General features: G+C 42.4%; 38 protein-coding genes and 6 pseudogenes. 11 read left to right on the forward strand and 33 right to left on the reverse strand.

Annotated elements, in window-relative coordinates:
- Positions 1-228: 228 nt before the first annotated feature.
- Positions 229-1,596, forward strand: a complete 1,368-nt coding sequence (locus ACLFKQ_RS28225; protein WP_449002957.1) for an aspartate aminotransferase family protein — start codon at positions 229-231, stop codon at positions 1,594-1,596.
- Between the two features lie 63 nt (positions 1,597-1,659).
- On the opposite strand, the gene ACLFKQ_RS28230 is transcribed toward ACLFKQ_RS28225, so the two are convergent.
- Entirely contained in the window at positions 1,660-2,526 is an 867-nt protein-coding gene (locus ACLFKQ_RS28230) for a DMT family transporter (protein ID WP_449002958.1), read from the reverse strand.
- Between the two features lie 205 nt (positions 2,527-2,731).
- On the opposite strand from ACLFKQ_RS28230, the gene ACLFKQ_RS28235 reads away from it, so the two are divergent.
- Positions 2,732-3,745, forward strand: coding sequence for a proline racemase family protein (locus tag ACLFKQ_RS28235; protein ID WP_449002959.1), 1,014 nt, complete (start codon positions 2,732-2,734; stop codon positions 3,743-3,745).
- Between the two features lie 25 nt (positions 3,746-3,770).
- On the opposite strand, the gene ACLFKQ_RS28240 is transcribed toward ACLFKQ_RS28235, so the two are convergent.
- The 4 genes and pseudogenes from ACLFKQ_RS28240 to ACLFKQ_RS28255 form a co-directional block, all read right to left on the reverse strand.
- The gene (locus tag ACLFKQ_RS28240; RefSeq protein WP_449002960.1) at positions 3,771-4,280 is read right to left on the reverse strand and encodes a glutathione S-transferase N-terminal domain-containing protein; all 510 of its coding nucleotides are present in this window, start codon (positions 4,278-4,280) and stop codon (positions 3,771-3,773) included.
- A gap of 202 nt (positions 4,281-4,482) precedes the next feature.
- Positions 4,483-4,599, reverse strand: a pseudogene (locus tag ACLFKQ_RS28245) (tyrosine-type recombinase/integrase); the annotation flags it as partial.
- A gap of 21 nt (positions 4,600-4,620) precedes the next feature.
- Positions 4,621-5,763 carry an IS4 family transposase gene (locus ACLFKQ_RS28250; protein WP_448998311.1) on the reverse strand — a complete coding sequence of 381 codons (1,143 nt, stop codon included), beginning with the start codon at positions 5,761-5,763 and terminating at the stop codon, positions 4,621-4,623.
- A 103-nt stretch (positions 5,764-5,866) separates the two neighbouring features.
- Positions 5,867-6,358: a tyrosine-type recombinase/integrase gene (locus ACLFKQ_RS28255; protein ID WP_449002961.1), complete on the reverse strand. Its 492-nt coding sequence runs from the start codon at positions 6,356-6,358 to the stop codon at positions 5,867-5,869.
- 289 nt (positions 6,359-6,647) lie between these two features.
- Between ACLFKQ_RS28255 and ACLFKQ_RS28260 the strand changes: the two are divergent.
- Both ACLFKQ_RS28260 and ACLFKQ_RS28265 read left to right on the forward strand, forming a co-directional pair.
- Positions 6,648-7,823, forward strand: a pseudogene (locus tag ACLFKQ_RS28260) (Tn3 family transposase).
- Entirely contained in the window at positions 7,810-8,664 is an 855-nt protein-coding gene (locus ACLFKQ_RS28265; RefSeq protein ID WP_449002962.1) for a Tn3 family transposase, read from the forward strand. Before ACLFKQ_RS28260 ends, ACLFKQ_RS28265 begins: the two are co-directional and overlap by 14 nt.
- A gap of 292 nt (positions 8,665-8,956) precedes the next feature.
- Here the strand turns inward: ACLFKQ_RS28265 and ACLFKQ_RS28270 are convergent, their stop codons facing one another.
- Positions 8,957-9,943: a GntR family transcriptional regulator gene (locus tag ACLFKQ_RS28270; RefSeq protein ID WP_449002963.1), complete on the reverse strand. Its 987-nt coding sequence runs from the start codon at positions 9,941-9,943 to the stop codon at positions 8,957-8,959.
- 401 nt (positions 9,944-10,344) lie between these two features.
- Here ACLFKQ_RS28270 and ACLFKQ_RS28275 point away from each other — a divergent pair, with 401 nt between their 5' ends.
- Complete coding sequence (locus ACLFKQ_RS28275; RefSeq protein WP_449002964.1) at positions 10,345-10,782, forward strand: hypothetical protein; 438 nt, start codon at positions 10,345-10,347, stop codon at positions 10,780-10,782.
- Here the strand turns inward: ACLFKQ_RS28275 and ACLFKQ_RS28280 are convergent.
- From ACLFKQ_RS28280 to ACLFKQ_RS28350, 15 genes and pseudogenes are all read right to left on the reverse strand, one after another.
- On the reverse strand, positions 10,732-11,451 hold the full coding sequence (locus ACLFKQ_RS28280) for an iron-containing redox enzyme family protein (RefSeq protein ID WP_449002965.1): 720 nt from the start codon (positions 11,449-11,451) through the stop codon (positions 10,732-10,734). The two genes, ACLFKQ_RS28275 and ACLFKQ_RS28280, sit on opposite strands and share 51 nt — an antisense overlap.
- A gap of 348 nt (positions 11,452-11,799) precedes the next feature.
- On the reverse strand, positions 11,800-13,512 hold the full coding sequence (locus tag ACLFKQ_RS28285; RefSeq protein WP_449002966.1) for a 2-isopropylmalate synthase: 1,713 nt from the start codon (positions 13,510-13,512) through the stop codon (positions 11,800-11,802).
- Between the two features lie 40 nt (positions 13,513-13,552).
- On the reverse strand, positions 13,553-14,902 hold the full coding sequence (locus ACLFKQ_RS28290; RefSeq protein ID WP_449002967.1) for a radical SAM protein: 1,350 nt from the start codon (positions 14,900-14,902) through the stop codon (positions 13,553-13,555).
- 139 nt (positions 14,903-15,041) lie between these two features.
- Positions 15,042-15,563, reverse strand: a complete 522-nt coding sequence (locus ACLFKQ_RS28295; protein WP_449002968.1) for an aminoacyl-tRNA deacylase — start codon at positions 15,561-15,563, stop codon at positions 15,042-15,044.
- A gap of 739 nt (positions 15,564-16,302) precedes the next feature.
- Positions 16,303-17,182, reverse strand: a pseudogene (locus tag ACLFKQ_RS28300) (IS4 family transposase); the annotation flags it as partial.
- Positions 17,142-18,311 carry a DUF4158 domain-containing protein gene (locus tag ACLFKQ_RS28305; protein WP_449002969.1) on the reverse strand — a complete coding sequence of 390 codons (1,170 nt, stop codon included), beginning with the start codon at positions 18,309-18,311 and terminating at the stop codon, positions 17,142-17,144. The pseudogene ACLFKQ_RS28300 and the gene ACLFKQ_RS28305, both read right to left, overlap by 41 nt.
- Before the next feature lie 305 nt (positions 18,312-18,616).
- Positions 18,617-18,928 (reverse strand): annotated as a pseudogene (locus ACLFKQ_RS28310) (reverse transcriptase domain-containing protein); the annotation flags it as partial.
- Positions 18,929-18,972: 44 nt separating this feature from the next.
- A complete protein-coding gene (locus ACLFKQ_RS28315; protein ID WP_449002970.1) occupies positions 18,973-20,289 on the reverse strand; it encodes a group II intron reverse transcriptase in 1,317 nt (438 codons plus the stop codon).
- A 16-nt stretch (positions 20,290-20,305) separates the two neighbouring features.
- Complete coding sequence (locus ACLFKQ_RS28320) at positions 20,306-20,623, reverse strand: hypothetical protein (protein WP_449002971.1); 318 nt, start codon at positions 20,621-20,623, stop codon at positions 20,306-20,308.
- A gap of 585 nt (positions 20,624-21,208) precedes the next feature.
- Positions 21,209-21,955: a reverse transcriptase N-terminal domain-containing protein gene (locus ACLFKQ_RS28325; protein WP_449002972.1), complete on the reverse strand. Its 747-nt coding sequence runs from the start codon at positions 21,953-21,955 to the stop codon at positions 21,209-21,211.
- A gap of 932 nt (positions 21,956-22,887) precedes the next feature.
- Positions 22,888-24,114 (reverse strand): S41 family peptidase, encoded by a 1,227-nt coding sequence (locus ACLFKQ_RS28330; protein ID WP_449002973.1) that lies wholly within the window; start codon positions 24,112-24,114, stop codon positions 22,888-22,890.
- 194 nt (positions 24,115-24,308) lie between these two features.
- Entirely contained in the window at positions 24,309-27,632 is a 3,324-nt protein-coding gene (locus ACLFKQ_RS28335) for a type 2 lanthipeptide synthetase LanM family protein (RefSeq protein WP_449002974.1), read from the reverse strand.
- A gap of 312 nt (positions 27,633-27,944) precedes the next feature.
- Positions 27,945-28,643 (reverse strand): 2OG-Fe(II) oxygenase family protein, encoded by a 699-nt coding sequence (locus tag ACLFKQ_RS28340; RefSeq protein WP_449002975.1) that lies wholly within the window; start codon positions 28,641-28,643, stop codon positions 27,945-27,947.
- A gap of 694 nt (positions 28,644-29,337) precedes the next feature.
- Entirely contained in the window at positions 29,338-29,625 is a 288-nt protein-coding gene (locus tag ACLFKQ_RS28345; protein WP_449002976.1) for a hypothetical protein, read from the reverse strand.
- 306 nt (positions 29,626-29,931) lie between these two features.
- Positions 29,932-30,096, reverse strand: a pseudogene (locus tag ACLFKQ_RS28350) (transposase); the annotation flags it as partial.
- 610 nt (positions 30,097-30,706) lie between these two features.
- Here ACLFKQ_RS28350 and ACLFKQ_RS28355 point away from each other — a divergent pair.
- Positions 30,707-31,411: pseudogene (locus tag ACLFKQ_RS28355) on the forward strand (reverse transcriptase N-terminal domain-containing protein); the annotation flags it as partial.
- Positions 31,412-32,241: 830 nt separating this feature from the next.
- Here the strand turns inward: ACLFKQ_RS28355 and ACLFKQ_RS28360 are convergent.
- Entirely contained in the window at positions 32,242-32,742 is a 501-nt protein-coding gene (locus ACLFKQ_RS28360; RefSeq protein ID WP_449002977.1) for a hypothetical protein, read from the reverse strand.
- Between the two features lie 170 nt (positions 32,743-32,912).
- Here ACLFKQ_RS28360 and ACLFKQ_RS28365 point away from each other — a divergent pair, with 170 nt between their 5' ends.
- Complete coding sequence (locus ACLFKQ_RS28365) at positions 32,913-33,197, forward strand: hemolysin XhlA family protein (protein WP_449002978.1); 285 nt, start codon at positions 32,913-32,915, stop codon at positions 33,195-33,197.
- Between the two features lie 93 nt (positions 33,198-33,290).
- Positions 33,291-34,148, forward strand: a complete 858-nt coding sequence (locus tag ACLFKQ_RS28370) for a tyrosine-type recombinase/integrase (RefSeq protein WP_449002979.1) — start codon at positions 33,291-33,293, stop codon at positions 34,146-34,148.
- Positions 34,149-34,516: 368 nt separating this feature from the next.
- Here the strand turns inward: ACLFKQ_RS28370 and ACLFKQ_RS28375 are convergent, their stop codons facing one another.
- From ACLFKQ_RS28375 to ACLFKQ_RS28385, 3 genes are all read right to left on the reverse strand, one after another.
- Entirely contained in the window at positions 34,517-35,230 is a 714-nt protein-coding gene (locus ACLFKQ_RS28375; protein WP_449002980.1) for a TolC family protein, read from the reverse strand.
- 183 nt (positions 35,231-35,413) lie between these two features.
- Positions 35,414-35,887 (reverse strand): hypothetical protein, encoded by a 474-nt coding sequence (locus tag ACLFKQ_RS28380; RefSeq protein ID WP_449002981.1) that lies wholly within the window; start codon positions 35,885-35,887, stop codon positions 35,414-35,416.
- 38 nt (positions 35,888-35,925) lie between these two features.
- Positions 35,926-36,825: a hypothetical protein gene (locus ACLFKQ_RS28385; protein WP_449002982.1), complete on the reverse strand. Its 900-nt coding sequence runs from the start codon at positions 36,823-36,825 to the stop codon at positions 35,926-35,928.
- Between the two features lie 327 nt (positions 36,826-37,152).
- Between ACLFKQ_RS28385 and ACLFKQ_RS28390 the strand changes: the two genes are divergently transcribed.
- Positions 37,153-37,836 (forward strand): hypothetical protein, encoded by a 684-nt coding sequence (locus ACLFKQ_RS28390; RefSeq protein WP_449002983.1) that lies wholly within the window; start codon positions 37,153-37,155, stop codon positions 37,834-37,836.
- Between the two features lie 127 nt (positions 37,837-37,963).
- Here the strand turns inward: ACLFKQ_RS28390 and ACLFKQ_RS28395 are convergent, their stop codons facing one another.
- Positions 37,964-38,167, reverse strand: a complete 204-nt coding sequence (locus ACLFKQ_RS28395) for a hypothetical protein (RefSeq protein ID WP_449002984.1) — start codon at positions 38,165-38,167, stop codon at positions 37,964-37,966.
- 185 nt (positions 38,168-38,352) lie between these two features.
- Between ACLFKQ_RS28395 and ACLFKQ_RS28400 the strand changes: the two genes are divergently transcribed.
- Both ACLFKQ_RS28400 and ACLFKQ_RS28405 read left to right on the forward strand, forming a co-directional pair.
- Complete coding sequence (locus ACLFKQ_RS28400) at positions 38,353-39,207, forward strand: hypothetical protein (protein WP_449002985.1); 855 nt, start codon at positions 38,353-38,355, stop codon at positions 39,205-39,207.
- Positions 39,197-39,652 (forward strand): hypothetical protein, encoded by a 456-nt coding sequence (locus ACLFKQ_RS28405; protein ID WP_449002986.1) that lies wholly within the window; start codon positions 39,197-39,199, stop codon positions 39,650-39,652. Before ACLFKQ_RS28400 ends, ACLFKQ_RS28405 begins: the two co-directional genes overlap by 11 nt.
- 154 nt (positions 39,653-39,806) lie before the next feature.
- Here the strand turns inward: ACLFKQ_RS28405 and ACLFKQ_RS28410 are convergent, their stop codons facing one another.
- The 7 genes from ACLFKQ_RS28410 to ACLFKQ_RS28440 form a co-directional block, all read right to left on the reverse strand.
- Positions 39,807-40,310 (reverse strand): GNAT family N-acetyltransferase, encoded by a 504-nt coding sequence (locus ACLFKQ_RS28410; protein ID WP_449002987.1) that lies wholly within the window; start codon positions 40,308-40,310, stop codon positions 39,807-39,809.
- A 315-nt stretch (positions 40,311-40,625) separates the two neighbouring features.
- Positions 40,626-41,459, reverse strand: coding sequence for a metal-dependent hydrolase (locus ACLFKQ_RS28415; RefSeq protein WP_449002988.1), 834 nt, complete (start codon positions 41,457-41,459; stop codon positions 40,626-40,628).
- Entirely contained in the window at positions 41,456-41,701 is a 246-nt protein-coding gene (locus ACLFKQ_RS28420; RefSeq protein WP_449002115.1) for a hypothetical protein, read from the reverse strand. The genes ACLFKQ_RS28415 and ACLFKQ_RS28420 overlap by 4 nt, the downstream gene beginning before the upstream one ends.
- The gene (locus ACLFKQ_RS28425; RefSeq protein ID WP_449002989.1) at positions 41,698-42,555 is read right to left on the reverse strand and encodes an AAA family ATPase; all 858 of its coding nucleotides are present in this window, start codon (positions 42,553-42,555) and stop codon (positions 41,698-41,700) included. The genes ACLFKQ_RS28420 and ACLFKQ_RS28425 overlap by 4 nt, the downstream gene beginning before the upstream one ends.
- Complete coding sequence (locus ACLFKQ_RS28430) at positions 42,489-43,037, reverse strand: hypothetical protein (RefSeq protein WP_449002990.1); 549 nt, start codon at positions 43,035-43,037, stop codon at positions 42,489-42,491. Before ACLFKQ_RS28430 ends, ACLFKQ_RS28425 begins: the two co-directional genes overlap by 67 nt.
- A gap of 283 nt (positions 43,038-43,320) precedes the next feature.
- Positions 43,321-43,782: a hypothetical protein gene (locus ACLFKQ_RS28435; RefSeq protein ID WP_449002991.1), complete on the reverse strand. Its 462-nt coding sequence runs from the start codon at positions 43,780-43,782 to the stop codon at positions 43,321-43,323.
- Positions 43,779-44,366: a ParA family protein gene (locus tag ACLFKQ_RS28440; protein WP_449002992.1), complete on the reverse strand. Its 588-nt coding sequence runs from the start codon at positions 44,364-44,366 to the stop codon at positions 43,779-43,781. The genes ACLFKQ_RS28435 and ACLFKQ_RS28440 overlap by 4 nt, the downstream gene beginning before the upstream one ends.
- Positions 44,367-44,809 lie beyond the last annotated feature (443 nt).

Genomic DNA, 44,809 nt, shown 5'->3' on the forward strand with positions numbered 1-44,809 from the left:
CTCGGTGAAGAAGCTTCTGCTTAGTTTTCCAAGGATAACGAATTATAGTCATATAATTTAACCATTAAGCCCAGTTGCAGTTAATGTGACTGGGTTTTTTGTTTGTAGAGCGATCGCCTGAGTAAAAACTCTTATCGGTCATAGTGAGATTAACTATGGGAACGGTTAGCTCATGAGACTTTAGGTGATAATAGAAGTATGGGAGAGCTAGCTAAGGAGGGAGCGAGTATGAAAAGTTTAAAAATGCCTCCAGCTCAAAAAACCCGAAGTGTTAAAGTTTCACCTCCAGGTCGTAAATCGCAAGAATTGCTGGCGCGAATGAAAAAAGTCATTGGTAGAAGTAATTACTTCGGTCTATATGGCATTACTCTCGTTGGAGGTGAAGGTGCTTATATTATCGATCTAGACGGTAATGTTTATCTTGACTGTTTAGCTGCTGCTTCTTGTAATCTTCTTGGTTATAGCTATCATCAAGTTGCTGATGTCTATTACCAGGTAGCTAAGACGCTACAGAATTCCTGTTTTCCTTATTCACCCAATCGACAGGCGGTCGAACTTGCCGAACACCTAATTCGCATTACGCCCGGAGACTATCCCAAAAAAGTTCTACTCGGCTTAAGTGGCTCAGATTCCTGTGATGGAGCCATTCAAGCTATGCGTAAATACACCCAAAAATTCGCTTTGATTAAGTTTAAGAATGACTACCACGGCTCTACAGGTTTTTCCCAGGCTGCCTCTGGTTTTAGAACACTTAATGTGGGCATTTTTCCTACATCCCCCAATTTCATCACTATGAATTACCCAGTGACCCGACAACAACGGGATACAGTGCTGGAAAAAATAGAACTGACCCTGATGAAAGGGCGAGTGGGAGCAGTCATGGCTGAATCTATTCAAGGTGATGCTGGGATTTACGTACCTTATCCAGGTTTTTTCCCCCGTTTACGCGAACTTCTCGAGCGCTACAACGCGCTCTTAATCATTGATGAAGTGCAGAGTGGAATGGGCAGGACTGGAAAATGGTGGGCTATCGAACATGAAAATGTCGTGCCCGATCTTTTGGTGACTGCTAAAGGATTATCTGCTGGTTATGCACCGATCTCCGCTCTCGTCGGACGAGAAGAAGTGATTGATGCCCTAGCACCAGCCCAACATCTTTTTACCTATACTGGTCATCCACCATCGGCTGCTGTAGCCTCTGAAGTGATTCAACTAATTGAGAAACATAACATCATTGCTAATGCTGCCCAAGTGGGAGCCAGAATTCTCGAAGGACTCAAGCAGGTGCAAGATGCCTTTCCTCAAGTTATCACTGAAGTCAGAGGTCGGGGTCTGATGATTGGGGTAGAAATTAATCTATCTAACAATCGATTGGCAGGTAAGCTGTTTGCTACTAGATGCGTGGAAAAAGGAGTTTATCTAGGATACTTTGGTGTTAATCAAAATGTACTTAGGATTGAACCACCCTCGATCCTCAGTGATGAGGAAGCAGAGCTAATAACCAATACCATCTATGAAGTAGCTGAAGAAATGTCCACTAATCAAATCCCCAAAACCACTATTGATAAAGTTCATAAATATGCAATTGGTCTTTAAAGATTTACAACTTATATACTTAATATATGAAGAGCTGAAATCTTCATTCTCTCGTCAAAATAACTAATTTTTTCTAGTTAAATAAATTTGTTTGACTCCAGCCACAAAGATCGTCAAACAACCGACTGCTTGCCAGAAGGAAACAGTTTCAGAGTAAACAAATACACCTAGTAAAGTTGCGACCATAGGTTCTAGATAGGAAATCGTACTAAATTCATATACTTCTAAACTCTGAATGGCAATTATCATGAGTGTCAATGCTAGATACCCATGAAAAAAGCCAATACTTATTAACCAATACAACTCTGCTGGCTCTACCCAATCTGTTTTTGTCCAAATCATAAAGGGAAGTACAGTAATCATTCCCCAAAATAATTGATATAAGGAACGTATCGATGTAGATATTTTAGAATCGATTTTTCTGTTAAAGATTATAAACAAACTATAAGATAGAGCTGCTAAAATTCCCCAAAAATATCCTGGGTAATCTCGCCAATTTAATGAAACCTGAAACTCAAGAATGAATAAGAATCCGCCAAAGGCTATGGCAAACAATAACAAATTCTCCAGCTTGAGTTTCTCGTTTAACCAAATAGCTGCCAAAACCATTGCAATTATAGGAGCTAGGTAAAGTAAAAATACAGCATTAATTAATGTTGTAGACTTAATTGCTTCTGTATAGGTCAAAATAGCTAAAGCTAAAAAAACTCCACTTAAAACTAGGGGAGTAGATAATTTTGTCTGCCCAAGCTCATCTAGTTTTTTACTAATAGTTACCTGGGTAAGTAGCAACAATAAACCTATCCCCAATCTAGCCAAAGCAATAATTTTTGTATCGACAGAAATCTGTCGGACAAACAATCCTAATGTTGCCATAATAGTAGCTGCCAGGCTTCCTGCCATAAATCCTTTAACTTTTAGATTTTTCATCGACTAATTAATTATCGTCCCTCACGAAACATTTTTTCGAAAAACTCTTAGTTTTAATAATAATTTTTACCAAGTATTTTACAGCTTTCAATCAATAATAACTATCCAAAAACAAAAGCTAAAAAATGCAGCAAACTAGCAAATTTAGCCGACCAAAATGTTATTCTAAATATATAGGGTGTATAAATAAACAGGGGGTGAGACTATGACCAAGTTCACCCATATTATTTCAGCTATTGACGCTCACACAGCAGGAGAACCAACTCGAATTATTCTAAGTGGTTTGCCACCCATTTTAGGAAGTACAATGGCTGAAAAGAAACAGTATACGAGCGAGAATTTAGATTATCTTCGCACTCTTTTGATGCAAGAGCCTAGAGGACACAGAGATATGTTTGGAGCAATTATCACTCCACCAACTTCTGCTCTAGCTCAGTTGGGCGTTCTGTTTATGGATAATGCGGGTTATATCGATATGTACGGTAGTGGAATAATCGCCATCGCCACAGCTTTGATTAAAATAGGTACGATCTCACCCAAAGAACCTGAAACAGTTATTGTGTTTGATACGCCAGCGGGAGTTGTTGAAACTCATGCCAAGATCCGAGAAAGTGAGGTAGTTGAAGTCTCCATGGCTAATGTTTCTTCGTTTTTATACGCTAGAGATGTAGAATTGATGCTTCCCGAAGTTGGTCAAATTACCATTGATATCTCGTTCGGTGGTAATTTCTTTGCCATAATACCAGCACGGGCTTTGGGAATTGAGCTACACTGCAAAAATATTTCTCAACTGATTCAGTTAGGAAAAATGGTGAAGCAAGCTGTCAACGAACAGATTAAAGTAGAGCATCCCAAAGAAAATCACATTACTAAAATTGAACTTACAGAAATTTATGACCAACCAGATCCATCCCAGCCTTTTTCCAAAAGTGTAGTAGTGTTTGGAAATGGTCAGATGGATCGCTGTCCATGCGGTACTGGAACCTCGGCTTTAATGGCTACTCTCTACAGTAGAAATAAACTGCAATTAGGTGTCGAATTCACTAGTGAAAGCATCATCGGAACTCAATTAAGAGGAAAACTAATTCGGGAAACCCAGGTTGGTGATTTTGTAGCAGTTTTACCTGTCATTACTGGAAATGCCTATCTGACTGGAATTCAACAGTTTGTAGTAGAGCCAAACGATCCGCTCAAGTATGGTTTTGTTGTAGAGCAGTAAATTGAGGCAGTTCGAGGGGAGTGTATTAGGTCAAAATTTTAAATAACCTAGCTTGAACCTGACCTACGTTGCGTTCGGCTAGCTCGAAAATCACCTCTGGCTGGTTGAGTACATTGAAGTAAAATAGCTCGCGGGTGCGAGGACCTAAATGACAGTTGTAATGCTCATCTAGTCGGGCAACCTCATCATTGGGAAAAAGCGTATCTTGGGAACTTAAAAAACGCTCGGAGAGATACCTCACGATGCGCGAGGATTTAACTATAATCTCGCCGCGAGCGCTTCTGAGGATTGGAGTAGAAAAGCGCGTCGAGTGCGAATCCGACTCACCCCCCAAACCGACGACAAATGGCGTGACCGCAAAGTGAACAATTGGCATCAACGGTCGTTCCCGATAGGCAATCCCCAAGCGATCCATAGTCCAACGAACTTTTTCAACGTAGTGGGAAAAACGGATCGAAGTTAACTCAAAGGTCGCGGGAGCTAAAATCCCGCGCTGCTTTGAGCGTTGCTCAAATTCTGGCTGGCGAACATTCATAACAATATTAGTGGGTGCGGAGCGTAATCGTACTTTTGAAGGAACTCTTGGATTTCGGGATTGGTGTCGATGTTCATTAATTATTTGAGCGGTGAGAGCGATCGCACCTCTTCAAGATTTTCAAGCCGATAATTAATCTGGATAAACAACAAACCTACATCGCCTTTGTATAGCAACGGAGAAATTTTGGTCGGTAAGAGAATTAATCAGACCAAAATTGGTTAAAGCAATTAGCTGAAAGCGTTGTGTAGCGCACAGTATGTTGAATATTCTTGTGACCAAGATACTGCTGAATCATTCGTATATCATGTCCGTCATTCCTGAAGGGGTGACAAGGGAGCTAGAAAGATTGCTGGATAATAAACATAGCTCGTAGACCCCTCTGGTAAAAAGGCAGCTTATTGAGATTGAGCCACATCAATTTGTTTATCCATTCCTTCATCAAGGTAAATGAAACCAGCCAGCTACTACCATATAAACCAAGCCAAAAGTAGCTGTTGCGAGTCAAAGATTGTTTAATTTTTCGATGGCGACCGATGTATTTAGACTGACCTCGAAGGCTAAGAGTATGTCCTTTGAACACCGAGTGAGTGTAAGCAATGGCGATGAGCAAAACTAGACGAGTAAGGCGTTCAATCTGAGCTTGCGACCCCTCGAGATTGTAGCCACCTGACTTGCAATCTTTAAACATCGCCTCAATCCCTACGCGCTTTTTATAGGCTTTGACAGCTTCAGGTAAATTGGGTAAATTTGTCAGCAGATACCAGGGTTCCTTTGCCCCCATGCCTCGGTAAATACGTCGCCAATAGACCCCTAAATAAATCCCCGAAACTTGATGCAGTTGAGTGACTTTAGTTTCTTGATAAAACCGTTGGTCTCCTGGATTAACGTCTAGGTCTTTTAAGGGAGTAAAACCTAATTGAGTTACCATTATCTTCGTACTCTTTCTCTGTCGAAGCACAAAGTAGACCTGCTGCTGGGTCAGCCACTTAGCTAGTTCAACACTCTGGAATTCTCTGTCTCCTAAAATAACGATTTGGTGTTGTTTAAACAGCTTCAATACTGGACGTAATATGGCTTTTTGTTGAGCGAAGTTACTGGCTCCTTTCTTCTCTAGAAACTGCCAGTATATAGGCAAAGCTCTTTTCGCCATCACTACTCCAACCATGAACAGATTTTTATCTTGCCATTGAGTTCTATCTAAGACTAGATAAATTGTCTGGTCTGGCAAGAATTTCTTTTGAACTACTTCTTTGACTATGGGAAACCAGACTAACGAAACTGATAAAGCTGAGGACTTCAAAAACCTTTGGATTCGGCGACGACGGCTCTCATATTTAATTGGTAAAGGGAAGTATGCAGCTAGTCTTTCTATCTTTACTTGTTTGTAGGTCTGGATAAGGTATACCAGCACTTCCAAAGTAATTAGTTGGTCATCACTCAGATAACGTGAAAGATGATTGCGGTACAATTGGTTTAACATTTTTTAGGGTTCGGTCGGATTCTCAATAACTGACCGAATCTTTTTTACCATAGGTTGTCTCTGTTCCCTACACTGTCTGACTTCTCACAGGGTTGTCACCCCGTCAGCCGTCATTCACTAACTTATAGCCACAAGCGTGTCGAAGCATATGAGGATGCACGGTCAAAGAGATTGAAGAACATTCAGCTATACGAGTCAGCAGTTTACGAAAACCAGCAGCGGTCATAGGACTTCCCCGTTCTGTGACAAACATATAAGATGAAGGCGAAGATTCTCGTTCGAGTTTTCGTAATGCACGCAGTTCTGGACCTCTTAGAGGATGAACGCTCTCGATACCACGTTTCAATCGTCGAACATGAAATAAACCCGTATCAAAATCTATTTGTTCCCATCGTAAGGCACACAATTCTGATACTCTAAGACCATGACGATAAGTAAGTAAGATCATTGTGGCATCACGATGTCCATAGCGACCGCGTTTTTTAGCTACAGCAATCAACTCTTCAACTTCATGAGGAACTAGATATTCGCGAGGTCGTTTCTCTTTATAAGAAACAAAGGTTGGTGGAACTGTCCCACTTTTGATGTTTGGCATTGTTTAACCAAGAAACGCAATCGAGAGGGTTCGAGCAGATTTTCGTACTCAAACTGTCCCACTTACAGTTTATAGTGAGACAGGCGCGACCGTGTAAATAATGCCCGTCCAATTTCTCTCTGAAGCAGAACATAAATCTCTCAATCGGTTTCCATCTGAAGTAAGCTCAGAAGATTTAAACCGCTTTTTCTTACTCTCAGATATACTATTTCACATGGCTTGCGAACACCTCAAGCAGCAAAAAATCCTCCGTATTGGCACGACTATTCTAGCTAGGATGGTTGCGACAATGAGAGTTAAAGCCCAGGAAATTAATTATCACAGCCTTAAAAACTTGTTGACTACAGAACGGAGTACTTGGCTCGATAGTTTATTAGAAATAAAACCAGATGAGACTAGAACTCCTCTGTCCTGGTTACAGAGAACCCCAACAGGCAACAACCCTAAACAAATTTTAGAGACGCTGGATAAGATATCATTTCTACAGCAGTCGTCAGTTGATACTTGGGATTTGAGTCAACTCAATCCCAACCGTATTAATCACCTTGCCAAAATTGGGGCAAGAGCTACGAACCAATATCTTCAACGGGCATCGGAAGTTAGACGCTACCCTATCCTGATTTGTTTTCTTAAGCAGTCATTGTATAACTTCACTGACGATCTAATTGAAATGGTAGACCAACGTTTGTGGGAGTTATATAACCAAGCCAAACGTAACTTTGATAGTGATCGCTTAATGGCTAGTAAAACTATCGACGAGAAGCTGAAGACATTACAAGATATCGGTCAAATCCTTTTAAACCAAGACATCGAAGATAATTCGGTTCGAGTTAAAACATTTGAATATATTACTCCTGACGATTTAAAGGTATCACTAAAAGAAACCCAACAGCTAATTCGTCTTGTTTTGATGGGTCAGGTGGAAGAACTGCTAAATCAACCAGATAGCGATCTCAGGGAAGAACGAGGTTCGTTAGTTCTCAGTTCCTTTAAGGCAGACGAGAAAACCCTGGAGTTGAAGCGTTTAGCTGAAGAAATTACTGCTCGCTTGCCCAGAATTGAGATTACCGATCTTTTAGTAGAAGTAGATAGCTGGACGGATTTTAGCAATGCCTTTGAACATCTCAATCAGGGGCAAAATCAAGATTATAATTCTTGGCTCAGTCTTTACAGTTGTTTATTGGCCCAAGCTTGTAATCTGGATTTTCAACAGATGGCCACTTCCACTGGTTTATTGTACAGACGTTTGTGTTGGTTCAATAATTAGTATATTCGGGATGAGACTTTGCGTTCGGCTAACAACGTATTAATTGATTATCACTATGACCTGCCTTTGAGTCATTTATGGGGAGGTGGGATGTTATCTTCCTCTGATGGTCAAAGATTCCCCGCTAAAGGTTCTTTGCGTCAAGCTCGTTCCTTACCCCGTCCTGCTTGGTTATGGGAAAGGGGTGACTTTTTATAGTTGGACTAGCGACCAGTTTTCCCAGTATGGCAGTAAGCCAATACCCGCTACGGTTAGAGATGCTACCTATGTTCTGGATGAAATTCTGAATAATGAAACCGAACTATCAATCCTAGAACACACGACGGATACCGCAGGATACACGGAGGTTATTTTTGCCTTATTTGACTTATTAGGAATGCGTTTTTCTCCCCGTATTCGAGATTTAGCTGACCAGAAGCTTTATCGAACCAGTGATATTGACCTCGATCTCTATCCGCTACTCAAAGAGCATATTCAGGGAACTATTAATCAGCAGCTAATTTTGGATGATTGGGACGAGATGCTTCGCTTGGTGGGTTCTGTTAAAATGGGCTGGGTTACAGCCTCATTAATCATTCAAAAACTTCAAGCTTTTCCTCGAAAACATCCTTTAATGAGGGTTCTTCAAGAGTATGGCAGGCTCATCAAAACTATTCATATTCTTCGTTGGTATGCCGATGAAAGCAATCGGCGCAGACTTAAGCGACAATTAAACAAAGGAGAAGCTTTGCACAGTCTTCGTTCTCACCTTTTTTATGCCAACCAAGGAGAAATTAAAACTCAGCAAGATGACCGATTACTCAATCAGGTCGGATGTCTGAATTTAGTGACCAATGCCATTATTGTCTGGAATACAGTCTACATCAATAAAGTTGTCCAGCAACTTCAACAAGAAGGGCATCCTGTCGATGATGAAGATTTAAGGCATATTTGGCCAACCCGCCACGCACATATCAATGTTTACGGACAATATCATTTTGATAAAAAACGATTGAGGAAAAAACACCCCTTGAGAGCTTTACGAAATCCTGGTTCTTGACCTTACCGACCAAAATTGTTCCGTTGCTATACAAAGGCGTACTTCATCAACATTGCCATGACCAGGTTCATCAAGGTGTGTATGACAAGCACCAGATTGTTGAGAAGCTGGATGAATCTAAAGGTTCACGTCCAGTTTTGCAGACGAGTCGGAGGGGTGACTCTTCGGCTTAGTTTAACTCTCCCCCATGTTACGCAGCCAAACGAGATTTGGATAGTTTGAGCTAGGACTCAGCAATCAATTTTGAACGAAATTTCAATAGTTTCAGTTGTTAAGTGCGTAACATCAGTCCTTAATTAGAAACAGTTGTCCGCTCGGATTGAATTGCAGCTAAACGAGCTTTCAAGAGCGATATATTGTCTATATCGAGACGAAAATTAAACACCATAACTCGGTCGGCTAGATCGAACTGCTGACGGACATAGTTTTCGACCGATGAAGATACGACAACTAGCTCTACTTGCTCCAAAATTTGAGGATTTTGCTGAAGGTCTTCAAAATCTATGGCTTGAAGATTTAAATGAAGAATACCAGCTTTCTCTGACAAAACTTTCATCGTTTCACTTTCTGTCTTACTAGAGGCAACAAGCAGCACTCTATGGTGACGAGGTAAGGATGAAAGTTGCATTAATAGTTCTAGGTTAGGCTTAACATCAATGGCAAACACTTCTTGTTCGCTTATTGCTCTAGATGTAACCTTCCATAAAAACTCCGCTGTCGTGATGACCAAATCAGCATTCTTTAGCTCTTTTAGGCTTTCTTTACGATTAGCTTTTAAATCTGACCAAGGAAGAAACAATATAGGAACTCCGATTTCTTCTTTTATCGCCTCATATATTTTTTCTTTATACTGTTTGGTCGCCACAAATACTACTTTCACAGAAGTAGCAAGTGTACGAGATGATAATAGTGCTAGTGAATAGGCAGCTACTCCAAATTCCGCTGCACTTAATTTAAACTGAGCTGCCAGATCGTATGTTTCGGCTAACAGAGCGTAAATGTGTTGGTGACTTCTGCTTTTTTTTACAATTTCATTTTGAGCGACGAAAGTTCCTTTTCCTCTTTGAGCAATTAGATAACCAGATTCGATTAAGTCATTATAGACGGCGGCCACTGTGTTATGGTTGACCCCCAGATGTTTGGCAAATTCAACTACAGTTGGCAAACTGTCACCCGATTGTAATTCATTCAAAGCAATTAACAGCTTTACCTGTCCGATAATTTGAGCCTTAATATTTATGGAAGAATTGGAGTCTACAATAATAGGAAGGAGCTGCATTAGTTTTTGACAAGTTTGTGCTTCATTCGAGAAAAGGAACTATTTGTTGAGTGCTTTTCGATGATTGAACAAAATCTTCGGTTTTAATAATCAAACAAATAAAAATTATTTAATTCCGATCTTATATATCAGATTAAAGTATTTAAGTCAATTGTAATATACATTACAAAAAAAAGATTAAATTCAAAATTTTTATTTAAATACTAGATTTTTTTCTCTCAAGACTTTAAAATAGTCACTTTATAAAGATAGCATTATAAGACTTATAAAGCACAGTAAATTTCAAGTGCATTAAGATTTCGAAATGCTTAAATTTATTTTATAAGCAAATGGAAGCAAGTTTTGATTGAAAAACGTTACTATAGATTTGGGTTTAAAAAATTTTATTACTACATGGCTTTATGTCTTTTGAAAATTATGCCATCCAATATAGAGAGCTTTGTTCTGACTCTACTCAATTCTTACAATTTTTCGAACCTAAATTTAGTTACAGAAAGGCGGTAATTAATAACAATAGTCAAGATACTACTGGTATCCTCGTAGTAGATCTCAAGGGAAGGATGATCAGCTTAAACAAAAATTTTATCTCTATGTGGAATCTTTCTCAGGAAATAGTTAGCTTGCAAGATGATTGGCAAGCCATAAAATTAGTTTCCACACAGTTTGAAAATCCCGCTTCTTTTTTAAAAGAAATGAGAAAAATTTATGACCAGAGAGACTTAAAGATTTATGATTCAATTAAATTAAAGAATGGTCGAATATTCGAGCGCCTAACCAAACCTCAATTTTTAGGCGGTCAAATTATTGGCAGAATTTGGATATTTCGGCAAATCACCTAAAGTAGATTGTTGAATAACTTGGCTTTCATGAGAGGAAATATCACTCCAAGAATCGAGCATCCGACCGTATAAATTCGCCATTTCCCAAGCAATTCGAGCATAGACTTGACCCAATAGGGAGTCTGGGTCGCACTGAGGGATTAATTCTAGCCCCATTGCTAAGTGTTGTCGATCGATATCTTTGTGAACTTGCCAATAACGTCCCACTTTCAGTCCTAGTTCAGAGAGTTTCGGGTTCGCCGCCGAGAAAAAATCATAGGAAATACCCTCTGAGATTAAATTCATAGCAATGACTTGGTGAGCAGGAGATTCACGTAGGACAGAGCGAAAACAATAAGCACTCACTGTAAGAGTTTCTAGCGTAGCAGGAACACTGGTTGGACTTTTGTCTGGTTTGAGAAATTCGTGTTGGCGCATCCAAGCCTCTAGCTGAGAGCAGTGCTCTACTTCCTCCATTGCGTGTCGGGCAAAGCAAGCTTGAAAACAAGGATCTTGACACATGGCATGGCGTAAAGATAGTGCTGAAGTAAAATCACGAGACTGATAGTATAACTGGTTAATCCAGCCGCTAATGTCTTCTGATTTTGAAGCTTTAGTTAATTTCTTGTAAAAAGTTCCTTGGAGAAGATAACTACGATATTTATCTGCCAAGTTCATTAGCCATTGCATTTATTAACTTCCTCTCTAATTTCTATATCTATATATTGTTAAATTATATATATTAGGTTAACTAAAACCATTGTGCTGAGTAGATTACAATTACAGTTTTAGCGTTTTTTATGCTCGATTACTGTCTTAACGACAAATACTATTATAATATATTTTCTATACCAATATGGTAGTATATTGATCGAATTAATGAGGAGACAACAATGTATCCTAGCTGCGATCTATACGTTAAAGCAACTAGGGCGTGTCATCAATTAAGCCAAATAACAGAGGCGTGCCGTGATAAACAGAACCTAAAAAATTAACTGCTGTTTGATTATAGCGAGTTGTGATCGGGGTTCGGTTAAACTAAGCCAAAGGGTCACCCTTCTGACTTAGTTTAACTGTACGCCTATGTCCCTCCTGTGGCAATTGATTGATGGCGTTGAGCAGCGCTCGCATTGTGGAGGCGACTCTGTCCGTGTCCATTGCGAGACCTGCGTAACGTTTGCCCTGAAACTTCAACCGGACAATGGTGAGAGTTTCTTGCGCAGGGGCGCGGTCAACGACCTGTTGCTCACACTCCAGTAACCTGAAATCGAGCTGGGTTTCGTCGCGTAGACCGTTGACACACGCTTCCACATTGCGCATGCCCTGGTTTTGGATCTTTATTGTCGAACCATATCCATCATCGATCATTGCCGTAAAGCCATGCTTCGTGGTCGTGTCGTGGTGGATGTTCGTCAGAACCAGTTTTCCCAGCTTACTCTCATTGACGAGGTAGTGTTCTTCGAACAATCGCCAGATCTCATCGGGATGGAGCTCTCCGCCCAGACCATCAGCCCTGCGTTGCACAATCGAGCTGAACTCGATCTGTAACCAGCGTGGCAGGACCGCGTTGAACCTGTTCTGCAGCACGAACGCAATCCCTCCCTTCCCCGATTGGCTGTTGATACGAACGACATTCTGGTAGCTGCGCCCCAGGTCGCCAGGGTCAATGGGTAGGTAGAGCACCTCCCATATCTGCCCCTCCTGGTACGTGTCCAGGCACTTCTTGATGGCATCTTGGTGCCCGCCGGAGAACGCAGTGAATACCAGCTCTCCGGCATAGGGGTGGCGGGGATGAACATCGATCTGCGTGCATTCTTGAACGACGGTCGTGATGCGATCCATATCGCTCAGATCGAGTTGGGGATCGACGCCCTGGCTATAGAGATTCATCGCCATGGTCAACACGTCCATGTTGCCCGTACGTTCACCATTGCCAAACAAAGTGCCTTCGACCCGTTGTGCACCGGCCATGACCCCCAACTCGGCAGCAGCCACCGCACAACCACGGTCATTGTGGGTATGAAGACTGACGATGACGGAATCGCGGTTGCTGATGTGTCTACAGAACCATTCGATCTGGTCGGCGTATACGTTCGGAGTAGAGACTTCGACCGTCGACGGTAGCGTATTGATAACGGTCCGCTCCGGCGTGGGTTGCCAAGTACGATTGACCGCGTCACAAACTTCGACCGCGAACTCCACCTCCGTTGCCGAGAAGCTCTCCGGAGAGTACTGGAACGTCCAGTCCGTCTCTGGTTGGCGCTCCGCGTACCGCTTGAGCAGGCGGGCGCTGGATATGGCGATGTCGACAATGCCCGCCTTGTCAAGTTGAAAGACCTTCTTCCGCTGTAGGGGTGAGGTTGGATTGTAAATATGAAGGATGACCCGCTTGGCGCCTAGCAGTGATTCGAAGGTCCGCTTAATGATCTCTGGGCGAGCCTGCGTCAGCACCTGAATGGTCACGTCTTCGGGTACTCTATTCTCTCTGCAGAGATGGCGCACGAAATAGAAGTCGGTCGCTGACGCGGCAGGAAAGCCCACCTCGATTTGCTTGAAGCCAATGTCGACCAGTAAATCGAAGAACTTTTCCTTTTGTGCCAGAGACATGGGTTTGATGAGCGCCTGGTTGCCATCCCGCAGATCGACACTGCACCACTGCGGTGCAGTGTCGATCTGGTTATTCGGCCAAGTTCGATCTGGCAGGGATATCGGATCAAATCGCTTGTACTTCCTATGATCGAATTTTGACATAGTACCTCCAAGAATTGGAACGAGTCCAAGACAAAAGCGGCTACACGCTGGTTGTGGGGGCGGTAGTCTGTGCCTTGCGCCTGATGGTCGTGAGGGGACGCGGTACTTCGGTGTACTCCACCTTGCCAGGGGCATAGATCGCCAAGAATTCAGCCAGACTCGTTTCGAAAAGAGTGTCGGTTCTGGGCTGTTGAACGCGTACCGGGTCGGTGAACAGACATCCGGCAGCATCTGGATTCATGCCGAGCGAGGACAACGCGTTGAATCGGGGTTGACAGCCGTTGGGAACCCATTGACGACGTCGAGCCCAGGCCGTCTCCAGCCCCTTGGTCAGCTCTTCCCCATGCATGAAACGCAGATCCATGAAGGGCTCGACCTCGCCGACGCAGCCGAACACGTTGCCCGCGACCTTTCCATCGGGACCAACCATGCCATCGGTGATTCTCAAGCCATATTTTTGTTCACACTCCGACACCAAATGAGCACGCCCCGGCGGCATCCATCCTGTCACCCAGAGGAAGTAACGGGCCTGAAGTACAGTTGAGGTGAACTCTTCGGCCGACATGTAGTCGAGGCTCTTCAAGTCCTTCTTGGTCGGCATGTCGCCAGTCAACGCGATAGCGCAGTTGTTCTGATAGGCCCAATACAAGGTGGATAGATAGGCGGCCTTTCCTTCTGGATTCATGTAGTTGTCCAGCACAACTCTCGTCATGGCCAAAAGTTTGCCGTCTTTGTCAAAGACCGGCGTATTGAGCTTCTTGTCATGGAAGATGATGTCGATGGCCTGCAGCATATAATCCCAGGCATCGGGTTGACCCAGGATACGATTATAGATGTCTGGCGTCATGTGAGGCTCAAGTCCATGGAACTTGAAACCGACGCTGCCACCGGATTCGATAATGAACGGCAGAAGCTTCTCGATCTTGATACCGGAGTTGAACACGATGGCTCGTAGCCCAAGTTTAATGGCATGCTCGAGCATGGGTATCGTGTCGGTGTTAAGGACCGGCTCACCAGCGCCCTCGATGATGAACGTTTCGGTACCCAAAAGCTCTTTAGCCACCGACAGAATGTGCTTCTTCTGCTCCAGGGAGAGCGGCGAGGGATACTTGCCCTTGCGGTTACTCTGGTTGGAATAGGTATAGCACATCTCGCACTTGTAACGGCACACCGACCCCGTATCGAGGACCAGGTAAGGCATCTGACCGTTGACATAAACGCGCCGTTCGACTTCGGCTTTTGTATGATGCCAGCCCAGAGGAGGATTGTAGTAGAACCTGTTTACGGGAAGCTGCTCACGGAGCTGGGCATATTGATCCGGAGGGCTATTCTTGACATCGTTGTAGATCTTCTCAAAGACAGATATGTCCATGTAGTTGGGTAACATCATTGGCTTCATGTTGGCGTATAGGTTGATTGCTGGTTTCTTTGGTTTCTATAGAAGAGAGTGTTGAGGCTTCGGGAGACCAGGAAAAAGAGACCGTGTGTCCTGGGGAGCGGCAAGCCTCAAGGGAGTAAGACCTTGCGATCTACTCGTGAGATGACTCCGTATGGTCAGCGAGGTCGACGAACTCTCCATCGGTCAATTGCTGTAGGTCAGCCGTATTGACGAGCAAGACGCCGTGGGAAGTGCCGGCACCGACCCAGGCGGACTCGTAACGTTTCAGGTCCTGATCGATGTAGGTGCGAAGCTTTTGCACATGCCCAAAGGCAGGTACGCTGCCGATGGAAAAGCCTGTTTGGTCTTTCACGAACGCAGCATTGGCCTTCGCCAGTGTGAAGCCATGGCTGGCCGCCAGCTTATCAATATTTACTCGGCTCGAGCCAGAGACAATCAAGAGGACAGCATCGCCGCGATTCGTGTCCTTGAATACGAGAGATTTCGCGATCTGATCGAGACTTGCCCCGACCGCATGAGCAGCTTCTTCTGCGCTGCGTGCTGATGCTGGGAGTTCCCTGAGCTCATAGCGAATACCATTTCTCGTCAGTATATTTGTGACAGGTGACGCGCTCGCGTCCTTTGTCTTACGTGTGCGTGAGTCGTGCTTCATACGAAACCTCTTGGAAAAATTATGAGAATTCGAAACTTTCCTGACAAGCCTTACGCAACTGGCGCAGCGAAAACGTTTCTGTGGCTATGTCAAAGACATATCGTTAATTCAGCAACACCAATCTAATTAACTCGGAATTACTTCCTATCTATCCAGAAGTAATTGTAGTCCAGTACGTACCATCCCCATCAGAATAATACCTCACCCAATACGTTCCTTGGGTTAGATTCACTGCCCATCCAACTTGGATAAAGTGGGCTTTTCATTAAGACTTGGACTTGTTCAACATTTTGCTACTCTCCTTTACGGTTAGTTAGTTTAGATTAATAATACTATTAAAGTATTAATGCCAAAACTAGTCAAGTAGTTAAACTGCTTTTATACAAAGTTAGCGGGACCAGCCCTTTCAAGGTGTTGTAAATTTCCTCAAATTCTAGTTAATTGAAAAAATACAGTTGACAGATAGGAAAAAGCCAAAATGATTTTATACCAATTTAAATTGAAGACATGACAGATCAACTAGACTAAAGAAAGTAGTTTAGTTCTTTTTAGGTGATGGTAGGTGTAATCTCAATACAAGTGAAGGAAAATTTAGAAGATTTAACAGCAAGATTACGTCAAGCAAAGACTTTAAAGGTAAAAGAAAGATTACAGGTACTTTACCCCACATTCCGCGGGTCGATCACTGGTTATCCATTTATTTTAGATGCCTTATCTGTCGTGAATACCATTTAAATTGGTATAACCAAGTCGCCCAGATTTGTAGTTTAATGCCATTAATTGAACCAGTCCCAAGATAACTCAGCCCTAACATTCGTTTGACAGTCTTAAAAGCATCTTCAATGCGCCATCGTTTTTGGTACAGATCGATAAAAACATAGGGAGGTAATACTTCTGGTTCAAAAACCGAAGTCAAATAGGAACGCCAAACTTTACCTACTCGAATTTCAATTAACCGAAGAGTAACAATGGGAGTCTTTTTTGTTCCAGAACCGATCTTAACCAAGCGATCGCGTAAATTATAATTATCGGTAAAAACCTGTTGATACTCAATGGCAGCATTAATCTTAATGCGGGTAATAAAGTGAACGCCCCGCTCGATTAATTGTCGCCAAAACTGAAAATGATAAAACCTGCGATAAGCGCAAGAGTAAAGTCTGGGCTGAAACTAACTGTAACAACTTGTCTTCACAACGGGCATCGGAGGCATTCGGTTTTTCCTGAAACCAAATTTCCACAGGCAACCGTGTGACTAAATCCATGACCACAACCATCTTGCCAGCTAATGAACCTGGTTTAACCTCCTCTAAGCTCTTGAGCTTACGAAATAAAGCCTCCAAGGTCGAACCATCGGCACACCAAATGCTCTCAAATTTAGCTCGGGTAAATTGCACACTTTCGGGCAACGGTCGATTTTGACGAGCCAACCATCTAATTTTCAAGGTCGGCAAGATTTCCTGAAAAATTCTCTCGAATAAGATAGCAGGAAAAGTCAAAAATCTTTGAGATAAAGCTTGTTGACTCACTTTTGTCCGCTTACACCATAAAAATCCTTCTGTTTCTAGTAATCGACTTAATTCACTCACTCCCGGTACATCTCGCCACAATAACATCAACAGGATAACCTTCAAGCCGAAGTTGCTGGACAACTTTATCGATATAGACCGTATTCCAAACGATAATGGCATTGGTTACTAAATTCAGACATCCGACCTGATTTAGTAATTGGTCATCTTGCTGAGTTTTGATTTCTCCTTGATTGGCATAAAAAAGATGAGAACGCAGACTGTGCAAAGCTTCGCCTTTGTTTAATTGTCGCTTAAGTCTGCGCCGATTGGTTTTCTCAGCATACCAACGAAGAATATGAATAGTTTTAATGAGTCTGCCATACTCCTGAAGAACCCGCATCAAAGGGTGTTTTCGAGGAAAGGCTTGCAGTTTTTGAATGATTAATGAGGCTGTAACCCAGCCCATCCCAATTTTGGCTAAGTAATTGATACGGTTGGGATTGAGTTTGCTTAAATCCCAAGCATCAACCTGATTTTGCTGCAAAAATGAGATCTTATCGAGGGTTTCTAAAATCTGTTGGGGATTATTACCTGTTGGCGTTCTCTGTAACCAGGAGAGACGGGTTCTTTTCTCATTTGGCTCTACTTCCAACAAACTATCGAGCCAAGTAGTTCGTACCTGGGTTAATAAATCTTGAAGGCTTTGATAGATTAGTTCGCTAGCTTTAGCTCTAGCTGTAGCAACCATCTTAGCTAAAATAGTCGTGCCAATACGAATGATTTTTTGCTGCTTGAGGTGTTCGCAAGCCATCTGGAACAGTAACAACGGCTGATTGTGTTCTAATGCTCGCTCCGTCAACCATTGCTCTAAACTCGACAAATCAGAATTAGATGCACGGCGATATCCTAACAATGCTTGGATCTTTCGTTGGTGTTCTCTCTGGGTGCTTGACCGCTTACCGTAGAAAACCAATAACTCTGGAATTAACTGTAGCTGTTGAGCTACATAGTTAACCACTGACTCTGGTAACTCAAGTTCTTCGGGGAAAAATCCTAAATATCGCAAACAACATAGCTGTAAGGCAAAGCCCAGGCAATTATGTTCGGCTCGAAGCTGTTTGAGAATTGATAATTCTTTATCTGAGAGTAAGAAAAAGCGATTCAAAACTTCTGAACTAATTTCAGAAGGGAAACGATTGAGGGACTTATGTTCTGCTTCAGAGAGAAATTGGACGGGCATTATTTACACGGTCGCGCCTGTCTCACTATATAGCGGTGTTCTGGTTAATTAAGTACACTTAGTTTACGTATTCAATAGGATTGAGATTTATAACTGTACTTAACTTGTTTGCACACTGCTGTAAACTGTAAGTGGGACAGTTTGAGTGCCAAAATCTACTCGAACCCTCTCGATCGCGTTGAAGGGTCAAACAATGCCAGACATCAAAAGTGGGACAGCTCCACCTTTCTTTGTTTCTTACAAAGAGAAAAGACCTCGTGAATATTTAGTCCCCCATGAAGTTGAAGAGTTAATTGCTGTGGCCAAAATTTTCCGTTTTTCTGGAGGAGGAAATTCCAACCCAGGAAATCAAATCCATCTGTCGTTGCTGTTAGCTTGGTCTTCCTTTCACTAATTTCCATACCTCTTACAGCTAGAAATTCTTTAACTTGGTCAAGTATTTTATTTGCATCATCTTCGGGTTTGAGGATAAACACCATGTCATCGGCGTACCGAATTGAGTTGTGAATGTCCTCTATTCCGTTGAGAGCTATATTTGCTAAAAGTGGCGAACATGGAGTAGGCACAAAGCGCACCTTCCAACCTTGCGATTGGTGTGTTTCTTCATACCTCTCCCCAAACCGTACGTGACAATTTCTCGTCATACGGCTTTCCATCATTGTTACCTCCGACCAAACGAGGGTGTTTTAGCATGACATGGGCGACATAGTAGCTGAAGATTGTCTTCAGTGTCCGAACCCTTGCTTTTGCGTGGTTTAATGTGATGCAAATCTAGTTTACCTAGTGCGCCACAGCATTCGCATTTTGCGCCCCTCTCGGCTTTGATTTTCTCTTTGAGTTCGCGCCATGTGACATTCTCAGCATTTCCCATCCAAATTGTTTGGGATAAAGGTATTTCTGGCTGTGCTGCTGATAATGTTCCAAGCCTTTCTAAATAAGGGTTTTCTGGTGAACGAGAGCGGTATTTCTTTAAGGGCAAATCACTCATCCTATAAAGGAAAAGGTAATTATCCCCGTTGATTACACCAAAGTTCCATCTCTTGCCGTTTTCTCGGAGTTTGAATCTATCTAGTACTTTTCGTTTGGACACTTTATGCCGTTTATTCAACCAAAGAAATAACCTTTCGTTGACCCAGAAGTCTAGGTCTTTGGCTATTTTCTTGGTGTTTGTATGGCAATAGTAGTTAATCCACCCTCTGAGTACTGCGTTCAAAGCGGAGATTTTGAGTAATGGTGAGTCTTGAAACCACTTTCGTCTGGTCATTTCCTTGACCTTGAGCTTTAGCTTTTTAATGTTTTCCTGTGCTGGTGTGACCAACATTTTGGGTCGGTCATTAGATTTTACGTATCTTTGAACGTGAAAACCCAAAAAGTCAAAGCCCTGATTTACGTGAGTAATATGAGTTTTTTTGGGGGAGAGTTCGAGTTTTAGTTCTTCCCAAAGGAATGTCTGGAACTCTTCTTTTAGCCTGACGGCTTCTGCTTTACCACCGTTGGTAAGTAGTAGCCAGTCATCAGCGTACCGAATTAACGCGCAGTTTCCCATGTGGTTGTTTCGACGACGTTCTTTCTGTTTGCGGTGTAGGTTGCCATATTTGTTCCACCAGTAGAGGTCTAGTTGGTGTAAGTAGATGTTCGCTAAAATTGGCGAACAGATTGCACCCTGCGGTGTTTCCGTTTCGGTGCGCTTGAACAAACGACCTTCCATAATTCCCGCCTTAAGAAAGCGTTCTATTAATTTTAGGAATCTTTTATCAGCAATTCTTTGAGCCAGCAATTTCATCAGTATTTGATGGTGTATGCTGTCAAATGCTCCTTTGATATCCCCTTCAATGACCCAGTAGTATTTATTGCGTCGATTGATGTAGCTATCTAATCTGGCGATGCAATCCTGAGTTCTGCGTCCTGGTCGAAAACCATTGGAACAGTTTAGGAATTCGCTTTCATAAATAGGTTCTAACACCATTTTGACAAGCATTTGTACTACTCGGTCTTTAATCGTGTGGGCGAGTTTTACCGTTAGACTTGGGAATGTAAATTCGACGAACGGGCGTTGGGCGGAATTGCTTAGAGCGTAGTTCCGCTTCTAGCTTCTGAACGAACTCAGCTTTTGCTGTGTCTGATTGTAGAGCTTTCTTTGTTACCCCGTCTATTCCTGCCGTCTTTGACCCTTTGTTTGAGAGTATTGTCTCTAAGGCATCGGTAATCCAATCTCGACGACAAATGAGTCGGTAGAGATGGTCAAATTGGTGTTCCTTTTGGAACTTTGCTTTGATGGCGAGACTACGTTGGGTCTTGATAATATCGGACATACTTCTTAGTCCTCTCAGTTTCCTGTTTGTATCTCTAACAATGACTGCCATCCTTCGCCATGTACTAGACTATTTTCTAGCTCGGACTACTACGATGGCTCTGCCACGCAATAACTACTTCAGTTGCAGTTAACCCAGCCTGTATTCAGACCAGTTATTGCGCTTCCTACGTTCATACTTCGGTAAGTGGTTATATTTAACCGTAGGCTTCTTCTTTACTTCGTAAGGATATAGACCTAATATCCCCGACATCAGTTGATAATTTGTACCCTTGTAATTAGAGCAATTCAGACCGCGTCAAAAGTCTTTTTCAGTCAAACGAATGAACATTGACTTACCTGATATCTCACGCCATCTCTGTTTTTTAACAGCGTGTCCAAGGTGTAGGAGCGTTGGACGAAGATTCCTTTCGTAGCCATAGTTAAATTCAGGCTCGAAGCCTCATACTGTAACAGAGTGCCAGTATTTTGCTCCTTGTTCCCCAGGCTTCAAACAGGTTCTTACTCATTGTCCCCTGCCTGCTGGGTCAGCCTTAGCACATTAGGGAATGTACTATCTCTTGGTAGTTTTCACTCTCCTTGAGCATTACCAAAGTACGCTTCGTAGCGCACTCGTCCCACCTTGAGGGGTTCCCTTATTGGTAGAATGAAACATCTCAGCTTCTACATAACCTGCTTTGAGCCACTGCTTTATCAGTTCTCGCCCTGGAATTTGTCCAATTTGAGTGAGAATAAAAGAGTGACAGATGTTGTCAAATGCTCCTTTAATATCGGCATCGAGTATCCAGGTATCGCAGCCGTTTCTGAGCCTTAGAAAACATTGTTCAATGGCATCGTGGCAACTTCTACCAGGTCGAAAGCCGTAACTGTGAGCTTCAAAACGAGCTTCCCAGCTAGGTTCAAGAGCATTTTTCATCATTGTCTGTGTGATTCGGTCGGTTAAACAAGGAATTCCCAATGGTCTTTGTTTTCCATTCTTCTTGGGAATGTACACCCGTTTAGTGGGGCGAACTTGCCAAGGAGAATATTCCCTGAGCTTTTTGACCAGATTGACCCGTTGTTGAGAAGTTAGGGCTATCTGCCCATCTAGTCCAGGCGTTTTCTTGCCTTGGTTTTCTTGGGTCACTTTTCGCACAGAGAGTAGCAGATTGGAGTAACTGCGTAGCATGAGTTTCATAAGGCTGCGAACCTTATTCCACTTATGATTCTTAGTGGCACGATAAATCCTCTGTCTCAAATTCCTCACACGCTTTTTAACTGTCTTCCAATCAATGTCCGACCAGTTGGTAAGCTGTTCTGAAGCTCCGATGTCTAATAAGACTCTATCTTTCACTGTCAGTTCGGTTATTTTACATTGGTTTATCGTTGAAAACCTGCCAGAAGTCTGCATCCTTTCGGATTGAGGAATTTTCCTCTATCCTCTGCATTACCAGAGACTTTCGCTTTTTCTGGCATCCTTTACCCTCTGAGTAATTCAGCTTTCCTTACGGTAGGCTTACTCTTTTTAACCAGAGAACTCATAGGGCTTACTGTAGTTTCGAGTATCTGAGCTGCGTTCGGGGTGGGTTCTGTCTATACTCCGATGGGAATCAAGTCTGTCGCTTAAAGGACTAGCGAGCCTTTAGGCTACCCATTTACCTTTTGGTTTGAGTGTATCAGCCTTATTTCACTCATTGGGAAGTGACGAAGTTTCCTTAACAGTTCACATTTGCGTTAACCCGTCCGAACTTCCTCTCGCCCGTTTCCAGTTTTAGGCTACTAGATTCGGTTACTTTAGTGGTCTGCATTCCATTGGATTCATTACTTACTACCAATGTGACCAGAGTCAATGACTCTTTTACTTGAGGACAGTGGGACAGACTCCACTGAGAGATAATTCTCTACTCAATTGGGAATGATTTCCCTACTCAATTTTCTACATCGCACCGCTAGTTTTCCCCCAACTTATGTTTTTGCGATCGCTAAAATCAACACATCCAATCGCTGTATTGATTGTATAGCAAAGGTTTTAGCGACAGGCTGCACTATATCGCACAAACCTTCTATTTAGGTCAAGTCACAAGAAATGCATGATATTGCAATTGGCTTGTTTATTAACAGATATGAATTTGGTGTAGATATTTGACTACCTTACCAACAACTTCATAACACCATCCTCTTTGTCATTGCTGTCTAAAAAATTAGATAACCACAGGGTTATTCTGTCTTTCTCAACTTTTTGCGACAGAACCCAAGATCTGAGTTTAACCGAGCATTACAAAAGTTCTACTTGAAGTCAACAGCTTCTAGGGCTACCGCGATCGCCTGTTCTTTCTGAAGGTCTGAACCTTGAGCATACTCTAGTGAAAACGGAACTTCAATATCTGGCTTAACTCCGACTCCTTCTATTCGCTGGTTTTCATCCAAATATATATCCGCGACTGCCAGGTACAAGACACTACCGTCACTCATCCCATACAGGTTTCCCTGAACCACTGCACCCGCCGTTTTAGCACCTACAACAGTACCAATTCCATATTTACGAAACCCGTAGGCAAGAATTTCTTTACCACTTCGACTTTTTTCATTGACAAGCATCACTACGGGCTTACTCCAAGCGGAACTAAAAGTGGATGTCCGATTTTGGGTAATTCCAGTGATTCTGATATTTCGAGGCGTGTATAGATTGAGATAGGAAGCAGAAGCACCGCCCCACCCTTCTCTTAAATCAAGCACAAAACTATCTACATCTTTCAAGCGTCCATAGAATAATTCGGTTTCAAGTTGCTTTTGAAACTGTTCGCCTGCATAAGACCAAATATGGACGTAGCCAATTTTTTTCCCTGCTTGCTCAATGACTTGAACGCTTGCTTTCATGGCATCCAAAAACATCGTTGTTCCATCGAGTGTTTTTGGCGTGACCGTAATTTCTTGGCTGTCGGAAGTGGGAGAGCGTTGAATCGTGAGCTTAACGGGTTGATTGGCTTTGCCAGTAAAAGACTGAATGGGATGAAAGGGTTGACCCTCGACGCTCAGCAATCGATCGCCAACTAGTAGTTCAGCCTCCGATGCAGGACTGCCATCGAGAATCGCACTGATAAAGGTATTTCCATTCCGCTGTTGAGTGAAAATGCCAATGCCAGTGTATTGAGGTTTGCCATCAGGCAGAATAGTTTTAAGTTGCTGCTGTAATTTAGGATTTGACCGTAAGAATATACCTAAGATTTGGTAATATTTTGGGTCATCTGGTGTATAGAAATAAGTATGTGAGGTTCTCAATTCGGAAAGCATTTGATTAATGACCCGTGCTAGATCGGCTTTCGATTGAGCCTGGTTTGCTTGAGGTTTATATTTTTCATGAATGTCTCGCCAGTTTATACCATTGAAGTTTGGGTCGAAAAAATTGTCGTTGACGGTTTGCCACACTTGCTCAAAAGTATCAGGTTTCGATTGTCCGACGACGGGCAAGCTGGGCGCGAACACTCCCCACAGAAACAGGATGAAAGTACTCATCAACGCGATCAGCTTCGCTGCCAGGCTTGGCCTGATCGCGCAATGTCTGCGAAAGCCGCTCGCGATTAGGCGGATATGGCGTATCTGGTTCAATTGCTGCACATCATATCTCGGAACTCTTCTTAGTATCGAAACAGATATTTTCTGTTTTTTCAAGCAAGCTATGCTTGACGCTCATTAGAGAAGGGAGTAGGTCAATCCCACAAAAGCACTGATGGCAGGACATCAGTAGCTAAGCGTAGCAACTGATAACCAATTCCAGAAGTGCCTTGAAAGAATCCTGGGTTGAATACAAAATTGGGTAAATTAGGGAGAAGTTGATATGCTCCAGCTTGATTAGCTCTAGCAACCACATTTGTTGATTGTTGAAGTGCAATCTGATACCAATCTGGGCGAGCTAATCGTTTTGCTCCAACCAACAGAGCTTCAAACCTACCTAAGTTACCACAGCACAGATTATCTATTGACTGTAAACTAGGTTTTTGGGTTGTTTGCAAAGCTATTTCAATCTCTTGTTCAAATTCTGGCGACTTCACAATTCCTAAACTGCCTAAGCGTCCTAAACCAATTCCAGATGCCCCTGAGCACCAATTAATAGTAAAGTGGGGCCGATCCTTTTGTTGTTTAAATCCACGATAGTCTGGCCAGTTGCCTGCGGACTCAGAAAACACAGTGCGTTCATACTCAATTCCTTCTAGTGCTGCTTCTAAGTAGTTTTGATCTTGGGCGACGGCATATAGTTTTAACAGCCCATAAGCAATTCCCGCTGCTCCGTGGGAGAAACCTGTTAAGGGTTTTTCTCCAAAAGTCTGCCAAGCCTTGGGAGAGCCTTCGCAACTAACTCGGTGTTTCAGTAAGTGATGCCCGCAGGCTATTGCTTTCTCTAAAACCGTTGACTCACCCGTGGCAGCATAAAGGGGCAACAATCCCAAAATTGCTCCAGCTGCTCCACCGATGACATCCAACTGTTTATCGGCAGCAATTAATTCCGATGTGATCCATTCTGCCAACACCTGGGCATCTGCCAATAATGTGTTATCTTCCAAAAATTGACTAACTTTCACGAAGGCATAAATTATTGATCCCAGACCCACTGCTCCACCAATTCCCATTGATTTGGCAAATATTTGCCCAGCTTCAACATCAAAAGTCTGTATCTGCTCGCGCAGGGATTGTAAAGTCTTTAAAGCTAGAGAGCGGAATCGTTGGTTACCAACGACTCGATCTAATGCAGCTAAAAATAGCGCTATACCGCATCGCCCATCGTAGAGATTATGTCCTAGCACTTGAAGTTGGAACCGCTCCGCATTAGGGACGTAGCCCAAACCAATCCAGTTGACACTCCCATCTGGTTCTTGAATTGCTCTTGTTTCAATCTCAGCTGCGAGGGCCTGGGCCTCCTGAATAAATTGTTCCGAGGTAAGCAATGGCCTAGACTCGGCTTTCCATTCCCATCTCTCGGAGGTTTGAGTTCGTGCTACCCTAGCATAGAGTGCTCCCTTAATATAGGCTATCTGTCGAGCCAAGTCAGTTTCATCTAGCGCCTGCAATTTAGCTAAGATCTGTTGATAGCTAGATTGTTTAAAATACTGGGGAATGTCTCGGTTGGTTTCCAAGCTTATAGTATCGCTAGCAGCGCTAGCACTAAAATAAGGAATGTCTAACCGCTCCATTGCCATCAGTTCTGCACTTAGGATTGGCCAGGCATCTGGCTTTGATTGAGCTACTAAAAAGGCACGACTGAGAATATCTAGTTCGATACTGAAGTCAATTCCATCCTTGAGAAAATAGGGCGTAAGGCTATTTTGTAGAATAGTGTTATAAACCCGAGTAGCGCGGAAGATAAATCGCACCTGCTGATGCCGCAGAGTAAAGAGCGGACTTTCTGGGGAGAGCAAGACCTGGCGTTTCGCCAGGAGGAAGCGATACATTTGCTCAAACCCGGTAATGATGTACTCCTGGTAATCTTTAGGAGACAAAGCTACTTCACGCAGCCGAGGCACATTTTTCTGTAGTGGTGATGTAACAATTTCATCTCGCAAGTACATGTTGTCGGTATTAATACATTGCCAGCGGGTGGCTTTCCCAAGCTCTTGCTGAGGGTCAATGCTACCCAGACCGCTAAGATCGTAAGCAATGCGCTTATCCGGGCTAAAGTCCCAGCGCGGCAAAAGCCCCGTGCATAAAACAGAATCCCAAAATTGTTGCTCAGCAATAGTCTCAAACTCTTCAACTAGAAGTGAGTCTTTCATTAGATTAGCTTCATGGTGCAGTATAGTTTCCATGTCCACTAACACCAAATGTTCTCCACTGGCAATTAAGTTCTCACGGTGGCAGTCCGTTCCTTTTAAAGCATAAATCAAGCAGAGTAACATTCCAGTTCGCTGATAAAATCGTTGTGCAGTGGCTTTGTCTTTACAGGGTTGGTGTTCTATATATTCCATCCAACCGTAACTTTGACGATTGATGATTTGCAGCACTTTAAAAGCTAAGAGCTGATTGTGACGATTGCACCAAGCTAAAAATTGTGTAAAGGCAACCTCTAGACCTAAGTTTTTTGGTTTGTAGACTAGTTTTAGTCCCGACTCAAAGGACAAGGCCATCACTGTCCGCCCTCTGTTGTGGGAATCTGATAGGGAAGTTTCGATCTCAATAACTTTTCCCAAAGGAGTTAAGCTTCGAGCGACTTCCTGAGGTTCGACTATCAATTTTTTTAAGCCAAAAATTTGCTGAATTGCTTCTCTATCGTCAGCAAGGCGTAGAATAAACTCAGCGATAGACTCTACCCAAAAATTCAGCTTTATTGATATTAGCCGCCCCAGCACTGGATACCTTTGGAAAAAAGCCAGTAAACCATCCTGAAGTAATTGATTGACAAAATCGTTGTAATGAGTCTTATTATTATTGCTCTCTGTTTCTTGAAGTAGCATATTAATCAAGCTATAGCCAAAGGAACGCACTTTGGAGAATTCAAAATATAGGGTTTTGGCACATATATCTGTCAATTGTTCCAGTAGACTGCGCTCTAATGAACGGTAAGCTGTTTCTGAGAGGATTGATAAAGGAAGGTATTCCGAGGATAATTCTGGAGATTCTAAGCGATTCAGTAGTTTCTGTCTGGCTACTGTAATAGCAGGTAAGAGAATATCCTCAAAAGGCAATGGCTTTGCAGGCTCAGTGGGTAGAAAAAATTTATTGGCACGGGTAAACCCTAGGGAAGTTTGCATGATCTGCTGCAAGGTTTCTGTCCAGTCTGGAAAGGTTTGCTCTTTAGCAAGCTGTACAGTTCCCAATAACAAACGAACGGTATTTATTTCTAACTCATCGTATTGCAAGCGTTTCTGGAATTTTTCCCAGTTTCCTTGAGCAACCACTTGAGACCAACGATCAAGGCGATGCCTGATTTCTTGCTCATTAAAATAAGCAACATCAATCACGAAATGCTCTGGATTTAGACGTTCCCATAGAAAACTTGCTTTTGCAACAATCTTTGCTAAGCCTGCTTCGGTCAAATTCATCTTTTTCTTTTTTCACTGCATTTTCAACAAAACAAAATGGTTTATTTTCACGACTTGGATTGTCCAGTCCTTCTGGATACCTCTACTACGTGAATTCGATTAAATCAAAATAAGGCAAAAGGTACAGTAGGCAAATCTTTCTTTCATTTCTAGGGAATGAGGATTAAATAAAATGCATAAATTTTTTTGAATCATTCATGTGATAGCAAGCCTAGGAAATTCAACTTGTGTAGTTAATAAAATCCTTATTCCTAGGCCAAGAGAAGGCTTGATGGGATGGATAGGTCGACTGATTTTTTGTCCACACCTGTCCTATGCCTTTGGTACTGAATACGTAATCAACAAAACTAGTCGGTGATCTGGCGCATTTGCTGCTATTGGTGTGACCATATGCCAAGAATTTTCAGAAAATACAAGTACAACTGAAGTATTAATTAATGGTGGAATTTCATGAATAACTGATTCTGGTTTTTCGTTGGCGAGAATGCGAAGATCTCCTCCCCAGTTGGGATGCCATTCTTGATTGAAGAAGAACAACTGAGTTACATAGGTGCCTTTAATGCTGGATGAGAAATCATTATGGGGGGGACGACCAAAGTATCCTGGAACAAAGCGGCAGAACTGAATTCCCATCAGATTTTTTCTCAAATTTACCCCTAACATCTCACTCATCGCTTGGCGAAAAGCCGACGACTGCAATTCTTCAATGAACTTTCGCCAAGAATTACTCAGGTTTTGCGCCTCACAAGAGATTTTTCCTTGGGCAATTTCCTGATGCAAATCTTCTTTGTTTAATTCTTGTATTTGGGCAAGCTCCTTGGGTGTCATAATAATAGGCTTTCGCCAAAAGAAGCCATTATTCCCTTCCCAATTTGTTTCCTGAAACTGATATTTTGGATAAGTTCTAGCTATCGTCAAACTATCTTCTTTTGTCAGAAATTTTTGAATAAATGCCCAGCGATAAGGGGCTTTGTATAAGGTAGCATTGTGAATTGAATTTAAATTCAACATAACACAACTCTGTTTCGGAGTTACATCTACAATTTGGGGTTAAGCCAAGATACATCTAAAATCAGACCACTTACCTTAGCAAACATTAAAATGGCACCTATGAGGGTGATTAGCAGACGTTTTCCCCTGATTTTTCGTTGATGGACGAATGCTAATATTATTTAGCAGACATAAATAACCTGGGAAAAGTAGAAATCTGAAGGCTTTATAGAGCAAAAGTTTCAGGGATATGTGGCACTATTTTACACGAATCTCAACCCAACGCCTAAAACGTCTGAAAACCATGTTAGATGAAGATATGTAGTCGAAAATGTATCAGCGAATAAATTCCCTCCTTCGTCCTTAAAATTTAGGGGCTTGCGGACTCAGTTTTTTCGGTCAAGAGTTGCTTTTTCTTTGGTTGAACAACTGCTCTTACCCAAAAAAGTTAAAGCCCTTCTAGACAACTCTAGAAGGGCTTTCTTTAATTCCCTAGCTGAGAATTGTTTAAATAGAAGTTTAAATAGCGTAATCGACCAGAGCAAACTATTATCGTCTCATGCAGCTTTAGCGTGTTGTAACTCGTTCTGATAAGTTAAGTGAACAGAAAACCACCCAATGATGTTATGTTAACTGTTGTGCCAAGCTTGCTAAAGCTATAGTTTACGAAACGCCCTAATTCGCTTTAATTCCCTACACTTCATACTCCTAGAGCTTACCGAGCACACGTCCCAGGTAAAGTAGGGTCGGTACACAGAAGCCGAAAGCGAATACCTTTTCCTGCGGATGCCAGTAGATCCCCTTCTGACAATTGATTCGAGTTGTCATCGGTTCCCATAATTTTATGTAACGCTAACGCCACATTAGAAACCGTGAAATTGTAACCTCTTCCTTTCCCCGAAGCCACAATTAGCTCTGCTGCCTCTCCGAGATCAGAAACTAACTTCAATTCCTTTTTTAGTTGACGATCTTGAGTGATAATCCGCTTAATTTGCTCTATCATTGAGAGTTTCTCCTAAAAATGCTGATTGTTAATACAAAAGGTAATAAACAGACTAAAAAATAGTCAGCTCAGTCTGAATCTAGTACTCCAGAAATAACTAGCCCGGGCTTTTCAAACTGTTGATTATAGTTCTGAATTGACTAAAGAAGTCTGTAAGGTCACATTGCAAAAGCAATGACTTTTTCAAAATTATACTAATATAATATCATAAATTAAACCAATTAATTAGTTTGATTTAAAATTTTCAAGGATTGAGTCTGAGCCATTGGGGGCAGTATCAGCTTTAGAGGATATCTGAAAAGTTATTTATGTTGCCAAACGCCTGAGCATAATCCGAATCATTGCGACTTGAATCATGGCTTCAGAAGTTTCAGGAAGAACCTCATAATCTTTACTTAATCTTCGACTCCAGTTAAACCAACCAAAAGTTCTCTCTACGACCCAACGGCGAGGGAGAATTTGAAATCCTTGACTCTACAGTTGTAGATAGAATGAGAGTAAAATTCAACATCGCCCTTGTATAGCAACGGAGAGTGCGGTTCGTTCTTAGCGAAAGTGGATAATAACCATATAAACTAAAGCATCTAGGAATTTCCTAGATGACAACTGTTCTGATGATGAAGGTGAAAGTCCTTCCTCTGAAACTCACAGATGACTCCTAACCTGTCCACGATGACCCGACTCGGAATTCGGGAGATCGAAGCTGGAAACTAGGGCGTAATCAGACCTCAATTGCAGAGGACACTGACGCTAATGGGGAGTTCCCACGGAGAAAAAGAGCCTAGAAAAGCAACCTATGCTAGTGCGGACGCAATCAAAGTTATCCGACATCGCCTGAGTTATGTATCCCGCCGTAGTTGTCTCCGACTAACGGCAAGAGTATGGGGTTCAGTGCGGTTGAATTGGCGACTCCTAAAGGAACGAAAAAAATCATCATTACGGAACGAATAAAAACGAATCTAGGGTCTGTAGATAGGTCGTATCTACGGTAGACCAGACGAGAGGATTAATCCCTTAGATTTGGGTAGGACAGCGAGTAACTTCGCTGAGGAACTCAGAATACACTTGCCTTGAGTAGAGCATGATTAGACACACTAATAAACATAGTAGTGAATCTTGGGAATTTTTACCTTGGAAGAAATTACAGGTAAATCTCTTTCGCCTACAAAAGCGCGTGTACAAAGCGGTTCGAGCAGGAGATATGCAAAAAGCAAGGTCACTGCAAAAACTGATTCTGCGCTCTCAGGCAGCGAGATTCTTGGCTATCCGTCAAGTAACACAGTTAAACGCTGGCAAGAAAACGGCTGGAGTCGATGGAAAACTAGCCCTGACTTTCAAGGAAAGGTTGGAACTCGAAGAACAACTGAGGCTAAAAGCTAATGACTGGAAACACTACCGATTGCGTGAGATTCCTATTCCTAAAAAGGATGGAACAAAACGTATACTCAAAGTCCCGACGATTAGCGATAGAGCCTGGCAATGCCTCGCTAAATATGCCTTATAACCAGCTCATGAAGCAACATTCCATGCTCAGAGTTACGGCTTTAGAACAGGACGTTCGACGCATGATGCCCAAAAAAAACTGTTCCATAACCTGCGCTCCCAGAGCAACGGTATTCAAAAACGAGTAATCGAATTGGATATCAAGAAATGCTTCGACAGAATAAACCATTCCACAATAATGGAAAACCTAATCGCCCCAATGGGGTTGAAGCTTGGCATCTTTAGATGTCTCAAAGCAGGAACAAATGTAGGATTTCCAGAACAGGGAACCCCTCAAGGTGGGACGAGTGCGCTACGAAGCGTACTTTGGTAATGCTCAAGGAGAGTGAAAACTACCAAGAGATAGTACATTCCCTAATGTGCTAAGGCTGACCCAGCAGGCAGGGGACAATGAGTAAGAACCTGTTTGAAGCCTGGGGAACAAGGAGCAAAATACTGGCACTCTGTTACAGTATGAGGCTTCGAGCCTGAATTTAACTATGGCTACGAAAGGAATCTTCGTCCAACGCTCCTACACCTTGGACACGCTGTTAAAAAACAGAGATGGCGTGAGATATCAGGTAAGTCAATGTTCATTCGTTTGACTGAAAAAGACTTTTGACGCGGTCTGAATTGCTCTAATTACAAGGGTACAAATTATCAACTGATGTCGGGGATATTAGGTCTATATCCTTACGAAGTAAAGAAGAAGCCTACGGTTAAATATAACCACTTACCGAAGTATGAACGTAGGAAGCGCAATAACTGGTCTGAATACAGGCTGGGTTAACTGCAACTGAAGTAGTTATTGCGTGGCAGAGCCATCGTAGTAGTCCGAGCTAGAAAATAGTCTAGTACATGGCGAAGGATGGCAGTCATTGTTAGAGATACAAACAGGAAACTGAGAGGACTAAGAAGTATGTCCGATATTATCAAGACCCAACGTAGTCTCGCCATCAAAGCAAAGTTCCAAAGAGAGCGAAAAATTTCGGGGGAGATGGGGTACACAACGCGATAAGATCACCAAATGTCCGCTCTTTCCGAATAGAGCGATCGCATTGGCAAATGTTTTGAACTTCATTGCTAAGAGCTACAGAGGGCAACAAACTTACTGTTCCCCAATAAAGCCAATAATCATTCCTTTCTAATCCAGCGATTGCCTCTGAATTCCCAATCTTTTAATCTCTCAACTACATTCGGTATAGCATGACCATCACGACGATAGCGATAGATGAAGATGCTGCTGAGATTTATCAGACTGCTCAACTCGTCATCACTCAATCCTTCATCTGCTGGTGGTTCTAGCTCTGGTTCTGACTCTAGCTCTGGCTCTGGTTCGACAGCAACAGTTTTCACTCCCGATAACTTAGCTTCTACTTCTCTCAGTCGTGCATCTAAATCTCGAACCCGCTCTTTTAACTCTGTGTCCGTCTCCTCAATATCAGGTGATGATTCTAACTGTCCGATACCAAGCTCGATTAGTTTGAGGATGGTGGGAGTAACTTCTGGTTTGTTGCTGCGATGGTGAACCTTGGCATGAAAATGGTTAACGGCGATCGCACTAATTTGGTCATAAAGTTTGTTGGGAAGGCGAATATCAACTCTCGTAACCTTATCCGTCTGTCTGCTAGTCATATCGGATAACATCGGTTTCTATCGGATAAGCTCGATAGTATCATTAGATGAAACCAACCAGGAAGCGATAACAAAGAAGTGAGACAATAAAATTAAACTAAAAAGGGAAGCTTCCCGAACGACCAATCTAGAAGCTTCCCCAATGGTAAAAACCTAAATTAAGTATAACAATGAGCAACATCCAGATAGAAACAGATCTCAAAGAAATTCTACGGGAATTGAAAGAGGGACAGAAGGCAATTCTCAACAAAGTTGAGGAAACTAACAACAAAGTAGAAGATATCGACAAAAGGTTAGTCAGGGTAGAGACTAAGCTCGACGGCACAGTAGAAGATATCAAAGAAATTAAAGGCTCACAGAAAGCTCAAATCTGGTCGTTGATAGGTATTTTAATCACTGCCGTTGGTGGTTTTGTTGTGGCGGTGGGTCGATCCGTTCTCACATTCAATCCTTAATTTTTCTCTAGTACGAGTAGGTTATTTTTTTAAAGCCTACTTATGCAACAAAATCATGTATATTGATGTACTTTTTCCAATACCTCTGTACCGATGAGTGTTCAATACAAAGTTACTAATGCAGGGAGCGATCGCCAGATAATTTTAATTTGGTTGCGAGATAAATCCGAGACGACGAGAATTAGCTATCGCTCCACAGTCGAGAAGTTCTTAGAATTTATCGGTAATAAGCCATTAGGGGAAGTAATGCTCGAAGATTTACAGCAGTGGCTCGACGGCTTGAAGCTTAGATTTAAACCTACCACGATTGCGAACAAAGTCCTAGTAGTTAAGTCGCTATTTAGCTTCTGCGCTAAGACGGGATACTTGACTAATAATATTGGCAGCTTCTTAAAAACTCCCAGGGCGAAAGAGACTATAGCCGAGAGGATACTAGAAGCTGAAGACGTGAAGGGGTTGATTAAGTATGGCGTGAAGAACGAGCGCGATCGCCTGATGCTGAGTTTGATGTACGGCTGTGGGTTGAGGGTATCGGAGGTAATTAATTTAACCTGGAACGATCTGAGAAAGCACGGTGAGGGTGGTAAAGCGACGGTGTTTGGTAAGGGTAGTAAGACTAGGGTGGTGCTGATTCCCGATAAGCTGTGGCAGCAGCTTAAGGAGTTTGAGAAATATCATCGAGTCAATCAATATGTGTTTGTCAGCCGTAACGAAAATAAGATGGAGCGGTCGGTAGTACATCGAATGATTAAACGAGCTTGTAAACGTGCGAATGTTGACGAGAGAGCTTCGAGTCATTGGTTGAGACACTCTCACGCCAGTCATAGCTTAGAAGCTGGTTGTAATTTGAGGTTATTGCAGCAGAGTTTGGGTCATGCGAGTGTGACTACTACCGAGCGATATCTGCATATATCACCCGATGCTGGTAGTAGTCAGTTTATTGATTTTTAGATGATTTCAGGTTTCACTCTTTTTAGGACGACTAAATGCGTCCAGGCGGGGGAGAATAATCTGTTCCATTCGACAGCACCCAACGCCAAAATAGAATGAAAAATATCATGAAACCCAAAAAAATAATAGCTTTCAACATAGTTTTAAACACCAGTCACGGTGATGAGAACTCAACTTATACCTCTCTCACTCCACACTGAATCTTCAAACCATAAGTATTTTTTTCTGGCAAACTCAGAAAAAATTCGTTTTTTAATAACTAATTATGTTTTTATTTTAATTAATAATTTATTGACATGAATGATAAGTTTTATAAGGAGAATAAACGCTCTTTTAATTGTTCTAGTTCCTCATCAACAACAATCGCCCTACCTTTGATACTTCTCTTGTTCTATTTGAGAATATTTATCTTGTTTCTTTTCCTCAACCAACTGCAATAACTCTCGTAAAGACTCATCTTTCTCAATCTCAACCCCAACAATCTGCTCGATAGTGCGATCGCGCCGATTCTCCATACCCAATATCTGACTCGTACTACCCCTACCCATCCGATAGGCAATCCTCATTACTTCTTGCTGCTGTTCTAAAGTCTCCAGTTGAGATTTCAGTAACTCATGTTTACGTTGTGCAGCTTCATAGTCTAAAAGCAGATGCAGCACTTCAGCTTCAATTCTTTGTTTCTCTTCTTCCTGCTGTCTTTCTAGTTCCGCTTTAGCTGCTAGTAAGTCTGCGGTTCTGATTTCTAGATTGGCGATCGCTAGATTATCCCTCTGCATACCACCACCACCGAAGAGATTCTGAATGATGTCTACAGGATTGGTGGTGATATAGTTAGTCCACTTCTTCTTGCTGGTGTAGTCGATTCTTTCTTCTGTAACTGCCAACCGTCGCTCGATCGCGGTAATTCGATCGCTCGTCTGCTGGAGTTTATTCGAAAGCGCGATCGCTCTATTCGTAAGCTGCTCTACACAGCGATCGCTACTGTTGAGACAGGTCAGTGGAGAAGCAATTGCTATGGGATACCAAGAGAAAAACTTTAGCAGTATTGCTAACATCAGCAGTTTGACACGATTTGCTTTCATTTAGCTTTTCTCCTGATTAATTTCAATTAGTTCTTGGGGAAACTTCTCACTCAAAGAACAATCAAAATAGTGCTGACACCAAAACTCAGCTACTTCTAATAACATCGGAACCGAGTCAGGAATTAACCCCGAACCATAACTCGGTTGATAGCGTTCTACGTATTCTCTAGCCAGTTTGTAAACTCAGTAAGGAAAATCTCGTTCGACAAAACAGCGTAAAGCATAATCTAACTTGAGTAGATAACCACTGCGGACAAAATGTACTGTAGTCCAATGAACGTTACGATAATCATCCCCTTGCAAACTATCAATCTGCTTCAGCAACCTCCAGATAGATTGTTTTCCTTCGTCGGTAGGTGCTGCTAAATAGCTCTCCTGTGCAGCAATCGCATCAGCCACGAGGTTTTTGTGAGTTGACCATTCTTCAGGAGTAAGTTCGGAAGGAGATTCTGCTCGATTCATTTCCTGCTGCACTTGTTGGGAAAGGTAAAGAGCAAACTGTTGTGCTGCTATTTCATCGGAGCAGAGACTTTTGATGCTGGTCAAGCGAGTAATGGGTAGAGCAAAGATAGTTTCTTTGTTGCTAAGTTCGGCAGCAGCCTTGAGCCACTTTTTGATTTTGTTAGCGATCGCTCTTTGCTGGCTTTTAGGGTTCATAGAAATACTGAATAAACCACAGCTATTTAACACGGTAACTAACGTTCTTTTTCATCTGCCATAAGAGTGACTTCGGCGGTGAGGCTGCCATCGGGGGATTGACCGAGCCAATTAACACGCCTAACAGTACCAGCATAGGGAGATTTAACAACTGAAAGGGTAGCGATCTGATTCTCAACATTATTCAATTTCTCCTGTAGCTGTGTAACCTGAAATTCTCTATCGGTCAGTCTTTGCTCGTATTCTGCTAGCTGTCTTTGGTAATTCAATCGAGCTTGATTCATTTCTTCTACTCGTCGGGCAGAGTTAATTGAAGCTTGGTACTCCTGATACTTTCTGCTGTCTTTGGCACTCTGCATCTTACCCATCGCTAGCTGGTAATCTCTAACTGCTGCGGTATGTTCCTGTTTTAGCTGTTTGAGTTTGGCTTGTTCGTGTTCGAGGATGATTGGGTCTAAGTTCTTGACACTCTTGAGGTAGCTTATTTCTTCCTGCTTGAGTTCAAGTTCCGATTCGATAGATGCGATCGCACTCTTGGTTTTCTGAACGGCTGCTTCATGTTCGAGATAGCTGACGGGCGGTAGTGCCATCACTGTCGGTACTGCTTGGGGTGTGGCTGGTGGCGTGATAGAAGCTGCGCCTATTCGGTCGAGAGATAGCTGTAATTGTTTCTGTTGGGCAGCCAGTCTAGTTCTTTCTCTCTCCCTGTCGGCAATAACTTCACCTTTGGCTATTTGCTCTCCTTCACTAACTTTAAGATCGTCTGGTTCGGTAACTTTGACAGTAATGGTCAGGCGTTTGGGTGTAGTTGTCGTCTGGGTTGCTTGAGCGATATCTGTTGCCCAACTAGGTAAGGGTGTGACGTTAGTAAAGATTATGGTGAATGCGATCGCTGTTGTAACTAGCGCATAGACAACTAACTTGCTAACCCTCTTCATTAACAACAAACCTCATATCAGTGGGACTTTCTAGTTCTATTGTTCCCAGGCTAGATTGAGTTCTTAGCAATTGAAATTTTAAGCTACTCAAAGTACATATCCCAATAGTTTATACCCAGACAAGTTAATAACTTGCTTAATCACAGTTACCGTTATCGGTCATCTGCTTCTGTCTTAGTCTATTGGGTGGGTTTTGGGTGCGTTCGCGAAGCGGATGCCATAGGCTTATTTGAGTTCGGGTAGGGCGATCTCTATTCGTATAAAGTCAAAATCTTACTTTTATTAAGGGAATACTAAAAAATGAAGTATAAAAACTATTGAATAGCAATGTTTATTAAAACAAATGATGGATCTATTGAAGATAAGGACGGTAGAGTAATCTACTTCAGCATAGATAGATTTATCAGGGATATTGGTGAAGGTAATTGCTGTTTTATCTGTGGTGCTAGTCCCTCAAAAACTGAGTTCAATAAAGAACATATTTTGCCCGAATGGATACTAAAAAGGTACGATTTATTCTTTAGAACAATTACTCTGCCTAACGAAACGAGTTTTAAATACTACGATCGGTACACCGTACCGTGCTGTGAAGACTGCAATTCATTGATGGGTGAGAAAATTGAGCAACCTATTCGCGAGCTAATAAATGCAGGATTTGACGCAGTTGTAGAATATATCAAAGAAAACGGATGTTGGTTGTTCTTTGTTTGGTTGAATCTAATTTTTCTTAAGACACATCTTAGAGATAAAAACCTCAAACTTCATAGGGATTCTCGCCAGGGAAATGGCATGATATCTGACTTTTATACCTGGGAAGAACTACATCATATTCATTGCATAGCTCGTTCTTTCTACCCTCGTTCTTTCTACACAAGTTGCCAGTTAGACTTTAAAGTCATGGGTTCATTTCTCACTTTAGCAGCAAAGGTTAAAGACCATTACGAGAAATTTGACTCGATTAATTCTAGTCTTGAATATAGAAAATTAACGACTATCTCGATCGACTACTAAGACTAAGATTTAACTATCCCAACCTCAACATTCCCAACTACATACCGTTCCTTCAAAAATGCGATTGCGCTCCGCGCAGTGGCTCTCGCCAATCGCGTTTTATCTATGCGTTAACTTGAAAATGAATTTATGCCGATTGGGGTTCTTCTAGAGCTTTAGCAATGGCATCTCTCAAAACTTGATTCCTAAAATCTACAGGCAAAGCCATCCATTGTTCGTATTGGCTTTGAGGAATTTTGACCTGAACTGGTTTTCTGGCACAAGGCTCACTCGCTCCATTCAGTCTAGGAAAACGATTTAAGTGATCTGTTTTTGGATTGGGATTCGCCATAATGCGTCGGTCTGTCTGCTCCTTAATTGTCAGTATACCAATCTTTGGATGTTAAAATTTGTAAACTTAGATTGTTTAATGCTTGGTATACCAGTCATTAAGCTATATAGTTTTAGTTAAAAGCGATCGACCAAGGCTACCAACCGCGATCGCTCATCATACCACTTAGAATTTATTCTTCTAATATGACTCAATTTTACCAGTTAACGCTTAAAGATGCGCTAACCCAATATCAAGCAGGATTCCTTAGCTCTGCTGGATTGTTATTCAACTATCTCAAAATCAAATTTGCTCCTGGTTGGAAGATGCGCCTCGATCGGCAAAGGATCTGCGACGAACTAGGCTTGAGTAAAGATCAGTTTTATCGCGGACTGAAACGGATCGAGCAGCACTTTCCCAACTTAAAACTACATCGAACTACTGCTCTAATAGGAGAGTTTGAAGAGTTAAATACTTCATCGAATGACAAAAATCCAGTAGATGAACCAGTTGCACCTGCTACCAACCCAGTTGTAGAAACTACCAATTCAGTTATAACTCCTACAAATCCAGTCGCAACCACTGCCAATCCAGTTGTAGAAACTGCAACTAACACACCACCTAAAGCACCAAAAACCAAAGCAAACGGCGATTTACCAGATTCTTCTTCAAATTCTTATCAAAGTTTTTCAAATTCTCTATCTCAAAGCCAGAGAGAGAATTTTTTAGGATTTTGTCAACAACAAGCCAATCAACTACCCCAACCACCTGTATTAGTCAAAAAATGGATTCAGCACAACTGGGAAGAACTACGCAGTCTATGGTGTAAAAAGTTCCCAACTGTAGCATATTTGGGTTGTAGTATCTCACAACAAGACTGGTACAATCACCCCAGATTCAATCGCTGGAAACGTCGCTTGGAGTGTCAGTATCAAGCACCCTATTTTATTACCCTGCTCAAAAATGGCGGTACAGAGGAAGAAAGAAGGGCTTTTGCTCGTTGGGCAATTGATAACGGAGTGGTTAAAGTACCAGAGGGAATAACAATCAATGGACTTTAAAAAGTTAAAACCAATTCCCCTCCGTCCCGAATGCGAACCCGATTACGACAAACAACTCTGGCAGCCAAATTGGTGCTGTTTCTGCTGCCACGATACGGGCTTGGTCATCGACAGGTTAGCAGCTTATGTAATTGAGGGTTATACCTCTGGTCAACATAAAATCGCCCGATGCCAAGCTACCAGATGTCAAGCTGAAATTGGGGAGACGTTAGAAGCCAGTGGCAGTTTAGATGAACGTTTAACCCCAGAGGTTTGTGATTATCTGGATAATTTAGAACGGGAAGATTGGGCGCGGACTTTGAAGAGGAAGCATGATTTGAGACAACAGGCGTTAGGGCTGGTTGATGAGTTGGCACAGAGGAAGAGTATTAGATTGCGTCGGCGCACTCCTACTGAAGAGATAGAGGTGAGGAGAAAACACTCCGAAATCATTAATTCACCCTAGAAAGTGAAGATTTTACTATCCTAACTTCTAAAGATAGCGATCGCACCATTAACTTACGCACTCACTAATACTAGTGTTCTAGTAGGTTAGAGGTTGTTTAGGTGCGTTCCAAGTTTGGGTATGGGCGAGCGCACTTGTGGAGCAATTGTTAACGTCAAAGCTCAGTGGCACCGCGAAGCAGCGTCCGCTGCAGCGACTTGTTGGCTATCGCTCTCTCCATCAACCAGTTCTCAAGGACAACATTGCCAATGGATACTTGGTTGGGAGATAAAGTGTTGAAGCCGTGTTTGAGATACAGACCCTTTGCCGTATGGCTAGCCTCGACGTAGAGACGGTTGAGCTGTAGGTCTGTTGCGATCTTGATTACGTGGAGCAGTAGTGTGGTGCCAATACCCATGCGATTGTACTCTGGATGAACATAATGGCAGTCAATGTGCCCGTCACTGTCAAGTTCGATGAACCCGACAACCTGTTCGCTCAAGGTATAGAGGAACGGGCGTTTGAGCTCACATCTAGCGCGCCAGTGGTCATAGCTGTTGGGTGTAGGAGCCCAGGCATCGACTTGTTCTTGTGTATAGCTTGAGGCAGCCGTTTCGTGTACAGCTGCGTGGAACACATCTGCAACTGCTTTGAACTGACCATTGTAGTATTGGATCATGCTTTGTAGTATTGGATCATGCTTGAGATAGCTAACTGTTTATCATACGGAAACTTTCTGTATATCTACCCTATAGGGCATAATATCTGGAATTATTACAGACATCAATCATACTTCGCTCTAGGCTGCACTACCTTAATTTCTAGCGCACCTACCGCATACTGCCCATTCAAAAGTGCGATCGCCCAATCCAACCTACAATACTCAAACTTAATCCTATTCCCACTTAAAGCAGCCGTAGCCATCTGATTAGGCTCAATCGGTAACTTGACATCTTCAGGAAAATCGATAATCAGTTCGCCATTCAGGTAAATCTCAGCAGTAGGATAAGCATTTTGTAGGTAGTTTTTCTAGTGGTGCGATCGCATCTTCATCATTAAAAGTCAGATTCTTAATCTCAGTCCTAGCAGCTTCCCCTACTTCAGTAGTTACTTTACTTGTAATTATCTGCTCTCCAGTCTTATAAACACCTAACCCATCAGTAACGATAAACTCATTACCCTCATTACCGATAATTAAATATTTGCCATCGGCACTGGTGCGATCGCTCGTCCAATAACCTGTGATTCTCGCGTATACTTTATTGGTACTGGCGTTCTCGTTATAAACTCTGACGATGCCGTCTCTCAATCCGAGATTCTGACTGACTTTCTGAGTTATACCGCCACCGTTAGCGAGATAGATTCCCAAACACAGGAGGGCGATCGCACCACCCAATACCCATAATTCGCCAGCCCCACCAGTCTTTAATCTCCGTCGCGGATTGGATACGCTGATTGCCCAAGCTGGCTCTGGATAAAACAGCTGGACTCCCTGTTTGGTAAAGGTGTCACTGAAACAGGCTAGAAGATGACCCAATGGTAAAGCTATTAAACTAAATGTTTGTTCTAGCAACAAGTAACCCCCCAGTAAACTAAGAAGGGCGATCGCTCCTGTTGCTAAGAGTGAATGAGTAATACTTCTATGGGGAAATCTGTCTTCTATCCAACTGCTAATGGGAAAGAAGATTTTACCGATGGTGCTAGTAGTGGTGTCGATGTCAGGGATTTGTGAGCCAATGATGGCTAGTCCCAAGGGTAAAGGTTCGGCAGTTCCAAGGATTAGGGATGTTCCAGCTACTGCGATCGCGGCGTGGGTAATACTCATCATTGTTTAATCACCACTCCTGTAAAGTCAGTTGTTATATGAAGGTATTGACGATTTAAAGTTTTTGGATGATAACGATGGCGAAATGTATGAATTACTCTATCGTTTTCTAATTTGCTGCCCATGTACTGCCAGATTTCACCCTGATTTTCACATACACGATCGCCTTCTCGTGAAGCTAATTCAGACCAAATAACCTCCCACAAATAAGGCATTTCAGATTTATCGAGCCACATTGCTGTCATTGTCCTAATCTCTTCCTCGCCCCTCTCACGCTTCCTAACTGCTTCAACGCCATACCTGTAACCAAACAAACACCACCAGTAATATACAACCCTTTATTCCCAGTTCCCATCCCCACAAACCGCACGATACCAAAAGCCATCAGTGCAGCAATGATTATGGGCATAATCACCACGTATTGAGTATGTTCGGGTTTATCTTGCTTGATTCCCAAAGCTTCATTCTTGATAATCTTCCTCGCCAGCATTGGGTTACGTCCAGCTAGAGGTTGCAGTTCTGCTAGGCGAGATTTACTTATCTGTAGCCCCTGTTTCTGAGCTTCTGCTGCCATCACCTCTCTAATATGGCGATCGCTCGGCAATTCTAACTCAATTTCTAGCATATCGAGGAAGATATCTTTACCAGGATTGGCGACGGCAAAACAGACTACTCTCGCACCAGCAGCAATCATGTCCTCAAGCCAATAGCGAATACTGGTAGTCAGTCTCTTAGCTTCGGGGAAAATGAGTAAGGTATCTTCACCACTGTTAGCTAAAATCTCTTCCTTGAGAGCATCGACGGTCATGGCTTTATTGTTCTCATCTTCAGTGGGACAATCTAACTGCATGGCGATTGCGATAAAGAATCTTTTTAGAGAACCCTTGTAAGTGGCGATCGCACTTTGATATTCATTACTCATCTCTTCATGAACGGCTACAGCCAGATCGGTTTTACCCGTACCAGCTTCACCGAGAACGATTATCGAATTACCAGCAGCGATCGCATTACAGACTTTATTGAATTCTTCCCCTAATTCCCGCTTCGACTTTGGCGATGTTGAGCTAGTATTTTGTCGGCTAACTCGGCGGGTGTCCACTTTGGGTTAGCTACCTCACGGGCGATCGCTACCTTTTCTCTCAGGTCTTCGGGTAGATCTTCTTCAGCCATGCGATTAGCCAGCTCTCTCATTAACAAGTCAGGAGTTGCTAAGTCACGGGCTTTGAGTTCGGCTGCACCTCGGAGTAGGGCATTTAGATCGACATGAGAAGTTGGTTCTTCTCGTTCTACATAAATCTCATCTGGTTTAGGTAGGTCCGCCAATTCATTATTATTATTAGAAACTGTCAAACCACCATCGATAAAACCATCCCGTTTACCATGTTTAATAACATGAGAACGTAAAGCACGAACTCGATCTGCTTGACCATTTGTTAGATAAGCTCTTTGATTTTCATCTTTGTCAGCTTTGATGCCGAGATAGTTTAAGTCATCATAGTAGGTTGACTTTTTAAGGTCTAATTCAGCCATCAACTCTTCTGGACGGACAATGTTATCGAGACTGGAATTCTGGTCGCTCATGATAAATTTTTTTTAATTCGGCATACATATTATTTATGTAATGGCTCTAAAAATTCTTCTGTGATGTGAGTCCGGTATTCCAGAGTAGGACTGGAATGTAGCCGAGAGGTACGAATGAATTTTTAGCTTCAATCTTTTTGTTAGCAATTCTTACTGAAGCAATAACTTTAATAGCTCTAGCTATTAGTATCTAAAAATTCAGAATTAATACAAAGCAGAAATACCAAGACAGGACTTCGAGCGAGATTTTTGGCTCGTAGTTTGGCTGGGTTATCAACTTTAATTACGGCAATTCATCTTTTCGTCTTGGCGAAATTTCAGACAGATGAATATCTATATTTTCACCATTTCGCCATTTCACCCAGGCAGCAAGGAGAAAATCCACCAATTCAGATTTATCTAAATTCATGCCCGCCCGTTTGAGTTTGATTAGTTCATCTTCGACATCGAAGTCAGTTTCTTTGCGGATGTAGTAAGTTCGTCCAATCCAGTCAGGATCGCTACGCTTACCAGTAGCTGGTCTACCTCGCTTCTTAGTTGGTTCGGCGGTAATTTCTGTTTGTGGTTGTTTCTCTTCTGGTTTTGGCTGTTGAGCAATATCGGTTACTGATTTGTCGGGCTTGGCTTGAGTTGAGGATTTCTCTGGAGGTTTAGTTTCTCCTTTGGCTTTGGTTTCTGTTTCGGCTGGTGTAGATTTTTGACGATTTTGTGCCAGCTTTTTAAACATATCGGCAGTGTCACTCATGAGACGATCTCCTTGCCCACTTGCTCGTAGTCACTCCAGGCGATTTTTGCCATGCGGTCTTTTACTTCATACACGGGTACGCCCATTAATGCTGCTTTCTCATAGGCAATTAACCGTCTGATTTCCGTCTCAAACAAAGGAACGGATGCTAATGCTCCTCTGGCTTGTTCTGCCATTTTGACGGGCTTGGGATGAACCATCGTCAGTAAAATTCGATAGCGATCGCTTTCTAGTTCTTGGAGTAAATCGACCGTTTGCAGCAGGGCATCAATCGCCAAAGCATCGGGAGTTGTAGGTAACACTAATAAATTACAACCATCCGCTAAAGCTCTTAATTCATCTTCATCGGGACGGGCAGCAGTATCGATAACGATATGTTCGTATTTGGGACTGTATAGGGCAGCTTGCATCAAGTCCACCACCTTAAAAGGAAAAGCCCCTCGTTTACTCCAGCCCGTAGCGCTGCGGTTGGGGTCGCCATCAACTAATAATGTTTGTCCTAACTGAGAAAAATAACAGGCAAGATGAACGGCAGTAGTAGTTTTGCCGATTCCCCCCTTAAATCCAGCAACAGTAATCAACAATTTACATACCTCAAATTGACAGACATCTAAGTGTATAGTCAGTTGCTGCCAATGTACCTTGGCAAATTATTAAATTTTCGTATTTTCGGTTTTTCGTATTTTTAAATTGGCGAAATTCTGAAATTCATTTCACTCAGCATCCAGCCATCCTTCGATAGTTGCTACTAAAATGTTGACCGCTTTAATCACTTGTTTACTTGCATAAGCATTAATATTTCGACCAACTTAATTTATCCACTAGTCAAATCGCGATCGCAAACTACTAATTTTGAAACTTTTAATGTTACACGACTTGGAAGGTTTCTAAATGGCCTTTTAGTAGCAGCTGTACAATAAACCACGCTAAGGCTGAAACTCACTCAGCACGAGACTTATAGATAAGAACATTTTTACCTATCAGACTTTTGATATTGGTATCTTAATAAGAAATGAAGGGCTGAAAC

It is taken from the genome of Myxosarcina sp. GI1(2024) (assembly GCF_053543375.1).

Excerpts from the sequence above, each read along its gene's own strand:
- ACLFKQ_RS28225 (WP_449002957.1), top strand. The coding sequence starts at position 229 with ATGAAAAGTTTAAAAATGCCTCCAGCTCAAAAAACCCGAAGTGTTAAA.
- ACLFKQ_RS28230 (WP_449002958.1), bottom strand. The coding sequence starts at position 2,526 with ATGAAAAATCTAAAAGTTAAAGGATTTATGGCAGGAAGCCTGGCAGCT.
- ACLFKQ_RS28235 (WP_449002959.1), top strand. The coding sequence starts at position 2,732 with ATGACCAAGTTCACCCATATTATTTCAGCTATTGACGCTCACACAGCA.
- ACLFKQ_RS28240 (WP_449002960.1), bottom strand. The coding sequence starts at position 4,280 with ATGAATGTTCGCCAGCCAGAATTTGAGCAACGCTCAAAGCAGCGCGGG.
- ACLFKQ_RS28250 (WP_448998311.1), bottom strand. The coding sequence starts at position 5,763 with ATGTTAAACCAATTGTACCGCAATCATCTTTCACGTTATCTGAGTGAT.
- ACLFKQ_RS28255 (WP_449002961.1), bottom strand. The coding sequence starts at position 6,358 with ATGCCAAACATCAAAAGTGGGACAGTTCCACCAACCTTTGTTTCTTAT.
- ACLFKQ_RS28270 (WP_449002963.1), bottom strand. The coding sequence starts at position 9,943 with ATGCAGCTCCTTCCTATTATTGTAGACTCCAATTCTTCCATAAATATT.
- ACLFKQ_RS28275 (WP_449002964.1), top strand. The coding sequence starts at position 10,345 with ATGTCTTTTGAAAATTATGCCATCCAATATAGAGAGCTTTGTTCTGAC.
- ACLFKQ_RS28280 (WP_449002965.1), bottom strand. The coding sequence starts at position 11,451 with ATGCAATGGCTAATGAACTTGGCAGATAAATATCGTAGTTATCTTCTC.
- ACLFKQ_RS28285 (WP_449002966.1), bottom strand. The coding sequence starts at position 13,512 with ATGTCAAAATTCGATCATAGGAAGTACAAGCGATTTGATCCGATATCC.
- ACLFKQ_RS28290 (WP_449002967.1), bottom strand. The coding sequence starts at position 14,902 with ATGATGTTACCCAACTACATGGACATATCTGTCTTTGAGAAGATCTAC.
- ACLFKQ_RS28295 (WP_449002968.1), bottom strand. The coding sequence starts at position 15,563 with ATGAAGCACGACTCACGCACACGTAAGACAAAGGACGCGAGCGCGTCA.
- ACLFKQ_RS28305 (WP_449002969.1), bottom strand. The coding sequence starts at position 18,311 with ATGCCCGTCCAATTTCTCTCTGAAGCAGAACATAAGTCCCTCAATCGT.
- ACLFKQ_RS28315 (WP_449002970.1), bottom strand. The coding sequence starts at position 20,289 with ATGCTTGTCAAAATGGTGTTAGAACCTATTTATGAAAGCGAATTCCTA.
- ACLFKQ_RS28320 (WP_449002971.1), bottom strand. The coding sequence starts at position 20,623 with ATGTCCGATATTATCAAGACCCAACGTAGTCTCGCCATCAAAGCAAAG.
- ACLFKQ_RS28330 (WP_449002973.1), bottom strand. The coding sequence starts at position 24,114 with ATGAGTACTTTCATCCTGTTTCTGTGGGGAGTGTTCGCGCCCAGCTTG.
- ACLFKQ_RS28335 (WP_449002974.1), bottom strand. The coding sequence starts at position 27,632 with ATGAATTTGACCGAAGCAGGCTTAGCAAAGATTGTTGCAAAAGCAAGT.
- ACLFKQ_RS28340 (WP_449002975.1), bottom strand. The coding sequence starts at position 28,643 with ATGTTGAATTTAAATTCAATTCACAATGCTACCTTATACAAAGCCCCT.
- ACLFKQ_RS28345 (WP_449002976.1), bottom strand. The coding sequence starts at position 29,625 with ATGATAGAGCAAATTAAGCGGATTATCACTCAAGATCGTCAACTAAAA.
- ACLFKQ_RS28360 (WP_449002977.1), bottom strand. The coding sequence starts at position 32,742 with ATGACTAGCAGACAGACGGATAAGGTTACGAGAGTTGATATTCGCCTT.
- ACLFKQ_RS28365 (WP_449002978.1), top strand. The coding sequence starts at position 32,913 with ATGAGCAACATCCAGATAGAAACAGATCTCAAAGAAATTCTACGGGAA.
- ACLFKQ_RS28370 (WP_449002979.1), top strand. The coding sequence starts at position 33,291 with ATGAGTGTTCAATACAAAGTTACTAATGCAGGGAGCGATCGCCAGATA.
- ACLFKQ_RS28375 (WP_449002980.1), bottom strand. The coding sequence starts at position 35,230 with ATGAAAGCAAATCGTGTCAAACTGCTGATGTTAGCAATACTGCTAAAG.
- ACLFKQ_RS28380 (WP_449002981.1), bottom strand. The coding sequence starts at position 35,887 with ATGAACCCTAAAAGCCAGCAAAGAGCGATCGCTAACAAAATCAAAAAG.
- ACLFKQ_RS28385 (WP_449002982.1), bottom strand. The coding sequence starts at position 36,825 with ATGAAGAGGGTTAGCAAGTTAGTTGTCTATGCGCTAGTTACAACAGCG.
- ACLFKQ_RS28390 (WP_449002983.1), top strand. The coding sequence starts at position 37,153 with ATGTTTATTAAAACAAATGATGGATCTATTGAAGATAAGGACGGTAGA.
- ACLFKQ_RS28395 (WP_449002984.1), bottom strand. The coding sequence starts at position 38,167 with ATGGCGAATCCCAATCCAAAAACAGATCACTTAAATCGTTTTCCTAGA.
- ACLFKQ_RS28400 (WP_449002985.1), top strand. The coding sequence starts at position 38,353 with ATGACTCAATTTTACCAGTTAACGCTTAAAGATGCGCTAACCCAATAT.
- ACLFKQ_RS28405 (WP_449002986.1), top strand. The coding sequence starts at position 39,197 with ATGGACTTTAAAAAGTTAAAACCAATTCCCCTCCGTCCCGAATGCGAA.
- ACLFKQ_RS28410 (WP_449002987.1), bottom strand. The coding sequence starts at position 40,310 with ATGATCCAATACTACAATGGTCAGTTCAAAGCAGTTGCAGATGTGTTC.
- ACLFKQ_RS28415 (WP_449002988.1), bottom strand. The coding sequence starts at position 41,459 with ATGATGAGTATTACCCACGCCGCGATCGCAGTAGCTGGAACATCCCTA.
- ACLFKQ_RS28420 (WP_449002115.1), bottom strand. The coding sequence starts at position 41,701 with ATGACAGCAATGTGGCTCGATAAATCTGAAATGCCTTATTTGTGGGAG.
- ACLFKQ_RS28430 (WP_449002990.1), bottom strand. The coding sequence starts at position 43,037 with ATGAGCGACCAGAATTCCAGTCTCGATAACATTGTCCGTCCAGAAGAG.
- ACLFKQ_RS28435 (WP_449002991.1), bottom strand. The coding sequence starts at position 43,782 with ATGAGTGACACTGCCGATATGTTTAAAAAGCTGGCACAAAATCGTCAA.